This is a genomic window from Flavobacterium sp. LMO6 (assembly GCF_009495795.1).
Classification (GTDB): Bacteria; Bacteroidota; Bacteroidia; order Flavobacteriales; family Flavobacteriaceae; genus Flavobacterium.
On record NZ_WIBH01000009.1, the window covers coordinates 57,672 to 115,342 of the forward strand.

At 30.8% G+C, this 57,671-nt stretch carries 51 protein-coding genes (2 of these 51 cut by a window edge); 22 read left to right on the forward strand and 29 right to left on the reverse strand.

All coding sequences use genetic code 11. The features are described 5' to 3' along the window. Positions 1-527, reverse strand: partial view of a thioredoxin-like domain-containing protein gene (locus tag GFJ99_RS10220; protein ID WP_153208621.1) — the 5' end (the start) only. 877 nt of this gene lie to the left of the window's left edge; 527 of the gene's 1,404 nt are visible here — the first part of the coding sequence; its start codon is at positions 525-527; the stop codon falls past the left edge of the window. 155 nt (positions 528-682) lie between these two features. Here GFJ99_RS10220 and GFJ99_RS10225 point away from each other — a divergent pair, with 155 nt between their 5' ends. The 7 genes from GFJ99_RS10225 to GFJ99_RS10255 all read left to right on the forward strand — a co-directional run bounded on the left by GFJ99_RS10225 (position 683) and on the right by GFJ99_RS10255 (position 7,035). Next, positions 683-2,302, forward strand: a complete 1,620-nt coding sequence (locus tag GFJ99_RS10225; protein ID WP_153208622.1) for an ABC-F family ATP-binding cassette domain-containing protein — start codon at positions 683-685, stop codon at positions 2,300-2,302. A 205-nt stretch (positions 2,303-2,507) separates the two neighbouring features. Next, positions 2,508-3,047 (forward strand): bifunctional pyr operon transcriptional regulator/uracil phosphoribosyltransferase PyrR, encoded by a 540-nt coding sequence (gene pyrR / locus GFJ99_RS10230; RefSeq protein ID WP_008257741.1) that lies wholly within the window; start codon positions 2,508-2,510, stop codon positions 3,045-3,047. Positions 3,048-3,092: 45 nt separating this feature from the next. Further along, the gene (locus GFJ99_RS10235) at positions 3,093-4,022 is read left to right on the forward strand and encodes an aspartate carbamoyltransferase catalytic subunit (protein WP_153208623.1); all 930 of its coding nucleotides are present in this window, start codon (positions 3,093-3,095) and stop codon (positions 4,020-4,022) included. A gap of 4 nt (positions 4,023-4,026) precedes the next feature. Then, positions 4,027-4,965 carry a M48 family metallopeptidase gene (locus GFJ99_RS10240; RefSeq protein ID WP_153208624.1) on the forward strand — a complete coding sequence of 313 codons (939 nt, stop codon included), beginning with the start codon at positions 4,027-4,029 and terminating at the stop codon, positions 4,963-4,965. 37 nt (positions 4,966-5,002) lie between these two features. Then, complete coding sequence (locus tag GFJ99_RS10245) at positions 5,003-5,335, forward strand: ribonuclease Z (protein ID WP_153208625.1); 333 nt, start codon at positions 5,003-5,005, stop codon at positions 5,333-5,335. An 82-nt stretch (positions 5,336-5,417) separates the two neighbouring features. Further along, positions 5,418-6,323, forward strand: a complete 906-nt coding sequence (locus GFJ99_RS10250) for a ribonuclease Z (RefSeq protein WP_153208626.1) — start codon at positions 5,418-5,420, stop codon at positions 6,321-6,323. 55 nt (positions 6,324-6,378) lie between these two features. Next, entirely contained in the window at positions 6,379-7,035 is a 657-nt protein-coding gene (locus GFJ99_RS10255) for an HAD family phosphatase (protein ID WP_153208627.1), read from the forward strand. Here the strand turns inward: GFJ99_RS10255 and GFJ99_RS10260 are convergent. The 4 genes from GFJ99_RS10260 to GFJ99_RS10275 form a co-directional block, all read right to left on the reverse strand. Continuing rightward, positions 7,032-8,492 carry a cryptochrome/deoxyribodipyrimidine photo-lyase family protein gene (locus GFJ99_RS10260; RefSeq protein ID WP_153208628.1) on the reverse strand — a complete coding sequence of 487 codons (1,461 nt, stop codon included), beginning with the start codon at positions 8,490-8,492 and terminating at the stop codon, positions 7,032-7,034. The two genes, GFJ99_RS10255 and GFJ99_RS10260, sit on opposite strands and share 4 nt — an antisense overlap. Before the next feature lie 30 nt (positions 8,493-8,522). Further along, a complete protein-coding gene (locus tag GFJ99_RS10265) occupies positions 8,523-9,809 on the reverse strand; it encodes a deoxyribodipyrimidine photo-lyase (RefSeq protein ID WP_153208629.1) in 1,287 nt (428 codons plus the stop codon). Positions 9,810-9,934: 125 nt separating this feature from the next. After that, positions 9,935-10,633 (reverse strand): SDR family NAD(P)-dependent oxidoreductase, encoded by a 699-nt coding sequence (locus tag GFJ99_RS10270; RefSeq protein WP_153208630.1) that lies wholly within the window; start codon positions 10,631-10,633, stop codon positions 9,935-9,937. A 4-nt stretch (positions 10,634-10,637) separates the two neighbouring features. After that, positions 10,638-11,105, reverse strand: a complete 468-nt coding sequence (locus tag GFJ99_RS10275) for an SRPBCC family protein (protein WP_153208631.1) — start codon at positions 11,103-11,105, stop codon at positions 10,638-10,640. 133 nt (positions 11,106-11,238) lie between these two features. Here GFJ99_RS10275 and GFJ99_RS10280 point away from each other — a divergent pair, with 133 nt between their 5' ends. After that, positions 11,239-12,090, forward strand: coding sequence for a DUF2911 domain-containing protein (locus tag GFJ99_RS10280; RefSeq protein WP_153208632.1), 852 nt, complete (start codon positions 11,239-11,241; stop codon positions 12,088-12,090). A 401-nt stretch (positions 12,091-12,491) separates the two neighbouring features. Here GFJ99_RS10280 and GFJ99_RS10285 read toward each other — a convergent pair whose 3' ends face one another. Genes GFJ99_RS10285 through GFJ99_RS10295 form a run of 3 tightly spaced genes read right to left on the reverse strand, consistent with a single transcriptional unit; the run spans position 12,492 to position 14,185 of the window. Next, positions 12,492-13,055, reverse strand: coding sequence for a YceI family protein (locus GFJ99_RS10285; protein WP_008257754.1), 564 nt, complete (start codon positions 13,053-13,055; stop codon positions 12,492-12,494). A gap of 30 nt (positions 13,056-13,085) precedes the next feature. Beyond that, positions 13,086-13,718, reverse strand: a complete 633-nt coding sequence (locus GFJ99_RS10290) for an NAD(P)H-dependent oxidoreductase (RefSeq protein ID WP_008257757.1) — start codon at positions 13,716-13,718, stop codon at positions 13,086-13,088. 14 nt (positions 13,719-13,732) lie between these two features. Continuing rightward, positions 13,733-14,185, reverse strand: a complete 453-nt coding sequence (locus tag GFJ99_RS10295) for a MarR family winged helix-turn-helix transcriptional regulator (protein WP_008257771.1) — start codon at positions 14,183-14,185, stop codon at positions 13,733-13,735. A 129-nt stretch (positions 14,186-14,314) separates the two neighbouring features. Here GFJ99_RS10295 and GFJ99_RS10300 point away from each other — a divergent pair, with 129 nt between their 5' ends. Then, the gene (locus tag GFJ99_RS10300) at positions 14,315-14,623 is read left to right on the forward strand and encodes a rhodanese-like domain-containing protein (RefSeq protein ID WP_153208633.1); all 309 of its coding nucleotides are present in this window, start codon (positions 14,315-14,317) and stop codon (positions 14,621-14,623) included. 29 nt (positions 14,624-14,652) lie between these two features. Here GFJ99_RS10300 and GFJ99_RS10305 read toward each other — a convergent pair whose 3' ends face one another. After that, positions 14,653-15,330, reverse strand: a complete 678-nt coding sequence (locus GFJ99_RS10305; RefSeq protein ID WP_153208634.1) for a Crp/Fnr family transcriptional regulator — start codon at positions 15,328-15,330, stop codon at positions 14,653-14,655. A 108-nt stretch (positions 15,331-15,438) separates the two neighbouring features. On the opposite strand from GFJ99_RS10305, the gene GFJ99_RS10310 reads away from it, so the two are divergent. The 8 genes from GFJ99_RS10310 (at position 15,439) to GFJ99_RS10345 (ending at position 24,200) form a co-directional block, all read left to right on the forward strand. Next, positions 15,439-17,823 carry a heavy metal translocating P-type ATPase metal-binding domain-containing protein gene (locus GFJ99_RS10310; RefSeq protein ID WP_153208635.1) on the forward strand — a complete coding sequence of 795 codons (2,385 nt, stop codon included), beginning with the start codon at positions 15,439-15,441 and terminating at the stop codon, positions 17,821-17,823. An 82-nt stretch (positions 17,824-17,905) separates the two neighbouring features. Continuing rightward, positions 17,906-18,100 (forward strand): cbb3-type cytochrome oxidase assembly protein CcoS, encoded by a 195-nt coding sequence (gene ccoS, locus GFJ99_RS10315; protein ID WP_008257775.1) that lies wholly within the window; start codon positions 17,906-17,908, stop codon positions 18,098-18,100. 3 nt (positions 18,101-18,103) lie between these two features. Next, complete coding sequence (gene ccoN, locus GFJ99_RS10320) at positions 18,104-20,275, forward strand: cytochrome-c oxidase, cbb3-type subunit I (protein ID WP_153208636.1); 2,172 nt, start codon at positions 18,104-18,106, stop codon at positions 20,273-20,275. Positions 20,276-20,280: 5 nt separating this feature from the next. Beyond that, complete coding sequence (locus GFJ99_RS10325; RefSeq protein WP_040470971.1) at positions 20,281-20,451, forward strand: cytochrome c oxidase subunit IV; 171 nt, start codon at positions 20,281-20,283, stop codon at positions 20,449-20,451. 90 nt (positions 20,452-20,541) lie between these two features. Beyond that, positions 20,542-21,486, forward strand: coding sequence for a cbb3-type cytochrome c oxidase N-terminal domain-containing protein (locus GFJ99_RS10330; protein ID WP_008257778.1), 945 nt, complete (start codon positions 20,542-20,544; stop codon positions 21,484-21,486). Between the two features lie 62 nt (positions 21,487-21,548). Beyond that, a complete protein-coding gene (gene ccoG / locus GFJ99_RS10335; protein WP_153208637.1) occupies positions 21,549-22,967 on the forward strand; it encodes a cytochrome c oxidase accessory protein CcoG in 1,419 nt (472 codons plus the stop codon). Between the two features lie 18 nt (positions 22,968-22,985). Next, positions 22,986-23,435 (forward strand): FixH family protein, encoded by a 450-nt coding sequence (locus GFJ99_RS10340; protein ID WP_153208638.1) that lies wholly within the window; start codon positions 22,986-22,988, stop codon positions 23,433-23,435. A gap of 63 nt (positions 23,436-23,498) precedes the next feature. After that, positions 23,499-24,200: a sulfite exporter TauE/SafE family protein gene (locus GFJ99_RS10345; protein WP_153208679.1), complete on the forward strand. Its 702-nt coding sequence runs from the start codon at positions 23,499-23,501 to the stop codon at positions 24,198-24,200. Between the two features lie 64 nt (positions 24,201-24,264). On the opposite strand, the gene GFJ99_RS10350 is transcribed toward GFJ99_RS10345, so the two are convergent. From GFJ99_RS10350 to recG, 17 genes are all read right to left on the reverse strand, one after another. Beyond that, positions 24,265-25,950 (reverse strand): sodium:solute symporter, encoded by a 1,686-nt coding sequence (locus tag GFJ99_RS10350; protein WP_153208639.1) that lies wholly within the window; start codon positions 25,948-25,950, stop codon positions 24,265-24,267. Between the two features lie 112 nt (positions 25,951-26,062). Then, positions 26,063-28,510 (reverse strand): PIG-L family deacetylase, encoded by a 2,448-nt coding sequence (locus GFJ99_RS10355; protein WP_153208640.1) that lies wholly within the window; start codon positions 28,508-28,510, stop codon positions 26,063-26,065. 72 nt (positions 28,511-28,582) lie between these two features. Continuing rightward, positions 28,583-30,064, reverse strand: coding sequence for a rhomboid family intramembrane serine protease (locus GFJ99_RS10360; protein WP_153208641.1), 1,482 nt, complete (start codon positions 30,062-30,064; stop codon positions 28,583-28,585). 2 nt (positions 30,065-30,066) lie between these two features. Further along, entirely contained in the window at positions 30,067-30,603 is a 537-nt protein-coding gene (locus GFJ99_RS10365) for a mechanosensitive ion channel domain-containing protein (protein WP_008258111.1), read from the reverse strand. Then, positions 30,596-31,180: a Maf-like protein gene (locus tag GFJ99_RS10370; protein WP_153208642.1), complete on the reverse strand. Its 585-nt coding sequence runs from the start codon at positions 31,178-31,180 to the stop codon at positions 30,596-30,598. The genes GFJ99_RS10365 and GFJ99_RS10370 overlap by 8 nt, the downstream gene beginning before the upstream one ends. Then, positions 31,173-32,096: a geranylgeranylglycerol-phosphate geranylgeranyltransferase gene (locus GFJ99_RS10375; RefSeq protein ID WP_153208643.1), complete on the reverse strand. Its 924-nt coding sequence runs from the start codon at positions 32,094-32,096 to the stop codon at positions 31,173-31,175. The genes GFJ99_RS10370 and GFJ99_RS10375 overlap by 8 nt, the downstream gene beginning before the upstream one ends. 73 nt (positions 32,097-32,169) lie before the next feature. Then, positions 32,170-32,544 (reverse strand): four helix bundle protein, encoded by a 375-nt coding sequence (locus GFJ99_RS10380; RefSeq protein WP_008258118.1) that lies wholly within the window; start codon positions 32,542-32,544, stop codon positions 32,170-32,172. A gap of 71 nt (positions 32,545-32,615) precedes the next feature. Then, the gene (locus tag GFJ99_RS10385; RefSeq protein WP_153208644.1) at positions 32,616-33,143 is read right to left on the reverse strand and encodes an HAD family hydrolase; all 528 of its coding nucleotides are present in this window, start codon (positions 33,141-33,143) and stop codon (positions 32,616-32,618) included. Beyond that, the gene (locus tag GFJ99_RS10390) at positions 33,127-33,885 is read right to left on the reverse strand and encodes a Rossmann-like and DUF2520 domain-containing protein (protein ID WP_153208645.1); all 759 of its coding nucleotides are present in this window, start codon (positions 33,883-33,885) and stop codon (positions 33,127-33,129) included. Before GFJ99_RS10390 ends, GFJ99_RS10385 begins: the two co-directional genes overlap by 17 nt. A gap of 105 nt (positions 33,886-33,990) precedes the next feature. Next, positions 33,991-36,420: a phenylalanine--tRNA ligase subunit beta gene (gene pheT, locus GFJ99_RS10395; protein WP_153208646.1), complete on the reverse strand. Its 2,430-nt coding sequence runs from the start codon at positions 36,418-36,420 to the stop codon at positions 33,991-33,993. Positions 36,421-36,754: 334 nt separating this feature from the next. After that, positions 36,755-37,768 carry a proline iminopeptidase-family hydrolase gene (locus GFJ99_RS10400; RefSeq protein WP_153208647.1) on the reverse strand — a complete coding sequence of 338 codons (1,014 nt, stop codon included), beginning with the start codon at positions 37,766-37,768 and terminating at the stop codon, positions 36,755-36,757. A 2-nt stretch (positions 37,769-37,770) separates the two neighbouring features. Continuing rightward, on the reverse strand, positions 37,771-38,289 hold the full coding sequence (locus GFJ99_RS10405; RefSeq protein ID WP_153208648.1) for a hypothetical protein: 519 nt from the start codon (positions 38,287-38,289) through the stop codon (positions 37,771-37,773). 58 nt (positions 38,290-38,347) lie between these two features. After that, positions 38,348-39,211, reverse strand: a complete 864-nt coding sequence (locus GFJ99_RS10410) for a bestrophin family protein (RefSeq protein ID WP_153208649.1) — start codon at positions 39,209-39,211, stop codon at positions 38,348-38,350. Positions 39,212-39,256: 45 nt separating this feature from the next. Continuing rightward, positions 39,257-40,561 carry a TolC family protein gene (locus GFJ99_RS10415; protein WP_153208650.1) on the reverse strand — a complete coding sequence of 435 codons (1,305 nt, stop codon included), beginning with the start codon at positions 40,559-40,561 and terminating at the stop codon, positions 39,257-39,259. 126 nt (positions 40,562-40,687) lie between these two features. Continuing rightward, a complete protein-coding gene (locus GFJ99_RS10420) occupies positions 40,688-43,777 on the reverse strand; it encodes an efflux RND transporter permease subunit (RefSeq protein WP_153208651.1) in 3,090 nt (1,029 codons plus the stop codon). Between the two features lie 31 nt (positions 43,778-43,808). After that, positions 43,809-44,867 (reverse strand): efflux RND transporter periplasmic adaptor subunit, encoded by a 1,059-nt coding sequence (locus GFJ99_RS10425; RefSeq protein WP_153208652.1) that lies wholly within the window; start codon positions 44,865-44,867, stop codon positions 43,809-43,811. 141 nt (positions 44,868-45,008) lie between these two features. Next, positions 45,009-47,123: an ATP-dependent DNA helicase RecG gene (recG, locus tag GFJ99_RS10430; protein WP_153208653.1), complete on the reverse strand. Its 2,115-nt coding sequence runs from the start codon at positions 47,121-47,123 to the stop codon at positions 45,009-45,011. Between the two features lie 179 nt (positions 47,124-47,302). Here recG and GFJ99_RS10435 point away from each other — a divergent pair, with 179 nt between their 5' ends. Both GFJ99_RS10435 and GFJ99_RS10440 read left to right on the forward strand, forming a co-directional pair. Continuing rightward, the gene (locus GFJ99_RS10435; protein ID WP_153208654.1) at positions 47,303-49,411 is read left to right on the forward strand and encodes a M1 family metallopeptidase; all 2,109 of its coding nucleotides are present in this window, start codon (positions 47,303-47,305) and stop codon (positions 49,409-49,411) included. A gap of 59 nt (positions 49,412-49,470) precedes the next feature. Then, complete coding sequence (locus tag GFJ99_RS10440) at positions 49,471-51,219, forward strand: hypothetical protein (RefSeq protein WP_153208655.1); 1,749 nt, start codon at positions 49,471-49,473, stop codon at positions 51,217-51,219. 36 nt (positions 51,220-51,255) lie between these two features. Here GFJ99_RS10440 and GFJ99_RS10445 read toward each other — a convergent pair whose 3' ends face one another. Next, positions 51,256-51,780 (reverse strand): hypothetical protein, encoded by a 525-nt coding sequence (locus GFJ99_RS10445; protein WP_008258141.1) that lies wholly within the window; start codon positions 51,778-51,780, stop codon positions 51,256-51,258. 202 nt (positions 51,781-51,982) lie between these two features. Between GFJ99_RS10445 and GFJ99_RS10450 the strand changes: the two genes are divergently transcribed. The 3 genes from GFJ99_RS10450 (at position 51,983) to GFJ99_RS10460 (ending at position 56,037) form a co-directional block, all read left to right on the forward strand. Beyond that, the gene (locus GFJ99_RS10450) at positions 51,983-54,310 is read left to right on the forward strand and encodes an ATP-dependent helicase (protein ID WP_153208656.1); all 2,328 of its coding nucleotides are present in this window, start codon (positions 51,983-51,985) and stop codon (positions 54,308-54,310) included. A gap of 78 nt (positions 54,311-54,388) precedes the next feature. After that, the gene (locus GFJ99_RS10455) at positions 54,389-55,009 is read left to right on the forward strand and encodes an L-threonylcarbamoyladenylate synthase (protein ID WP_153208657.1); all 621 of its coding nucleotides are present in this window, start codon (positions 54,389-54,391) and stop codon (positions 55,007-55,009) included. Between the two features lie 8 nt (positions 55,010-55,017). Next, positions 55,018-56,037 carry a carboxypeptidase-like regulatory domain-containing protein gene (locus GFJ99_RS10460; RefSeq protein ID WP_153208658.1) on the forward strand — a complete coding sequence of 340 codons (1,020 nt, stop codon included), beginning with the start codon at positions 55,018-55,020 and terminating at the stop codon, positions 56,035-56,037. Between the two features lie 54 nt (positions 56,038-56,091). On the opposite strand, the gene GFJ99_RS10465 is transcribed toward GFJ99_RS10460, so the two are convergent. Next, positions 56,092-56,928, reverse strand: a complete 837-nt coding sequence (locus GFJ99_RS10465) for an OmpA family protein (protein WP_008258145.1) — start codon at positions 56,926-56,928, stop codon at positions 56,092-56,094. A gap of 69 nt (positions 56,929-56,997) precedes the next feature. Then, positions 56,998-57,671: the 3' portion of a glycosyltransferase family 2 protein gene (locus tag GFJ99_RS10470; RefSeq protein WP_153208659.1), read on the reverse strand. Its footprint extends 322 nt past the window's final position; 674 of the gene's 996 nt are visible here — the last part of the coding sequence; the start codon falls outside the window, past its right edge; its stop codon occupies positions 56,998-57,000.

Below are 57,671 nucleotides of genomic sequence, written 5' to 3' on the forward strand. Positions count from 1 at the left end.
TCATCCCAACCAATTTCGGCTTTGCGTTTTAAATAAAATGATTTTCTAATAGCATAACTTGAATCGATGTTTTTTATAAAACTTTTTACATCTTTATCAAATTTATCATACATTAAAGAACGGTCTGCGTCATTTTTTAGAAACAATTCCATTAAAAAATTGTTTTTTTCATCGCCTCTTCCACAAAACACAACCGAGTTATCAAAATCAAATGTATTTACTCTAAGCATTAAACTATCATTCTTATCAAAATATACATATTGATATTCAGGATTGTGCTTATAAGTATACAAACCAGGCGCTAGTGAGTCAAATTTATGCATAAAGCGATTGTTTTTGTCCAGATAAATTGTGTCAATCACTTCATCATCTTTTAAAAACAATACATATTTTTCTTGTGGATTTAATATTTCACCTCCAAAGTAAGCTACAAAATTATCTTCTTTAAAAACTTTTTTACAAGAAGTTAAAGACGTAAAAAGCACCACAGAAAGCGGCAAGAAGTATTTAATGTAATTTTTAATCATTTAATTGATTATTGTTTTCAGAACAAATGTATTAGTTAAAATTAAATTAGCTTGTTAACATTCAGTTAAAATAAACCTATATTAATTATAATTATAATGTTCAAAAATCTACTATTTTTAGTACTTTTGCAACAGTTTTATAAAAAAATACAAAAATGTTAACAGTTTCAAATTTATCGGTTCAATTTGGTAAACGAATTTTATTCGATGAAGTAAATACAACGTTCACTCAAGGTAATTGCTACGGAATCATTGGTGCTAATGGTGCTGGGAAATCTACTTTCATGAAAATTATTGCGGGTGAAATGGATCCAACATCTGGTAGAGTTATTCTTGAACCAGGGAAACGTATGTCGGTTTTAAACCAAAATCACAATTTATTTGACGAACATACTGTTTTAGAAACAGTTTTAATGGGAAATAAAGTATTGCATGCAATTAAAACAGAAATGGATGCTTTGTATGCTGATTATACCGATGAAAATGCCAACCGAATTGGTGAGTTACAATTGCAGTTTGACGAAATGAACGGATGGAATGCAGAAAGTGATGCTGCAACTATGCTTTCAAACTTAGAAATTGGTGCAGAATATCATTACACTTTAATGAGCGAGATGGATGGAAAACTTAAAGTTCGTGTTTTATTAGCACAAGCTTTATTTGGAAATCCAGATGTGTTGATTATGGATGAGCCTACCAATGACTTGGATTTTGAAACGATTGGTTGGTTAGAAAATTTCTTAGCCAATTATGAAAATACGGTTTTAGTGGTTTCGCATGACCGTCACTTTTTAGATGCGGTTTGTACACACGTTTCAGATATTGATTTCGGAAAAATTACACATTATTCTGGAAATTATACGTTTTGGTACGAATCTTCGCAATTAGCGGCTCGTCAAAAAGCACAACAAAATAAGAAAGCGGAAGAGAAAAAAGCGGAGTTGGAAGAGTTTATTCGTCGTTTTAGCGCGAATGTTGCCAAATCAAAACAAGCAACTTCTCGTAAAAAAATGATTGAAAAATTAAATTTAGACGAGATTAAACCTTCAAGTAGAAGATATCCTGCCATTATTTTTGATACAGAAAGAGAAGCTGGAGATCAAATTTTAAATGTTCAAAATTTAAGTGCTTCTATCGATGGCGATGTTTTATTTAAAGGAGTAGACTTAAATATGGCGAAAGGCGATAAAATTGTTGTTTTTTCTAAAGATTCGAGAGCAACATCTGCCTTTTATGAAATTTTAAATAAAAAATTAACTCCAGATTCAGGAACATTTGATTGGGGAATTACCACTACACAATCGTATTTACCAGTTGATAATCATGAATTTTTTGATGGTGTAGATTTAAACTTAGTAGATTGGTTACGCCAATGGGTTAAAACGGAAGAAGAACGTGATGAAGTTTATGTTCGTGGATTCTTAGGGAAAATGATTTTCTCAGGAGAAGAAGCATTAAAAAAATGTAACGTTTTATCTGGTGGAGAAAAAGTTCGTTGTATGTTATCGCGTATGATGATGATTAGAGCTAACGTTTTAATGTTAGATGAACCAACGAATCACTTAGATCTTGAATCAATTACAGCATTTAATAATTCTTTAAGCAACTTTAAAGGTTCTGTTTTGTTTACAACTCATGACCACGAATTTGCACAAACTGTAGGAAATCGAATTTTAGAATTAACACCTAATGGTGCTATTGATCGATATATGACATTTGATGAATATTTAGAAGATGACAAAATCAAAGAATTAAGACAAAAAATGTATTCTTAATATCATTCCCGTTGCTAGTTTTAGTAACGGGATTTTTTTTACATATATGCCACTGATTTCACAGATTATCACAGATTTTTTCTAATGGTAATCCTTTTAAATCCATGAAATCCGTGGCAAAAAAATAAAATATCAATATTCTCTTTTTTTTACAATACGATTGCTATTAGAAATATAAATTCTAAATTTGTACAAACAACACATCATGAGTCAAAAAGTTTTGCTCACTTCAAAAGAAGTACACATCATCTTGCATCGATTAGCTTGTCAACTAATTGAAAATCATTTAGATTTCTCAAATACGATCTTAATCGGTTTACAACCTCGAGGTAAATTTTTAGCCGAAAGAATCAAACAAATTTTAGAATCAGATTACCAAGTTTCCAATATACAATTGGGGTTTTTAGATATTACTTTTTTTCGTGATGATTTTAGAAGAGGCGAAAAACCATTAGAAGCCAATAAAACACAAATCGATTTTTTAGTAGAAGATAAAAAAGTAGTTTTTATTGATGATGTTTTATATACCGGAAGAAGTATCAATGCCGCTTTAACAGCTATTCAATCCTTCGGAAGACCATCAGAGGTAGAATTACTAACTTTAATAGACAGAAGATTTAGCCGTCATTTACCTATTCAGCCCGATTATAGAGGAAGACAAGTAGATGCCATAAATAATGAAAAAGTATTAGTAAAATGGCTTGAAAACGATGGAGAAGATGCCGTGTATTTGGTAACAAAATAATGTAACAATAAACCACTAACTACAAACAACAAACAACCAAAATAAATGAAAGAATTATCAGTAAATCATTTAATCGGAATAAAACATATAACAAAAAGTGATATCGATTTAATCTTCGAAACGGCCGACCAGTTTAAAGAAGTAATTAATCGTCCCATCAAAAAAGTACCATCACTTAGAGATGTTACGATTGCTAATATTTTCTTCGAAAACAGCACCAGAACCAAATTATCTTTCGAATTAGCTCAAAAACGACTTTCAGCGGATGTTATTAGTTTTTCTGCTGCACAGTCTTCGGTTAAAAAAGGCGAAACTTTGATAGATACCGTAAATAACATCTTGTCAATGAAAGTAGATATGGTGGTTATGCGTCACAGTAGTCCTGGAGCGGCTCACTTTTTATCGCAAAATGTTAGTGCAAGTATTGTAAATGCAGGAGATGGCGCTCACGAACATCCAACACAGGCTTTATTAGATAGTTTTACGATAAGAGAAAAATTAGGTGATGTAGGTGGAAAGAAAATCGTAATTGTAGGCGATATTTTGCACTCAAGAGTAGCGTTGTCCAATATTTTTGCTTTACAAATGCAAGGAGCAGAAGTAAAAGTGTGCGGCCCAAAAACGTTGATTCCTAAATACATAGAATCTCTCGGAGTATCCGTTGAACCAAATTTAAGAAAAGCTTTAGAATGGGCAGATGTAGCTAATATGTTACGTGTGCAAAATGAACGTTTAGATGTAAGTTATTTCCCTACGACAAGAGAATACACCCAACAATATGGTGTAACCAAAGAATTATTAGATTCGCTAAATAAAGAAATCGTAATCATGCACCCAGGGCCAATCAACAGAGGAGTTGAAATTACTTCCGATGTAGCCGATTCACAGCAATCCGTTATTTTAAATCAGGTGGAAAATGGAGTAGCGGTTCGTATGGCAGTGATTTATTTATTGGCAAGTAAGATTAAGAATTAATGTAATGAAAAGTATTTTAAAGTTAATTACATTCATTTTGATTTTTCAAACCCAATTTAGTTTTGGCTGTTTGAATGGTGAAACTTTAGAATTAAAAAATGGAGTTCTATTATATCAAGATAGTGAATATATGAATATTCCTAAAGGGCATGATTTTTATAAAAATGATTTTGAAGCAATTATTAAAGACTTAAGAAAGTTATATAAAGAAACAAATGATATTGATTATTTATCTGATATTGGAGTAGTTTTAATTCTTCAAAAAAAATACAATGAAGCAATAAAATTATATAATCAAATTGAGAAAACACATCCTAATCGATATTCTACAGCTTCCAATTTAGGTACAATTTATGAATTGACGGGTGATAATGTAAATGCTTTAAAATGGATTGAAAAAGCATTAAAAATTAATCCTATTTCACATAATAGTTCTGAATGGATTCATGTAAATATTTTAAAAGCTAAAGTTAATAATTTGATTTTTTCAAGTCAAAACATAATAAATACTAATTTTACTTTTGAATCACTTCCTAAGACAAATTTAAAAAATGAGAATCTTGAATCTTTAAGATTTCAAATTTATTTTCAGCTAAACGAAAGAATGTCATTTATAAAAGAGAAAGATAAATCAATTGCTGTTTTATTGTTTGATTTAGCAAATATTGATTATTTACTAGGGAAGAAATCAAATCAATACAAAGAGCTTTATAAAATGGCTATTGGCTATGGTTTTGATAAAAAATTTGTTGAAGATAGATTAAAAGCTATTGAAAAACATGAATTATCAAATAAAATCAATAGTTTAGAAAGAGAAAATAAAAAAGTTATTTCAAAAAAGTTAAGAGATAAAAAGAATAATACTAATTATATCTTGTTTTTATCTTTTTCAATAACATTATCGCTTATTCTTTATTTCTTATTCAAGAAATTTAAAAAATAAGTATATTAGCAGTAATCAGTAAAGTAATACCACCAAAATGAAAGTAGATCAAAAAGGACATACCACCATCATCAAAGATACACAAAATAATGTGGAAGCTTTTGTGGGTAAAATAACCAATGAATATCATGCATTTCAAGGTCAGAATTTAATTTTGGATGTGTCGCATGATAAATCGCTTTCTAATAAAGATTTAGTCCATTTTAAAGAATTGGCTAAAACCCATAAAAAAGCAAAAAAATCAATGATTATTGTTTCTGACGCAGTTGATTTTGATAAAGTACCAAATTATTTAAACGTGGTTCCTTCCGTTTTAGAAGCTCATGACATGATTGAAATGGACGAAATTGAACGCGATTTAGGATTTTAATAAAAGTTTACAGTCTCAGTTTACAGTATTCAGTAACTGCGACTGAAAACTGCGACTGAACACTGCGACTGACCACTAAAAAATGAAACTACAAATACTCGGCTGTTACGCAGCTACTCCAAGAACGATAACCAACCCAACATCACAAGTGTTAGACATAAAGAATCATTTATTTCTAATCGATTGTGGTGAAGGAACACAAGTGCAATTGCGCAAGCATAAAATTAAGTTTTCTCGCATTAATCATATTTTTATTTCGCATTTACACGGCGATCATTTTTATGGATTAATTGGTTTAATTTCGACATTTATGTTGTTAAATCGCGAAAACGATTTACACGTTTATGGGCCAAAAGGAGTAAAAGAAATTATTTTGTTACAATTGCGTGCTTCGGGGTCGTTTACGGGTTACAATTTGTATTTCCACGAATTAGAATCTAAAGAAAGTGAAGTGGTTTTTGAAGATGATACCGTAGTTGTAAAAACAATTCCTTTAAATCATCGTATTTATACCAACGGATTTTTGTTTCAAGAAAAAGTTGGAAAACGTCATTTGAATATTGAAGCGGTTGCTACATACAAAATTGAAAAATGTTATTTCGACAAAATCAAATCAGGAGGAAATGTAACATTAGATTCAGGGGAAGTAATTGATAACGAGTTATTATCTTTGCCACCAGACGCTACTAAAAGTTATGCCTTTTGTAGTGATACAATGTATGACGAATCAATTGTTCCCATTATAAATGAGGTTGATGTGTTGTATCATGAAGCTACTTTTTTGGATTCAGAAGCACATTATACTGAAAAAACAAAGCACACCACCGCAAAAGAAGCCGCAAAAATTGCGAAATTAGCAAATGTGAATCAACTGATTTTAGGACATTATTCAACACGATATGGTTCCATCGAACCTTTTAAAACAGAAGCACAAACTATTTTTGAAAATGTGTTTTTGGCGGATGATGGGAGAGAATTTGAATTCTAATTTTCAATGATATAACATGTTCCAAAAAATATTTTAGATTTTAACGATTATAATAATGATAAAAACTGTAATTTTCGATATGGATGGCGTAATTGTGGATACCGAACCGGTTCATTATTATGCGTATCATAAGCATTTTAAAGAATTAAATATCAATGTAACCGATGAAATGTATACTTCGTTTACAGGTAATTCTACACGTAATATTTTTCAAAAATTAAAGGAACAATTCAATTTATCTGAAAATGTAGAAGATTTGGTTTTACGTAAACGTCATTTATTTAATGATGCTTTTGATTCTAAAGAAGATTTGTATTTAATAGAAGGAGTTGAAGATTTAATTAAAGATTTGTATGTCAACGGAATTCAATTAATTGTAGCTTCTTCTGCTTCTCATGTTACCATTAACCGAGTGTTTACACGCTTTAATTTACATCAATATTTTACTCATATAGTTTCGGGTGAAGATTTTCCAAAATCGAAACCGCATCCTGCTATTTTTCTACATGCCGCTAGTTTATCTATTGCACCTAAAGAAAATTGTATTGTAATTGAAGATAGTACAAACGGAATTCAGGCTGCTGTTTCTGCCGAAATTTTCTGTGTGGGCTATAACAGTTTACACTCTAAAAATCAGGATTTGTCAAAAGCAAATGTTGTTGTTCAGCATTTTAATGAATTGAATTTTGAAAAAGTCAGTAATTTGAATTAATGCTTTTCATTATCTTGAAAAGTGTGTGTTTCTAAAATTCGTTTGCTGTCTTTTTTAACCGACTCATTTTTTCGCATCGACCAAAAGAAATCGCTAGAAAATTTCCTAGCTTCTTCTAAATTCACAATAGGTAAAGGATAATCTTTTCCAATTTCAAAATTATACAACATTTGTTCTATTGGAGTCAATTTCCAAGGTTCATGAATAAATTCTGCAGGAATAATTGCTAATTCAGGAACCCATTTTTTAATAAAAGTGCCATCAGCATCATGTTCGTATGAGTTTTTTACCGGATTATAAACACGTAAGGTATTAATTCCAGTTACACCAGCTTGCATTTGAATTTGCGGATAATGAATCCCGGGTTCAAAATCTAGAAATTGTTGTGCCAAATGCGGACTACAATTTTGCCAAGGTTGGAACAAATGATGCGTGTAAAATGAAACTACCAAAGCGCGCATTCTAAAATTCAAATAGCCAGTAGAATTCAAACAACGCATGCAAGCATCAACTAGAGGAACTCCCGTATTTCCAGTTATCCAAGCTTTGTGATATTTTTGATTAACAGTCTGATTCAAATTGCGATATCCTTTATTCACCGAAATAAATTCCATCGTACTTTCCATTTCAAACTTCTGGATGAAATGGGCTTGCCAACGTAATCTTGATGCAAAATTAGAAATCTGACGTTTGAATTTTCCTTGTTGGTGAATTTCCAAAGCTCTGGTATACACTTGTCGAATCGATAAATTTCCCCAAGCAATATAAGGCGATAATCGACTACAACCTTTTCTGCCTAACTCGGGTTTTGAAATGTGATTGCTGTAATTTTGCACCCGTTCTTCAAAAAAAGAATTCATGTAACGAATAGCAGTTGAAACGCCTCCTTTTTGAAAATTTCCGTTATGAATTGTGTTTATAGAAGGAATTTCAAAATGATTTTCTAATTCTTCAATTTCAATATATTTTACAAAACTTCTTGTTGTTGGGTTAAAAGGTAAGCAATCTTTATCCATATAATCATACCAATCTTCTTTCCAATTTTTTCTATTTTTTATGCCTCGAATGACACCATTGGTAATATATTCGTTCCAGACAATCCCTTTTTCTTTTAGGAGTTTGCCCACTGCAATATCTCTGTCATAAGTCAGTTTTCTTCCTGTTTCTTGATGCGAATAAAATGCTCTTATAGAGATAAGTTGGGTTAATTTTTTAATTACCGAAACCGCTTCTCCTTTAACAATTAATATTTGAGTATGATGTTTTAAAAGTTCTTTTTGTAACGATTCTAGCGATTGTTTGATGAAATCAAAATGACGCTGACTGTAGTGAATATCTTTCATCAGCGAAGGTTCAAAAATATAAAGCAATAAAGTTTTACCAGAAGTCGATAATGCTTCATGTAAGGCTTCATGATCGTGCAAACGCAAATCTCTCTTGAACCAAACAACTTTCATTTTATGAGTTTTTTATTTAGGGTAACTTAGTTATCCAACGGCTTCTTTGTACACTTTTAAGCAACGTTCTCGTGCTTCTTTGTGATCTACAATAGGTTTTGGATAATATTCGGTTTCCAATTCCGGAATCCATTTTTTGATATATTTTAAATCTTTATCAAATTTCTTAATTTGTTCGGTTGGATTGAAAATTCTAAAATACGGTGCAGCATCAACTCCAGAACCTGCTGCCCATTGCCAATTTCCAACATTACTCGCCATTTCATAATCTAGTAATTTTTGAGCAAAATAAGTTTCGCCCCAACGCCAATCGATTAGCAAATGTTTGCATAGAAAACTTGCTACAATCATTCGAACACGATTGTGCATGTGACCAGTTGAGTTTAATTCTCGCATTCCGGCATCAACAAAAGGATAACCAGTTTTTCCTTCACACCATTTTTGAAATAATTCTTCATTATTATTCCATACTATTCCGTCATATTTAGGTCTAAAACTCGAATTGTATGTATGAGGAAAGTGCCATAAAATTTGCATGAAGAATTCGCGCCAAATTAATTCGTTCCAAAAGGTATCATTTTTTTCAGCGATAGCTTTTGCAATCATTTTACGAATTGAAACCGCTCCAAATCTCAGATAAATTCCCAAATAAGAAGTTTTATTCAAAGCCGGAAAATTTCGAGTTGCTTCGTAATTCTGAATTAAATTTTCGGAAACATCAAAAGAAGATACTTTTATATTCGATTTTTCAAAACCAATATCTGTTAACGATAAAAAAGGGTAGTAGTGCTTCGCAACTTTATCCAATTTTTCTTCTGAATTATAATGAACCAGTTTTATCTTTTTAAAATTTTCTTTCCATTTTTTCGAAAAAGGAGTGAAAACAACATAAGGTGTTCCATCATCTTTAACCACTTCGCTTTTTTCAAAAATGACTTGATCTTTGCTTGTTAAAAATGAAATTCCATTGGTAGTAAAAAGTTGATTCATTTCCTTATCACGCTTTCGAGCATATGGTTCGTAATCGTGATTGGTATACACCGATGTAATTGTATTTTCGGAAATTAATTGAGTAAAAATTTCAATTGGCTTACCCTGAAAAACCGCTAACGATTTTCCAATTTTATTCAATTCCGACTGGATTTTTTCTAATTGTTCGTGAATAAACGAAACCCGAGCATCATCTTTTGGAAGTTGCGATAAAATTTCACTATCAAAAATAAATATAGGCAAAACATCTTCAGTACTATTTAAAGCATGAAATAAACCTACATTATCCTCCAATCTTAAATCGCGTCTAAACCAAAAAATATTCATGTTTCTATATTTGTTTCAAGTTTTAGATTTCAGGTTTCAAGTTTCAAGTTTGATTTTTGTACTTGAATTTGTACTTGAATTTGAACTTGTACTTGTACTTGTACTTTTACTTGTCCTTGAATTCCTTATCCGTTTACTAATAATGTTGACATGCCACCGTCTACGTGGAAAATTTGTCCCGATATCCAACTGCTTTTCTCACTCAATAAAAAACTTGCCATTTGCGCGCTGTCTTCAGGTTTTCCAAATCTTTTTAAAGGATGACGTTCCGCTGATTTTTCTTGTTTGGTTTCGTTGTTCAAGAATTTATCGGCTAAAGGCGTATCAGTTAATGATGGAGCAATTACATTTACTCTAATTTTTGGAGCATATTCAGCAGCTAATGCTTTTGCAAAACCTTCAATAGCTCCTTTTGCAGCAGCAACACTCGTATGAAACGGCATTCCCATTGAAGCTGCAACAGAACTAAACAATACAATACTCGATTGATCACTAGCTGTTAAATTGGGTAAAACAGTTTGAATTACTTTTACTAAACTAATGAAATTAATTTGTAAATCAGTTTCAAACGCTTCTGGTTTTAATCCTCTAAACGGACGTAAATTAATGCTTCCAGGGCAATAAACCAAACCATCTAAAATTGCAGGTAGTTTTGATGTGTCTAAAGTATCAATTGAAGCATCAAATGGAATATGAGTAACATTCAATCCTACTAAATTTTCATTAGTTCTAGATGCAACAAAAATATTATTATCGTTTTGAAGTTCTTGCGCTATGGCTAATCCTATTCCGTAAGAACCACCTATTAATAGTATGTTTTTCATGATTTTATTGTTTGAATTCACCAAATAATTCAATTAATTTTTTTCTTCTGTATTCAAATATTTCTTCCAGTTTTGGTTTAACCAAAAAGGGGTGAACCAATTGACCTAAAATTCCCATAGGTACTTTATAATCAATTATATCTTCCATTTCAACTCCACCAGGAATTTCTTTAATGAAATGTTTGTGATGCCAAAGCGCATAAGGACCAAATCGTTGCTCATCTACAAAATACTGTTTGTCAACTACATGTGTAATTTCGGTTACCCATTTTGCCGGAATTCCTAGTACAGGTGTAACTATATATTGAATAATTTGACCTGGAAACATAGGTCTGTCTGCACCAGATAAAATTTTAAACCCCATATATTGAGGTGTTATTATTTGTAGATTTTTAGGATTTGAAAGTAATTCCCAAGCTTGATCTAAAGTAATAGGTAAATTCTGCTTTTTGTGTAATTGATATATTTTCATGTTCAATTTTTTGTAAAGATATAAATTTGTTTAATCTTTTTATATATAAATTAAACAAAAATAATTCATTTAAGTTTATATTAACATTTGATTCTATTACAATTTGTAAATTTGAAAATCAAAATTTAAACCTATGAGAAAAATTATTGTTATGTTGGCTTTAGTAGTAGCCAATTTTGTTGTTGAAGCACAAGTTAAAACACCTCAATCGAGTCCATCTGCTAAAGTAGAGCAAGTCGTTGGATTAACTACAGTTCAGGTAGAATATTCAAGACCAAGTGCTAAAGGTAGAACGGTATATGGCGATTTAGTTCCATTTGGAAAAATGTGGAGAACTGGAGCTAATGCAAATACTACTATTTCTTTTACAGAGGATGTAAAAGTTGGAGGAAAAGATTTAAAGAAAGGTAAATATGCCTTGTATACTACCCCAAAAGCAGATAGTTGGGATGTTATTTTTTATACAGATACTAACAATTGGGGTTTACCAGAAACTTGGAACGAATCTAATGTAGCGTTAAAAATTAATGTTAAACCAGAAACATTAACTAAATCAGTAGAATCGTTATCAATCTTTTTAAATAACCTTACAAATGATTCAGGGGTTATTGAATTAGCTTGGGAAAGAACAATGGTTTCTATTCCGTTTACTGTTCCAACTCAAGAAACAGCGTTAAAAAGTATCGAAAAAACATTAGCGGGTCCATCTGCAGGTGATTATTTTTCTGCAGCTCAATATTATTATCAAACGAATAGTGATATGACAAAAGCTTTGTCTTGGGTAAATAGTGCAATTTCAAATTCTCCAAAAGATAAAGATGTTCCATTTTGGTATTTAAGACTAAAATCATTAATTCAAGCTAAAAATGGTGATAAAAAAGGAGCTATTGAAACTGCAAAAGAATCGTTAGCTTTATCTGTAAAAGCTGGAAATGGAGATTACGAAAAAATGAACAAAGACAGCATTGCTGAATGGTCTAAATAGTAGTAAAATGTAATTTATTGAAAGTCCCAAAATTTATAATTTTGGGACTTTTTTATTATATCTGCTCGTTGGATGAAATTAGTTTTAAATTATAATTTTACATTAGTTCGATTACTTTTGGTAAGAAAATTATATTGAGAAAAGTGAAATTTTATTAGAAACAATTCTCGATTTGCAGTTAGTACAAGTTCGAGAAGTTTTGTGTCATTTCACAACACAAAAAATATTTGATTTGCTTCATTAGTTTTCTTTTCTAGTAAGATATTTAATAATTTCACTAACACCATATATTTAATAATTTCACAACACAAACGGATTATTATTTATCCTAAAAGGAAACAAAAAAAGCCTTGAATTTTACTTCAAGGCTTTCCTTTTTCATAGCAATGTTTCCCAGGTAATTAGAATACTAATTTCACCGATAATTCGAAATCGTCATAGATTGTTTTGTCTCCTAAATCAGAGAAGAAACTTCCAGAACCATATTTAATATCATATTTCGTTCTGTCTACTTTTAAATTTGTAGAAGCTGTATTTCCAGAAACTGTAATTTCAAACTTAATTGATTCTGTTTTTCCTTTAATTGTTAAATCTGCAGTTACATTATAAACGCCTTCACTTTTTTCTCCAATTGATTTGAATACTAAAGTTGCAGTTGGATATTTTTCAACACCAAAGAAATCATCCGATTTTAAGTGACCATCTAAGTTTGCTTTTCCTTTTCCTTCTAAATCAGTTGTGTTAATAGTTGTCATGTTAACAGTAAAGTTTCCACCAACTAATTTTTTTCCTTTGAAGATTAAAGCACCTTCTTGTAAGTTTATTGTTCCTTCATGAGAACCTGTTACTTTTTTACCTACCCAGTTGATACCACTTTTAGAAGCATCAATTTTTTTTGTTTGAGCTGTTGCCGATAATGTTACTAAAGCTACAAGAGCTAGTGCAATTGATTTTAAATTTTTCATGTTTTAAATTTTAATGTTTAAGGGTTATAATTAAATAGTTTCAAATAATTCTTTGGTTGATTTTCTAACTTTTGCATAATGTTGCGTTGCATCTTCTTCATGACGATATCCAATAGGTGCAACTAATGAAGCATTTAAGCCTAACTCATTAAGACCTAAAATTTCATTATATTTTTCAGGCTCAAAGCCTTCCATTGGAGTTACATCAATTTTTAATTCGGCTGCCGCATTTATTAAATTTCCTAAAGCTAAGTACGTTTGTTTCGCTGTCCAATTAGATTTTTGTTCTACTGATAATGGAACAATTTTAGATTTCATAAAATCAGAATACCCTTTTAAGTCTTCAATAGACAAACCTCTTGTAGCAGCAATGTTTTGAACATATTCATCAATATGATTTTCTTGTACATCTACAATGTTAGCAAATACTAATAGGTGAGAAGCATCTACAATTTGTGATTGTCCCCAAGAAACCGGTTGAAGTTTAGCTCTAAGTTCTGGATTTTCAATTATAAAGACTTTGTACAATTGTAAGCCGTATGAAGAAGAACTTAGTCGAATAGCTTCTTTTAAAGTTTCTAAGTCCTTATCTGATATTTTTTTAGTAGCATCAAATTTTTTAGTAGCATAACGCCAATTTTGATTTTCAATAAATGTATTCATAGTAATTTTTAATATTAATTTCTAAATTTCTCTAATAATTCGTTTAATAATTCTAATTCGTTTATAGTTAAGTTTTTTGCAAATCCTTTTTCGTGTTCATTTACAAAAGGATCTAAACTTGAAAGTAATTCTAAACCTTTATGGGTAATGGTAATTTCCATTTTTCTTCTGTTCTCAGGACAAATTTCTCTAATTACTAAGTCTTTTAGAAGTAATTTATCAACTAACCGAGTTGTATTACTGGTTTTGGCAATCATTCTTTCTTGAATGGTACACATATTAACAGGGTTTCCCTTTTGTCCTCTTAAAATTCTTAGCACATTAAATTGTTCTGGAGATAAATCAAATGGCTTTAAAATTTCATTAAACTTTTCTGAAATGATATTTTGAGTAAACATTACATTTAATAATGTTTTCTTTTCAATAGCCATTGGATAAGTTGGTTTTATGATTTCTTCTATTCGCATTTGTTTTTGTAAAATTTGTATGTACAAATGTAGTAATTATTTTATTTGTATGTACAAATGTTTAATAAATTTTTGTTAAAGTTTTAAAATTGCATTTTTTGATAGTACTTTTGAAAAAAAATATTAAAGATGACAAACTTAGATCAAAACACATGGTGGAGCCAGTTTTCGCAAGATGAAAATGGTGTTATACTAGATGTTCGTACCGAAGATGAATTTAACGATGGTTATATTCCAGCGGCAATAAATATCGATATTTATAAAGGGCAAGGTTTTATTTATAGAGTAGAGGAGTTAGATAAATCGAAAAATTATTATGTGTATTGTGCCGCTGGAGTTCGTAGTGCCAACGCTTGTAATGCCATGGAACAATTAGGTTTTGAAAATACCTTTAATTTACTAGGTGGTTTTTCTAATTGGGATGGACCAACAGAATAATAAAGAAATCCGCTCTTCAGCGGATTTTTTTATACTATTCTTCTAAGTTTATTTTTATCTAAAAGAACTATTTTCTTGCCAATTAAGTCGATATAGTTGCTTTTTTTAAGTTCAGAAAGCAATCTAATACAACTTTCGGTTGCGGTGCCAATCATTCCGGCTAGTTCTTCTCTGGATAGTTGAATGTGTAATGATCCGTCTTCATGAATTCCAAAAGATTCTTCTAAATATATTAAGGTTTCCGCTAATCGTTGTTTTACATTTTTTTGAGCCATGTTTACCATATGATCATCTGAAACTTTTAAATCATCACATATCGTTCGCATTACATTCATTGAAAACTGATTGTTTTCATTAAAAAACTGCATCACTTCTGTTTTAGGAATAAAGCAAACTTCCATATCTTCAAGAGCAACTGCACTCAAATTTGCTGGTTCATCGCTAATCATAGAGCGTTGTCCTAAAAGTTCTCCTGCTTTTACTAGTTTTACAATTTGATCTTTACCGTTTTCACTTAGTTTAGATAGTTTACTTACTCCATCTTTCACACAATAAATACCGTTTATAACGTCTCCTTCTTCAAAGATTGGCTCTCCTTTTTTTATGGTATAGGAAGTTTTACACTCCGCCATTCTTAATAGTTCTTCCTTTTTTAAAGCTTTTAAAGAACTAAATTGCCTAACAATGCATTGTTCACATTTACCCATTTTAACAAATGTTTAAAATTCTATACAAATATAGAAAAAGCATGACAAATATCATATTTTTTAAGGAACACTTTTATAAACTTTGTGGCAGGTAAAATGAGCAAATATATGGATACAGAAAATTGTTTCCATTGTGGTAATGAAATTATAAAAAAAGACGAAATCGTTTATGATGAAAAAAAGTTTTGTTGTAATGGGTGTAAAACTGTTTACGAAATTTTTAGTCAGAACGAATTAACGTGTTATTATGATTTTCAAGCATCTCCGGGTGCTACTCCGCAAGACATAAAAGGAAAATATGATTTTTTAGAAAATGAAGAAATTGTTTCAAAATTATTGGAATTTCAAGAGCGTACAACACATATTGTTTCACTCTACATTCCTCATATACACTGTAGTTCGTGTATTTGGATTTTGGAAAATCTACAAAAACTTCACCCAGGAATAACTACTTCTCAAGTAAATTTTCCAGAAAAGAAAGTCCGAGTAACTTTTCAACCCGAAAAAACTTCTTTAAAGGATATTGTTTATCTATTGAGTTCAATTGGTTATGAACCTTATATTAGTTTAGAAAATTTTGATGAAGGAAAGAAAAATATCGACCGAAGTTTAATTTATAAAATTGGTGTTGCTTTTTTCTGTTTTGGAAACATTATGCTGCTTTCGTTTCCTGAATATTTTGAGGTAGAAGAATTTTGGATTAATCAATACCGTGGTTTTTTTAGATGGTTAATTTTTGCATTATCATTACCTTCTTTTATTTATTCGGGTTCTGGTTATTATGTTTCTGCTTGGAAAAGTATTAAAAGTCGCAATTTAAATCTTGATATTCCTATTGCGCTAGGTATCATTGTAATGTTTATTAGAAGTACAGTTGATATTATTTTTGGCTATGGTCAGGGCTTTTTTGATAGTATGACGGGGTTGATTTTCTTTATGCTTTTAGGAAAATTATTCCAAAAGAAAACGTATGATTTTCTTTCTTTTGAGCGCGATTATAAATCGTATTTTCCTATTGCAATAACAAAAATATTACCAAATGGAGATGAAGAGTCGGTTCAGGTATATGATATAGAAAAAGGGGATAGGTTACTTATTCGAAATCAAGAATTAATTCCGGTTGATGGGATTTTAATTTCCGAAAAAGCGTCAATCGATTACAGTTTCGTAACAGGTGAAGCAGTTCCTATTGAGAAAAAATCAGGAGATAAGGTATTCGCAGGTGGAAAACAAATGGGGAAAGTCATTGAAATGGAAGTCTTGTTTTCGGTTTCAAATAGTTACTTGACTCAATTATGGAGCAACGATATCTTCCAAAAAAGAGTAGAACAACAACACAAAACCATCACAGATAAAATTAGTCGCTATTTTACGCCTGCTTTATTAGGATTATCTATTGTTTCCTTTATTTATTGGGTTTTTATAGATGTTACCACAGCATTTAATGTTTTTACGGCAATATTAATCGTAGCTTGTCCATGCGCATTGGCATTAACAGCTCCGTTTACTTTAGGTAATGTTTTAAGAATTTTGGGTAAAAGAAAATTGTATTTAAAAAATGCATTGGCTGTTGAACAATTAGCAAAAGTAGATACCATTGTTTTTGATAAAACAGGAACGATTACAACCAATAAAAAAACCGCAATAACCTACGAAGGAATTGAATTAAATTCATCCGAATTAAAATTATTGAAGAATGTTTTACGTGGCTCGAATCATCCTTTGAGCCGAAGATTGTACGAGTTTATTCCCAACCAAGAAAAGTTAGACACTTCAAGCTTCGAGGAAATTATCGGAAAAGGAATTTTCGCCGAAATCGATGGAAATACAATAAAACTTGGTTCGTCTCAATTTCTAAAAACCATGACCGAAAACACGCACAAGAAAACCAAAGTCCATGTTGAAATCAATGGTATTTACAAAGGTAGTTACGTATTTAATAATCAATACAGAAAAGGATTAGAGCCATTATTTGAAAATTTAGCAAATAATTATAATCTAGTAATCTTATCAGGGGATAACGATGGAGAACGTAGCATATTAGAAAAAATGTTGCCAGCTAAAACTATTTTAGTTTTCAATCAAAAACCAGAGCAAAAACTGGATTATATTGAAAATTTACAAAAAGAAGGTAAAAACGTTATGATGGTTGGTGATGGCTTAAACGATGCTGGTGCTTTAGCACAAAGTAATTTAGGTTTATCTATTTCTGAAAACGTAAATGTGTTTTCGCCAGCTTGCGATGGAATTTTAGATGCAACACAATTTGATAAAATCGCTTTTTTTATGCGCTATTCTAAAAATGCTATGAAAACCATTTATATGAGTTTTGGATTGTCTTTATTATATAATGTGGTGGGTTTAAGTTATGCAATTACGGGTGATTTAGATCCAATAGTAGCTGCTATTATTATGCCTTTAAGTACAATAACAATAGTGAGTTTTGTAACAATTCTTACCAATTTGTTCGCCAGAAAGCAATTTGTAAACTAATTATAATAAAATTTCATAATATGATAAAAGTCATATTTTATAAAAAGCAGTAAAAGTAACTTTGTTAACACAATTTTAAGGTATGAGTGTCATTTATATATTAATTACAGTTAGTATTTGCGTAGCAGTATTCTTTTTAATTGCTTTTATAAAAGCAGTTAAAAGTGGTCAATATGATGATGATTATACGCCATCAGTCAGAATGTTATTTGACGATGAAATTGTAAAAGAAAATCCTAACAAATTAATACAAACAGAAAAACAAAAATCAATCTAATTTATGGAGAAGCAACAATTTTATTACGACAACAAAATTGTAAGGAATTTCATCTACGCTAGTATCGTTTTCGGTGTAGTAGGGATGTTAGTAGGGCTTATTTTAGCTTTCCTATTTTTGTTTCCAAACTTAACAAGCGGCATTTCGTTTTTAAGTTTTGGACGCTTAAGACCTTTACATACCAATGCGGTCATTTTTGCCTTCGTTGGTAACGCTATGTTTGCAGGAGTTTATTATTCCATGCAACGATTATTAAAAACAAGAATGCTGAGCGACTTTTTAAGTAAAGTTCACTTTTGGGGATGGCAATTAATTATTGTTGCTGCGGCTATATCGTTACCCCTTGGATATTCAACTTCAAAAGAATACGCTGAGTTAGAATGGCCAATTGATATTGCAATTGCTCTTATTTGGGTAGTTTTTGGTATCAATATGATTGGAACTATTATAAAGAGAAGAGAACGTCATATATATGTAGCCATTTGGTTTTACATTGCTACGTTTGTAACAGTTGCGGTTTTACATATTTTTAATAGTTTAGAATTACCAGTTTCTGCAATGAAGTCTTATTCTGTTTATGCAGGAGTTCAAGATGCTTTAGTGCAATGGTGGTACGGACATAATGCAGTAGCATTTTTCTTAACTACTCCATTTTTAGGTATGATGTATTACTTTGTACCAAAAGTTGCAAATCGTCCTGTATATTCATATCGATTATCTATCATTCACTTTTGGTCGTTAATCTTTATTTATATTTGGGCTGGACCTCACCATTTACTATATACAGCTTTACCAGATTGGGCTCAAAACTTAGGAGTTGTATTCTCTGTAATGTTGATTGCTCCATCTTGGGGAGGTATGATTAATGGTTTATTAACTTTAAGAGGTGTTTGGGATAAAGTTCGTACAGATGCTGTATTAAAATTCTTCGTAGTTGCAATTACAGGTTATGGTATGGCAACTTTTGAAGGACCAATGTTATCTCTTAAAAACGTTAACGCAATTGCACACTTTACAGATTGGATTATTGCTCACGTTCACGTTGGTGCATTAGCATGGAATGGTTTCTTATCATTTGGTATGATCTATTGGTTAATACCAAGAATGACTAAAACGAAATTATTCTCTGAAAAATTAGCAAACTTTCATTTCTGGATTGGTACTTTAGGTATTATTTTATATTCGCTTCCAATGTATGTAGCTGGGTTTACTCAGGCTTCTATGTGGAAACAATTTAAACCAGATGGCGGTGCTTTACAATATGGAAACTTCCTAGAAACAGTAACCGAATTAATGCCAATGTATTGGATGCGTGCTATTGGAGGTACTTTATATCTTACAGGAGTAATTGTTTTAGTTTATAATATCATTAGAACTGTTAAACAAGGTGCTGCAGTAGAAGATGAATTAGCAGAGGCGCCAGCTTTAGCTGTAATTTCTCCAAACCGTTTAAAAGGTGAAAAACTTCACTCTTGGTTAGAAAGAAAACCGGTTCAATTTATGTTGTTAACTACAGTTGCAATTTTAATTGGAGGTTTAATCCAAATTTTACCTACAATTCTAGTAAAATCTAATATACCTACAATATCAGCTGTTAAACCATATACACCACTTGAATTAGAAGGTAGAGATTTATACATCCGTGAAGGTTGTGTGGGTTGTCACTCACAAATGGTTCGTCCGTTCCGTTCAGAAGTAGAGCGATATGGAGATTATTCTAAAGCAGGAGAATTTGTTTACGATCATCCATTCTTATGGGGTTCTAAACGTACAGGTCCAGATTTAGCCCGTGAAGGTGTATCAGGTAAACCATTTAATGGAGGTAGATCAGATGATTGGCATTTTAATCACATGTATGATCCTCAAAATTTAAATGAAAAATCAATCATGCCTAGATATCAATGGTTAATTAAAGATGAATTAGACAGATCGTCAACTCAAGATAAAATGAGAGCTATGGTAACTCTAGGCGTTCCTTATACTGATGCCGAAATTAACAATGCACTTAAACATATGGATGATCAAGCAACAAAAATTGAAACCAATTTATTAGCCAATCCAGATATTAAGAAATCATTTGAAAAAGAAACAGCTTCTCCTTTAAAAAATAGAGAGATTGTAGCGCTTATTGCTTATTTACAAAGATTAGGAACAGATACTCAAGTTAAAAAATAATTGTTATGCTAAAGTTTATTAAACATAATTTGGAAACTATATCAGGGGTTGAAATTTATCCTATTATTTCATTAACAATTTTCTTTACAGCGTTTGTATTGTTCACAGTTTGGGCTTTTACATATAGTAAAGAGAAAATTAAAGAAATAAGTGAAATGCCATTAAACGACGAATAGTCATAATTTATAATTAGATAGAAACTGAATCAATCATGAAGTTAAATTTCATGATTGTTCAGATTCTTTTAACATCAAAATTTTTTACATATGAAAAAATTAATTCCAGCATACGTAAGAGTTCCATTACTATTTGCAATTGTATTTGCAGCTTTGGAATATTTTATCGATTCAGGAGATAGGCCAGCTTTTATAAAGTTTCCTATGGTTGCTTTATTTTTAGGAGTATTCCTTTTTTTATTAATTGCAATAGAAATTGTAATTGATGCTGTTGATAAAGTTACTTATCATTTATTAACAGAAGAACAAAAGAATCAATTAGCAAACGCTCAATCGGTTTCTTTTACACAAAGTCAATGGTACCAAAATTTGGTAAAAAAACTTACTCGATCTAAAGAAATTGAAAGAGAAGAAGACATTATGTTAGACCATGATTATGATGGTATTAAAGAACTAGATAATGTATTACCTCCTTGGTGGGTATATTTGTTTTATGGTACAATTATTTTTGCATTGGTTTATATGGTTCGTTTCCATGTAATGAATGAATATGACCAAGAACAAGAATTTAAAAATGAAGTAAAATTAGCTGAATTAGAGAAATCTAAATTGCCTAAAAATGCTGCCGACGAAGTAAGTTATGAAACAGTAGTAGCTTTAACAGATGCTACAAATTTAGCAAAAGGAAAAGAAATTTTTACAAATGCTTGTGCAGCCTGTCATAAAGCCGATGGTGGAGGTTTAGTAGGTCCAAATTTAACAGATGACCATTGGATTAATGGAGGAGGAATTAAAAATATTTTCAAATTAATTTCAGAAGGAAGTAAAAACAATCCTTCAATGGTAGCTTGGAAATCTAATCTTTCTTCTTCAGATATTCAAAATATTGCTAGTTATATATTAACATTAAAAGGAACTAATCCTGCAGGAGCTAAAGCCGCTGAAGGAGAAATATGGAAAGAAGAAATAGTGGAAGCAACTCCAGAAGTAGTAGTTTCTGATTCAACTAAAGTAGAAGATCCAATAAAAAAATAATGTAGTTTTTAAAAGGTTTTGAGAACTTCTCAAAACCTTTTTTAACTAAAAAGAGAATAATCATGTCAAATATACCAGACGATAGTTTTAGAGATTCAATTGCAACAATAAATGCAGATGGAAATAGAAATTTTATCCATCCAAAGAAACCTTCTGGACCATTTTACGAAAAAAGAAAATTATTAAGTTATTTTCTTTTGGTTTTTTTAATTGCTTCTCCTTTTATAAAAATAAGAGGAAATCAATTTTTAATGTTTAATGTACTAGAAAGACGTTTTAGTATTTTCGGATTTGCATTTTGGCCTCAAGATTTTCATTTATTTGTAATTTCAATGATTGTTGGAGTTGTTGGATTAACTCTTTTTACAGTTGCATTTGGTAGAATTTTTTGTGGTTGGTTTTGTCCGCAAACTATTTTCATGGAAATGGTTTTTAGACGTATAGAATATTGGATTGATGGAGACAGAGGTGCACAAATACGATTAGCAAAACAAAAGTGGGATGCTGAAAAAATAAGAAAAAGAGTTACTAAATGGATTGTCTTTTTTATTTTTTCATTCTTTATTGCCAATGTTTTTTTAGCGTATTTAATTAGCAGTGACGAACTAATAAAGATGATTACCGAAGGTCCTGCAACTAATATGAGTACACTTATTGCCTTATTGATTTTTACAGGAGTTTTCTATTTTGTTTTTGCTTGGTTTAGAGAACAAGTTTGTATTATTGCTTGTCCATACGGTAGAATGCAAGGTGTTTTATTAGATAACAAATCTATAAATGTAGCTTATGACCATGTTAGAGGTGAAGGGAAAACAGGAAGAGCTAAATGGGATAAAAGAGAAAACAGAGAAGAAACAGGTAAAGGAGATTGTATAGATTGTAATCAATGCGTTGTAGTTTGCCCAACAGGTATTGATATCAGAAACGGAACTCAGTTAGAATGTATTAATTGTACCGCTTGTATTGATGAATGCGACATCATCATGGAAAAAGTAGGTTTGCCTAAAGGTTTAATACGTTATGCAAGTGAAGATGAAATTGTAAAAAAAGACAAGTTTAAATTAACACTTCGAATGAAAGGTTACATTTCAGTTTTAACTTTACTAATCGGAATTTTAATTGGAATGTTATTTTTACGAAATGATGTTGAGGCAAATTTTTTACCAATGTCTGGTCAATTGTTTCAGCATAATGGAGAAAATATTAGAAATTTTTACACTTTTAAAGTGGTAAACAAAACAGAGCAAAATTTTGATAATGTAACGGTTAAAATTGTTAATTATAAAGGCGAAATAAAATTGGTTGGAGGTTCTGTAATTAAAGTACCTAAACAAGGATTAGCAAGCGGAACTTTATACATTGATATTCCCGAAAACTTATTAAAAGAAGAAAAAGTTCATTTAAAATTGGAATTGTATAATGGAAATAAATTGATAGAAGAAACATCAACTAATTTTCAAGGACCAAGAAATTTTAATTAAAATAAAAATTACACTATTATGAAATTTAATTGGGGAACAGGAATTGTTATTGCTTTTGCACTTTTTATGACTTTTATTTTGTCTTATGTATATAAAGTACAATCAAATAATAAATATGACAATGAGTTAGTTGTAGAAGATTATTATAAAAAAGAAACAACAGTTCAAGTAGATATAGAAAAACAAGAAAATGCTAAGGCATTAAAAAATAAAGTAACTATTGAAAACACAAAAGAAGGAATTAAAATTAAGTTTCCTTCTGATTTTGATTATTCAAAAATAAATGGAAAAGTGTCCTTTTATAGACCGTCAAGCCAAAAATTAGATTTTGAAATTCCGATTTCACTTTCTAATCCACATTTGCTCATACCTAAAAGTAATTTGGTAGGCGGTCTTTGGGACATTTCTATCGATTGGGAATACGATGGTGTAAAATATTTAAACAAAGATTCGTTTAAAATTGATTAAATTGTATTATTGATTTTTGAACTTGTCCCGAAGCTTCGGGATTGCATTTAAAATTTGTAATTGATGTTATACTCGGCTTTCATATTTGGGTTAATTAGTAGCTTTCACTGCATAGGAATGTGTGGTCCAATAGCTATGATGTTACCTGTAGATAGAAGTAATGAAGCCAAAAAAATCACCCAAATTATAACCTATCATATTGGTAAATTAACGGCCTATGCAATTTTAGGATTGGTATTTGGGTTATTAGGAAAAACTTTCTACTTAGCCGGAATGCAACAGCAATTATCTATTCTTGTTGGTATTTTAATGATCGTTGTAGCCTTAGTACCTGAAAAAGTATTTGCTAAATACAATTTTTCTAAACCAGTATATAAAATTATAACAAAAGTAAAATCTAATTTAGGACAACAGTTTAAAAACAAAAGTTATAAATCGTTATTTACTATTGGTTTATTAAACGGTTTTTTGCCTTGCGGAATGGTTTATGTTGCAATTTTTGGAGCAATCGCCATGCAAAGTCTTTCATTAGGAGTTATGTACATGATTCTATTTGGTTTAGGAACAATACCAATGTTAACTGCCGTTGTTTATATTTCTAATTTAATTTCCTTTTCTTTTAGAGGAACCATTCAAAAGGCCATTCCTTTTGTTGCGGTAATAATTGGAATGTTATTTATTATTCGTGGGTTAGGATTAGATATTCCTTATGTTTCACCAAGTAATATGAGTTTATTTGTTCAATCAGAAGCAAATTGTCAGTAATATAGTTTTTTGTTTATAGGGGAAAAAAGAGTGTTGAATATATATTTCAACACTCTTTTTTATTTTATGCGTCTGATTTATTAAACGTTTTTTGAAGTAGTAATGATAACACAATTGTTAGTATCGCTCCAATAAAATTTAACCATAAATAGCCAACGATATCTAAGTAAAAAATATAAAATATAGTAAGTTGACTTATACAAGCTGAAATAAAAACGGCTTTTCCTTTAATGTAATTAATATAAAATCCAATTAAGAAAATTCCTAATACGGTTCCATAAAATATAGACCCAATGATGTTTACTAATTGAATTAAATTTTCAAATAACGAACTTATACAAGCAAATCCTATGGCAACCAATCCCCAAAAAAAAGTAAAATATTGGGTAGCATATACATAGTGTTTGTCTGATTTTGCATTTACGTTTCGTTTATAAATATCTATTGCAGATGTTGCTGCTAAAGAATTTAATCCGGAAGCGCTTGACGACATAGCAGCACTAAATATAACGGCTAATAACAATCCTAGTAAGCCTTTAGGTAAATAGTTTAGAATGAAATATAAAAAAACATAATCTTTATCATTAGTTTCTGTTTTTCCATCAACTTTAGAAATGACAACTTTAGCTTTTTCTCTTAAATCTTTCTCCTTTAAAGAAAGGGCAATCATTTGTTTTTTTAGAATAGGGTTGTCGTATTCATTGTGCTTTAATTGTTCAATATAAATTTGGTTTACAATTTTTTTATCGGTGTTCAATTGAACTAATTTTTGTTCTAAATTTTCATAAGCTTCTTTTTGCTCAGATGCTCTTACTTTTTCTACATTAGTAGGATTAAAGTGTAATGGTGCATCATTAAACTGAAAGAAAACAAAAACTAAAACTCCTGTCAATAAGATAAAAAATTGCATCGGAACTTTCAAAATTCCATTCATAATTAATCCCATTTGACTTTCTTTTATTGATTTCCCAGATAAATAGCGTCCTACTTGCGATTGATCTGTTCCAAAATACGAAAGCATTAAGAAAAATCCTCCAGTAATTCCACTCCAAAACGTATAGCGTGTTTCTGGATTATAAGAAAAATCTAAAATATCCATTTTTCCATTTGCACCTGCTATGTGCAGCACATTAGAGAAATCAACATCTTCTGGCAAATTGGCTAAGATGTAAAAGAAAATTATAAACATTCCCGACATAATAACAAACATTTGTTGTTTTTGAGTCATGTTTACTGCTTTTGTTCCTCCTGTAACGGTATAAATGATAACTAATATTCCAATGATAATATTTAGAAAAGTTAAATTCCAACCTAAAAGAGCAGATAAAATTATCGAAGGGGCATAAATAGTAATTCCGGTTCCTAATCCTCGTTGAATTAAGAATAAAATTGCGGCTAAAGTTCGGGTTTCAACATTAAAACGTTGTTCTAAGTATTCGTAAGCCGTAAAAACTTTTAATCGATGATAAATAGGTATAAAAGTGTAAGCAATAACAATCATGGCTAAAGGAAGACCAAAATAGAACTGCACAAATCCCATTCCGTCATGATAGGCTTGTCCTGGTGTTGATAAAAAAGTAATGGCGCTGGCTTGTGTAGCCATAACAGAGATTCCAACAGTAAACCAAGGTGTTTGATTATTATCTAAAAGATAATCTTCTACATTGGCGCTGCCTTTGGTTTTCATTACACCATAAACAACAATAAAAAATAGGGTAGCGGATAATACAATCCAATCTAAAATTTCCATATTAGGTATAGATTTCCATTAGTAAATAGAAAATAAGAATAAATATAGCATTCAAAATTAAAACAATGCTATAACTTTTTTTCCATTGATGTTTTTCTTTGTTCATACTCGTTTATTTATCTAAAGCAATCATATTGGCTAATAATCTATATGCTCCATTAACACCTTGAGGTAATTCTCTAAAAAAACTTAATCCGGTATAAATATAATTGCCTTTACCATATTTTGCAATAACTAAAGCACCTGTTTTAGATGTTTCTCCTTCATCGTTTGATGCTAAAATAGGAATAAATTCGTTGCTCCATTTGTTTGGATAATATAATCCTTGTTCTTGTACCCAACCCGTGAAATCTTTTTCGGTAATTTTATTTGGTTCGTTAAGTACTTTATGATTTTTTTCTAAGAAAGTAACTTTTGCATTTTCATCGGTAACTCGATCTCTCGAAAGCACTAATTCATAAGGAGCAATCTCTTTTGTAACCAAATTATTAGTGGTATTGTATTGCACAATTAAATTGCCGCCATTTGATACATAATTAAACAATATTTTGTTTTTATATTTTAGTTCGTCAACTACATTAAAAGCCCGAATTCCTAATAAAACAGCATCAAAACGTTTTAAATAGTCGTCAGTTATTTCAGTTGGGTTAATGGTAGTAACAGTAAATCCTAAATTTTCTAAACTTGTATTAACTTCATCACCAGCTCCCATTATATAGCCAATGTTTTTTCCTTTTACTTCAATGTCAAGTTTAACAATTTTAGATTCTGAATTCACTAAAATAGTTTGTTTTGGAATATGCGGATATTGAATTGTAATTAATTCTTTATCATTAATTTCATTGCCTATTTGAACTTTGGCTGCGATTTTAGAGGTAATTTCATTTTTAGTAGGATAAAGCGTAAAAGTAAATTTTTTATCTTCATTTTTTGATGCAATTTCAAACGGAATTTCCTTAGGAATTACTTTCCAATCGGAAGGAATATCTAAAGACAATTTTCCGGAAACTTTTGATTTATGTGCTTTTATTTCTACTGTAATTTCTTTTGGTTGTGTCGAATTAAAGATTATAACTTTTGGTTCAATAGTTGAAGTTACAGCTGGCAAAACAGTAAACGGAACATAGGTTTCACCATCATCAGGATTGTTGAATTTGTAACAAATGTTTTTAACAATATCAATGGTTTTTCCTTCAATTTCAATTGTAAATACTACTGGGAAATTAGAAGAAATTTCAGGCAGAATTCGAATCGATTTATTAGGAACTTGATACATTCCTTCAGTTTGTTTTTCTTTTAACCAAAATAAGTTTGACAAATCAGCGTTGTCTCCAATTTGAACATCTTTAATTTGAAAATTTAGTTTTTCATTATTTTTTAATACCGTATTTTTAGTTTCATTTTTAATATGTAGAACATTCACTGAAACTAATTTTACATTCGATTGACTTCGATTGATTACTTCAATATTAAGGTCAAAATTACTATCTTTAGTTGTAGTTTCTGTATTAGCGATTGCTTCCATAAATAAGCCGCTACAGGCTTCTATAATTTTAATAATTTGTTTTGATTTGATTTCTTTCCAATGCGTATCTTCTAATTTCTGAATTAATTCATACGCTTTTATCAAATTTGGAATATGAACCGCAGGATTCCCGAAATTGAAATTCTTTTCAATTTCATTTACTATTTTTCCTATTTCAGTTCCGCCTTTTACTCGGTTCCAAGAGGTGTCAATTCCTTCAAATAAATTGTTGTTGCTAGGCAAGTTTCCTTTTAGCAGTTCTAAATATTCTGTTTCATCACCACGACTACCTAAAGTTCCAAAACCTTGGCATTTGTGCTGACTTCTGCTTAAAGCTGCAATTTCGTTATTACTTTTTCCTTTTAGCGGATAAAATACGTTAGAGTTAATGGATAATAATTTAGATTTATCAGCTGCATCAAACGCTTCCTGACTTCCGTAAAACCACCATGAGGTATTAAAAAAGATACGTTTTGGTTTATATTTAACCAAATCAAATGCTTCAATACTTAACATAGCCGAAGCTGTATGATGTCCGTGAGTTGTTCCAGGCGTGTTATGGCTAAAACGATTCACAATAATGTCGGGACGAAATGTTTCAATTACTTGAATTACATCTTCCATTACTTCGTTTTTGTTCCAAATAGCAAAGGTTTCGTTTGGTTCTTTAGAAAAACCGAAATCATTGGCACGAGTAAAAAACTGTTCGCCACCATCAATTCGTCTGGCAGCTAAAAGCTCTTGTGTTCTTATTGCTCCTAATTTTTCTCTCAGTTCAGTTCCTATTAAATTTTGACCGCCATCGCCACGTGTTAATGATAAATAGGCAGTTTGCGCATGATAATAATTGGAAAAATAGGTAATAAGTTTTGTGTTTTCATCATCAGGATGAGCTGCTACATATAAAACTTTACCTAAAAAATTAAGTTTTTGTACTTGCTCATAAATTTCTACAGCGTTTAGCTTTTGTGGTGCTTGGGCAAATGCAACTAATGAAATTAAAAATATAAATATGGAAGTAATTCTTCTGTTCATTTTTTATGATTTGTTTCAAAAATAAGGAAATAAAAAAAAGGAAGTTTTAAACACCTCCTTTTTAACACTATTTTATAAGTTGACAATAGTTTGAACTATATTATCAATTTCCTGATTGGTTTCTATTAATTTTTTATCAAATTTATCAGACTCTGTTTTTATTTTTTCTCTTATCAATTTGGTTTGCTTTATTCTAAGCAAAACATACTCTTTTACTAAAGCATTTCTTTCTAAAGCTTCTTCAGGAATACTATATTTTTCAACCTCTTTTACAATCTTTAAATTCTTATCCCAATAATATAAAGTGTGGTTATCAATATAATTTAGCATTTCTTCTTTATTCATGCCAATTTTATTTTGAATTTCCAAAGCAAGATTTTCATTCATTTCAAAATCTTTCATTTTAAACTCATATAAATTAAAATAATTCATTTCGTTGCCATAAGCTTTTTTATAATGTTGAATTGGATTTGGTATTTTTTTAAGAACTAAAAAAGAACAAGAAATTCCTAAAAATGAAATGATTCCTAAAATCCAATAATTAATTTCTTTAGAATCTTTGTTTAATAAACCATAGTAAAATGCATAGCCAAAAATCAATCCAGAAATTAACCCACCTAAATGGGCTGCTCCATCAATTCCTTCTTTTAATCCACTAATTAAATTGATTCCAATATAAATAAAGATATAAGTTAACATCAATTTCCTTGTTGACTTATCTAAATAGTTGGTGGTTAAAAGTGCTAAAAAAATACCAAATAATCCAAATATTGCTCCCGATGCTCCAGCACTTAACGAAAATGTATTCCACCATAAACTAGCTGTACTGGCAATAAATCCGGTTATTAAATATCCAGTAATGAATTTATATTTACCAATAATTGGTTCTAAAATACTTCCAATAAAAATTAATGCATACAAATTCATAATCAAATGAATGATTCCAATATGAATAAAAATACATGAAAATAATCTCCAAATTTCACCATTTAATGTTAGTGATCTTTCGTTAGCTCCCCATTTAATTAAATCTTTCGCTTCAGGTGAAATAATATTAGTCCCATCTATAGCCATTATAATGAAGACTAAAATATTTAAGAAAATTAAAATAGGAGTAAAGAAGTAGTCTTTTGTTGGTACAAAAACTTGTAAAAAATCTTTAAAATTATTTTTCTTTCTACTTATCGATTCAAAATTATTGTTTGAATTTGTGCTAATTTGAACTTCATTAATTGAAAATTCATTTTGTTCGTATTGTTTAATTTGTTGAAGTAAATTTTCAACATTTTTTTTATTTTTGCCCCAATCAAATAACTGATTTCCAATACATTTACTTTCTATGCTTACTTTAGCGTTTTTAATTTCTATTGAAATAGATTCGCCCCAAGAACTCAACGAAAGCGATGTATGGCCTTGAATAGAATTGTCTTTTGAATGTACTATTTCCCAATTTAATTGCTTAAATGCATATTCTATTGATTGAATTACAATAGAACTATCTGCTTCATTTATATCAAATTCTATTGCGTATTGAGGAAGTAATTTATTATTCATATTTAATCAAAAAATTCTTTTTCTTCTGTTGGTTTATAGATTACCGAAATTCCTTTTTGCATTAATAAGTTATTTGGATAAGTAATGGTTTCTCCATCAGATGATTTTAAAATAATATAAAATGCTTTAATATCATCTATTTCACCTTCAATAGGAAAATCTTTATCGTGAATCTTGATTTTATCTCCAATTTTGAACGGATAAGAAAAGAAAATTATAATTCCGGCTGTAATGTTACTTAAAATAGACCATTGAGCAAAGGATGCTACACCTACAACAGCAAAAACAGAAGAAATAAATAATAAAATTTGATCTTTTTTTACTCCCCAAATAATAGTCACAGAAATTAGTGCTAAAATAACTAATAATAAGTTTATGTACTTGATAATTAAGTTTGTACGATGTTCTAAAACTTCGTTTAATCGGGCAAACCGTCTCACTAATTTAGCAATACTTATTCGCAAAATGATATAGACAAAGAGTACAACTAGTGTTGCAATTTCTTCGTGTAAATACGGATTATTTATTAGTTCAAGCATATTCCATTAGTTTTTGAAATAACATATCGGTTGGTAATCCTACTACGTTAGTGTACGAGCCTTCAATTTTGGAAATACCAATTAAGCCAATCCAATCTTGTATACCATAACTTCCGGCTTTATCAAATGGTTGGTAATTGTCTAAATAATAGCAAATTGCTTCGTCTGATAAAGTTGCAAAAGTTACTTTGGTAATACAATTAAAAACTTCTGTTTTTTTAACAGATTTTAAACAAACTGAAGTAATTACTTCGTGTGTTTGATTGGATAATTGTTGCAACATTTTAAAAGCATCGTTATAGTCTTTTGGTTTGCCTAACGCTTTTCCTTCCAACCAAACTATTGTATCGCTGGTTACTAAAACATCATTTTCTTGCAACTCATTTTCAAAAGCATTGGCTTTTAACTCAGCTAAAAAATCGGTAATTTCATTAGCTTTTAAATGTTCTGGATATATTTCTTCAATTTCTTTTAATCGAATGGTGTAATGTAAATCCATTTCTTTAAAGAACTGCTGCCTTCTTGGTGAACCAGAAGCTAAAATAATTTGGCAAGCATTTAATTTTTCTTTAAGCATGAGATAGTTTTAAATTATATACAATAACAGCAATTGAAATAATTCCAAAGAATAAAATTAATTTTAAAACTAAACTCAAATGATGGAATTCTTTTTTCTCTTTTGCCGTTTGTAATCTTACTCCAAAATAGAGTAGTGGTCCAATAATTAAAGCCAAGGCATAATAGACAACGTAATCTAATTCAAATAAATATGTTTTTACATAGTAGGCTAAAATTACAACAGCAATAACCGTTAAGATACTTACAATAATTTTAGTTTTATTAATTCCTATGGCAATTGGTAAAGTATTAATTCCTGTTTGATAATCGCCATCTAAATCTTCTAAATCTTTAATAATTTCACGAATTAAATTAATGATAAAAGCAAAAATGGCATAATCAATTAAAATTCCAAAAACTTCTCCCATTCTTATTTTATTTTCGGAATCAGTTGCAGGGAAAACATCAAATAACGCAATAATAACAATACTTATTGATAGTAAAAAGGCAACAATGATATTCCCTAAAACTGGAATTTGCTTTAAATTTGTTGCATATACATAAAGTAAAGTAGCCACCAAAATAAACATCGAAGCAAAAGTAGGTTTATAAATAACATTTGATAAATAAAAACCAATTCCAACTCCAATTATTGTTAATCCAATATACCAATTATAAGCCACAGTTTCAGAAATAGAAACGCCTACCACACGATTTTGAGGCTTTGCAATTTCATCGGTATCTTGATCCATAATATTGTTAATGACATAGCCACCAGCAGCAATACAAATTGTTGAAATGATTAGTAATGCATAATTAAAATCGGTTAGTGCTAAATAAATATAGGATTTTGTTAAAAATAAATAACGAAATACCAATTGCATAAAGGCTAGCATAAGTAGGTTTTGATATCGAATTAGTTTTAAGTATTTCATGTTTCAGTGTTCGGTGTTCAGTGTTCAGTATTCAGTGTTCAGTATTCAGTGTTCATTGTTCGGTGTTCAGTGTTCAGTGTTCGGTTTTTACACCAAATTTTGCTGGATTTAATAGCATATAATTTATTAGTTTTCCGACTTCTTTATTCTTTTCGGTTAATTCGTTGAAAATGTTTTCGTTTATGTATTTGCATGCATAAGCAAATTCTAACCAGGTTTGTGTTTCAGAGTTTTCGGCATCACAATCTGTTAATTTACTGTGAAAGTGTTTTGGGTAAACTCTTTTTCGATAAGATTCGGCAATATTTGCACAAACACTTCGAGATGAGCGTCTAATTTGGTCAGTAAGTGAATAGGTTTCTTCTTTTGGAAATGATTTTGAAACTTCAAAAATCTCCATTGCAACTTCAAATCCTTTTTTATAAGCTAATAAATCTTGATAGATCATTCTAAATTATTAATAGTTAATATACAATTTTTTTAACTGACCACTCCACACTGACCACTGATTACTTATCATTAATCAAACTTCGCATCAAAATGTTCCATCCATTTGCCTTGAACTTTCATTACTTGCTCTATTACATCACGAACGGCACCTTTTCCACCTTCTACATGGGATACATATTTAGAAATTCCTTTTATTTCAGGAACAGCGTTTTGAGGACACGTTGGTAATCCGACTAATTGCATTACGTGATAATCGGGAATATCGTCTCCCATATATAACACATTTTCAGGTTTGATATTGTAAATATCAGTGAACTCTTTAAACGTTTCTACTTTATTTGGAACACCTAAATGAATATCGGTAATTCCTAAATTTCTCAAACGAACGCGAACTCCTTCGTTACTTCCGCCTGAAATAATGCAAACCGTGTAACCATTTTCAACTGCTGCTTTCATAGCATAACCGTCTCTAATGTTCATGTTTCGAAGCATTTCGCCTGTTGGAGTTACGTGTATAGTTCCATCGGTTAATACACCATCTACATCTAAAATAAACGTAGTAATATTGTTCATGAGTTCTTTATAACTTTTTGACATGTTGAATCGATTGTGTAAGTAATTGATAAAGGTTTTTATATTCTGGATTTTCTAAGAAATCTATATGTTTTACAATGGTTTTGGTGTCGTTTCGTAATGCTGGACCCGTTTGTGCTTCTCTTGGCGAAAGTTCCGTAATTTTATGAGCCGTTTCCTGAATTAACGGATGCAATACTTCAAACGGAACCTTATTTTCTTCGCATATTTCATTTCCGATTTCGTACAAATGATTCACGAAATTACATACAAAAACAGCAGCTACGTGTAAACTTTTTCGTTGTTCCGAAGAAATGTGAACTACTTTTTGTGAAATGCAATTCCCTAATTTTTCTAAAAGTTGGTAATCGGATTCATTTTCAGCTTCCAAACAAATTGGAATGGGAGCGAAGTCGATATCCTTACCTTTCGTGAAGGTTTGCAACGGATAAAAAACACCTTTTCTGTTTTTATCATTCAATACAGAAAGTTCTGACGAACCCGAAGTATGCACCACCAAACGATTTTCAAACGGCAATTGAGCAGAAACTTCCGCAATAGCATTATCTGAAACCGAAATTATGTACAAATCGGCTTCTGTAATTTTTTGATAATCAGCAGTAATTTTTTTCTCAGTAAGCAAATGTGATAAATGACTTGGGTTACGAGCAAATGCTTGTACCAAATCTACATTTTTAGCTTGCAAAAACACCTGAATTAAGTGCTGCGCCACATTTCCTGAACCAATAAGTACGACTTTTATCATGGGGTAAAAATAGTGAATTTTGAGGAAATTTTGTAATTAAAAACGCCTGATTCATTTGAATTAGGCGTTTTTTATACTTTAAACTGCGACTGTAAACTGAACACTCTAGCGTAAGCTCGCGCCCAACTGACTTTCAAAGTTACCTTGTAATTTGCTCATGATTTTATCAATTTGAGTATCTGTCAAGGTTTTAGAATTATCTTGTAAAATGAAACTTACGGCATACGATTTTTTTCCTTCTGGTAAGTTCTTTCCTTGGTAAACGTCAAATAAATTGATATCTTTTAATAAGCTTTTTTCGGTTTGTTTTGCAATATTAAATATTTGTTCAAATTGAATGTTTTCGTCGACTAGCAAAGCAAAATCTCTACGAACTTCTGGATATTTAGGAATATCAGTATATTTTATTTTATTGGAAACATATTTTTGAATTTTCCCCCAATTAAAATCGGCATACAACACTTCTTGTTTAATATCGAAATGTTTTAAAATTGATTTTTTAATGGTTCCAAATTCCACAATTACTTCTTTACCAACCGCTAAAGCTAATCCTTCTGCAAAAACATCATTTTCAAATGGTAATGAAACTACTTTTTTGTCTAATCCTAAACGACTTAAAACGTATATTACATAGCCTTTAAACAAAAAGAAATCTGATTTTTCTTGAGGTTTAACCCATGTTTCATTGTTTCTGTTTCCTGTTACAGTTAATGTTAAGTGTTTCTCTTCGTCATAACTTGCCGGTAATTTATGATAGGTTTTTCCAAATTCAAAAAACTTTAAATCGCTTCGTCTTCTATTGATATTAAAGGAAACAGCTTCTAAAGCAGAAAACAATAAAGATTGACGCATTGCAGATAAATCGTTACTTAACGGATTTAACATCAATACATTAAATTCTTCTTTTAAATTTTCTGAAAGTTTTACATAATCTGGTGTTGTTAATGAGTTGGCCATCATTTCATTAAACCCTAACGAACACAATTGATTTGCAATGATATTTTGAACATTAAATTCTTCTGTTCTTATGGAATTTGCAATAGTTGCATTTAATTTAGAAGGAATTTTAATGTTGTTGTATCCATATACGCGAAGAATTTCTTCGATAACATCAATTTCTCTAGTTACATCTACTCGGTAAGCGGGAATAGTTAATCCTAAACCAGCATCAGAAATAGAGTTAACTTTTATATCAAGCGAAACTAGAATTTTCTTAATGGTTTCGGGTTTAATTTCCTCACCAATAATTCTATTCACTTTATCAAAATGGATAAATACGCTAAAATCTTCTATTTTCTTTGGATATAAATCAACAATATCAGAAGTTATTTCTCCACCTGCTACTTCCTGAATTAATAAAGCAGCACGTTTTAATGCATATTCAGTTATTGTTGGGTCAATTCCTCTTTCAAAACGGAAAGAAGCATCGGTACTTAAGGAATGTCTTTTAGCTGTTTTTCTAATTGAAACCGGATTAAAATATGCACTTTCTAAGAAAATAGCTTGTGTGTTTTCTGAAACTCCTGAATTTTTACCACCAAAAACTCCTGCAATACACATAGGTCCAGATTCGTCACATATCATTAAATCTTCTTCGTGTAAAGTACGTTCTATATCATCTAGTGTAGTAAATTTTGTTCCAGCCGCAACGGTTTTTACAATTACCTTATTGCCTTTAATTTGAGCTGCATCAAAAGCATGTAAAGGTTGTCCTAATTCGTGTAAAACGTAGTTAGTAACGTCAACAATATTATTTTTTGGCGTTAAACCAATTGCTTTTAACCGGTTTTGTAACCATTCTGGTGATGTTTTTACGGTAACTCCAGAAATAGTAACACCACAATATCTTGGTGCTAATTTTTCATTTTCTACTTTAACATCAATTTTTAGTGTACGTTTTTCTACTTTAAAATTACTAACAGATGGTGTTATTAACTCTGAAATGATTCCTTTTTGAGATAATCCTGCTTTTAAATCACGAGCAACACCCATATGTGACATAGCATCGGCACGGTTTGGTGTTAACCCAATTTCAAAAACTTCATCGGTTTCAATATTAAAAACTTTAGAACCTAAAGTTCCAGGTTTTAAATCTTCGTTTAAGATTAAAATTCCGTCATGACTTTCGCCTAAGCCTAATTCGTCTTCAGCACAAATCATTCCGTGACTTTCTTGACCACGAATTTTACCTTTTTTAATTTCAAAAGCATTTCCTTCTTTATCGTACAATTTTGTTCCAATAGTTGCTACTGGTACTTTTTGCCCTGCCGCAACGTTTGGTGCACCACAAACAATTTGAACTGGAGCATTTCCGTCTCCTAAATCGACTGTTGTAATTTTTAATTTATCAGCATCAGGATGTTTTTCACATGTTAAAACATGTCCTACAACTATTCCTTGTAAACCACCTTTTAAGCTTTCAAATTTATCTACACCTTCTACTTCCAAACCTAAATCGGTTAGAATATCACTAACTTCATCAGATTTTAATTCGGTTTTAATAAATTGTTTTAGCCAATTGTAAGATATACGCATTTTGTATCGAATTTTAAAAGGCAAAGATACTTTATAAAATTAGAATTTAGAAATTAGAATTTAGAAATTTTGAACAGTAGTTTGGTGATAAGTTTTGTTAAATTGCTAGAAGCTGGATGAGGGAAGCTGGATGTTTAAAACTTCTTAAAGAACTTATATACTCTATATAGTTATCATTGAGGGAAATATACATTGTATCTTTTTACAAAACACATAGGCACAATAGAATGCCTATGTGTTGATATTTTAAGCTTTGCACTTTACATAGTTTACATAGTTGTGTAAATTAAGTTTTGTGAAACGTTCTGTTTAACTTTGCGAAACGCTGTGCAACTTACTTTTTCAAGAACGAAATCAATCCTTCAAAATACGTTTTTTGATCATCGTAAAATGCCATATGACTTCCTTTTGAACATAATAAAAAAGAACCTTTTGGTAATAATGTACTCATTTTTTCCATGAATTTTGGATCCATGGTGTCATGAGTTGCTCCAATAACCAAACTTGGAATAGTAATATTTTTTAATTCGTTTGTTCTGTCCCAATTTTCTAATTTTCCAGAAATACCAAATTCACTCGGACCTTGCATGGTTACGTAAAGCGATTGATTCATTTTAGCAAACGAACGATTTACTGGCTCTGGCCAATCTTTTGCAGAAAAACGAAGAATATGTTTTTCATAGAAATTTGGGAGTAACAATTCCATATATCTCGGATTTGAAAAGTCTTTATCGGCTTCAATTTTCATTATTTCAGCTAACACTTCAGGATTCATTTGTTTTGCCAACACATCATCTGCATATTTTCCATATTCTGGGCAGCTAGACATCATGTTAGAAATAATTAAGCCTTTCATATTATTTTGATATTTTAAGCTGTATTCCATAGCTAAAATACCGCCCCAAGAATGGCCAAGTAAATAAAAATTGTCTTTATTTAAATTTAAAGCTATTCTAACTTGTTCTACTTCTTCTACATATCTTGCCAAATCCCACATGGAAATATCATTCGGATTATCTGCATTTCCGCAACCTAATTGATCGTAATAAATGAACTCGATGCCTTCAGCAGGTAAGAAATTTTCAAAACATTCAAAGTATTCGTGTGTAGCACCAGGTCCGCCATTTAAAAGCAATACTTTAATTTTTGGATTGTTGCCAATGCGCTTCGTCCAAACGTTGAATGTTCCTTTTGGTGTGGAAATAGGAATAACTTTCACTCCGCCATTTTGAATACTATCAGAAGATTGTGCAAAATACTCGTTTTGAGTGGCTACCGTTTCTTGTTTACAGCTTGTAAATAAAGCGATCGAGAAGAGTAGGAGTGTGGTGCGGAATAGGTTTTTCATGGTTAACTTATTTTAATTTTAAATTCATCTCTAGAAGGAATAAGTTTTAAACTTTCCAATAGTTCTTTTTCTTTTCCTAATATGATTATTGCAGATTCAATGAATTCAAATGTTTTATAATAATCTTCGATACTAAATGAATCTAAAAAATCTTTATAGTTTTCATCTAAATGAGCATAAAATTTATCTCTAATATTAGTGAGTGAATTTAGTTCAGCTTTAAAATTATCAAGACTTTCTAGTAAGAGCTTTGCTTGTTCATTATTTTTATTTCTTAGCAATTTAAAAATGTTATCTTTCGAAGTAGATTCTTTGTCTTTTATTGTTTTGTAAAGTTCTATATGTAAGTCTTTTAATAATAGGTATCTACAATGATATAGGAGTTCATTATTATCAACAAAAACTTTAATATCAGAATTATTTTCTTTCAAATCAATATTGCTTAAATAACACCAACCTTCCCAACTTTTTCGAGCGTTACTGTAATTTTTTAAAAGCCTTTCAGTTTCTTTATCATTCATTGTAATTATTTAAAATGAAATTTATTTATCTCAAATATACCAAATTCCCTCCAAGTTCTTACAAAATCTCTTCCACGTGTTTTTTAATATTCGAAGCTATTTTTGTCATCGGTAAATCGTTGGCGTCGTTGCCAAATGGGTCTTCGATTTCTTCGGCGATTAATTCTAAACTCGCTAAAACATAGAAGATAAAAATCACTACAGGAATTACGTAGTAACCCAAACTAAATACAAATCCAAAAGGCAATGTCATCACAAAAAAGAAGATGAATTTTTTGATAAACGAACTGTAAGAGTAGGGAATAGGGGTGTTTTTAATGCGTTCGCAAGCACCACAAATATCTGTAAATGATTGTAATTCTGAATTTATAATGTAAAATTGGTCTCCCGTAATTTTCCCAGAAGTATATAAGTCATTTGCTTTTTGAAACAGCATTTTAGCCACCTGATTGGGTTTGTGTTTGTTGTGATCAAAATCAAAGTCAAAACCTTCAAATAACATTTTGCCAACCTCATCATTTGACAAATGCTTTGATAAAATAGAGGCATAAGCCGGAATTACTTTTCTAAAATATGTTCTATCGTTTTCTTCTTTTAAATAGGCCGCTAATTTGATAGACAAGTTTCTACTATTATTTACTAATGCTCCCCAATGTTTTCTGCCTTCCCACCATCTATCATAGGCCGTGTTGGTTCTATATGCCAATAATAACGACAATACAAAACCTACTGTTGTATGCATTAAGTTTAGGTTTTTTACATGACTTGTTTCAGAAAGTTTCCAATATTCGAGTTCCAAATACGCAACTCCACCAGAATATAATCCTATCAGTAACATCATAGGAATTAATTTACGAAAAGTATCCGATTTGTGAAAACGAAATATAAAAGTAATCCAGTCTTTTGGGTTGTATTGAACCATTTGTAAGTAAAAAGTAAAAAGTGAGAAGTAAAAAGTTTAAATATATTAATTTAATTGTAAAGTGCCTGCTAATTCTTTTAGGTTAATTTCGGAAAGTTTAGTTACATATTGCGCATTTGAATAGCGAACGGCTGCTTCTACAAAATTTTGTTGCGCCGTTCTAAATTCGATTGTAGTTATGGTTCCAATTTTAAATTTAGCCATTGTAATATCTAAGTTTTGTTTGGCTATTTCTAAGTTTTTTTCTTCCACTTTAATTAGCTCTAAATTAGTTTGAAAACTAGTAAATAATGAAGATAATTTCGAAGATAACGACAGCTTTTGTTGTTCTAAAAGTAAACCAGCATTTTCAGCTTGGTATTTTGCTGCTTTTTCATTTTTATTTTGAAGAAAGCCATTAAAAATAGGAACTGTTGCTGTTACACCATATACAAAACCTTGTCCAGAAGATTGCGTGATGAATCCTAAAGAAGCTTCCGAACGTGTGAAATTGTAACCCGAAGTAATTCGAACCGTAGGATAACGATTGCCTTTCACCTGTTTCAAATTCAAATCGGCTATTTTTTTAGTCAGGATTTGCGATTGCAATTGCGGATTTTGTTTTTCTGCACTTGCTTGTAGTTCTTTGTAATCTAAATTTTGCTCAAATGAAACCTCATTAGCCACTACAAAATCGGTTTGTAAATCGCGTATTAGTAATTCATTCATTCTAATTTTTGCAATTTTATATTGTTCCTTTTGTCTTAAAAGTAAACTTAAATCGCTATTTAAATCTACTTGTGCATTTAATACTTCAAGTTTAGATGCTTTACCAATAATAAACCGATTTTGTGCGGTTGTTAATCGTTGGTTCGAAATTACAATCGCCGTATCGATAGAAGCCATAACTTGTTGTTGTTGCACCATATCGAAATACGTTAAATACACATCGCTGATTTTAGTTAAAATTGCAGCTTGTAATTCGGCTTTTCCTTGCTGTTCTAAAACATTTAATTGTTCTTTTCTTGCAAACATGCTTAAACCATCAAAAATGGTCCAATCTAATCCTACACCATAGCTTAAGTTCATGTTTTTAGCACCATCTAATTGTCTAACGGTTCCGTCGCCTTGTGTTTGTTTGGTGTCTAATTGACTGTTATTATTGGTAAAATTTGCATTTAAAGAAGGTAACATACCCGCATTTGCTAAATTGTTGTTTGTAGCGTTTATTTTGGAATCATTTTCGGATATTTTAATATCGTAATTATTTTCCAACGCTATTTTAACGGCATCTTCTAGCGATAGCAGTTCTTGTGCTTGCGATGAAAACCCAATGATAACAAATAATAAGCTTGTATATAAATTTCGCATAGTGTTTTTATGTTTTCACCGCAGATTCGCAGATTTTTTTTAGTGTTGTTTTTTATTGAATACGTATATTAATGATGACGATTCAAATTATTCTTAATATTTTAATTTACGAATCTGCGGTTTATTTTATTTCTCTAAAGCATCTAAATTATCAAATTCTGGTCGGTGTTTTTTAGCTCTCGACCACATTAAATAAATGGTAGGAATTACGAATAAAGTTAAAATTAACGAAAACATCGTTCCGCCTACAATTACAACTCCCATTCCCATTCTACTTGCCGAAGCCGCTCCAAGCGATAAAGCAATGGGTAAAGCTCCTAAAGCGATTGCTAAACTCGTCATTAAAATTGGTCGTAAACGCGCTTCTGAAGCCTCTAAAATAGCATCGTATTTCGATTTTCCTTGTTCTCGAAGTTGGTTGGCAAATTCTACTATCAGAATTCCGTTTTTAGTTACCAATCCAATTAACATGATGGTTCCAATTTGACTAAAGATATTCCAAGTTTGTCCAAATAACCATAGTGAAAATAAAGCGCCTGCGACAGCCATTGGAACTGTTAAAATAATAATAAACGGATCTATGAAACTTTCAAACTGAGCGGCTAATATCAAATAGATTAGTAATAAAGCTAAACCGAAAGCGAAAGAAGTATTAGAGCTACTCTCAACAAAATCCCTCGATTCGCCACCTAAATCGGTAGTAAAAGATTTATCTAAAACACGTTCTTTTATCTCATTCATAGCTTCAATTCCATCGCCAATACTTTTGCTAGGTGCTAAACCAGCCGAAACAGTTGCCGACATGTATCGATTGTTATGATACAATTGTGGTGGATTACTTTTTTCTTCAATTTCTACTACATTATCCATTTGAATTAATTCTCCTTTGTTGTTTCTCACAAACATTGAGGTTAAATCCAGCGGTTTTGAGCGATCTTGTTGATCAAATTGTCCGATTACTTGATATTGTTTTCCATTTTTCATGAAATACCCAAAGCGTTGTCCACTTAGCGATAATTGAAGTGTTTGTGCAATATCTAAAACCGATATTCCTAAACTTTCCGCTTTTTCACGATTAATCGTTACATTAATTTCAGGTTTATTAAATTTCAAATTAACATCGGCCATAGAGAATGTTCCGTTTTTATTTACTTCATCCATAAAAACCGGAATCTTCTCTTGCAATTTTTCAAAGTTTTGAGCTTGAATAATATATTGAATTGGTAAACCACCTCTACGACTTACTGATATGGTAGGTTGTTGAATTACAGATGTTTTAGCATCAGGATAGCGTTTAACCCATTTACCTAATTCATCAGCGATTTCCATTTGCGATTTTTCTCTACCATCAGGATTTTTTAATGAAATTCGAATAAAACCACTATTTACAGATGATGTTCCGCCAAAACCAGGAGATGAGATTACCAAACTTACTTGTTTCTCTGGAATAGAATCATCAACTAATTGTGACATTTCTTGCATAAATCGATTGGTATATTCGTATGAAGCACCTTCTGGAGTAGACATTCGCATAACAAACCCACTTCGATCATCTAAAGGAGCCGTTTCTTTTTGTAAAATAGAGAAAAAGAGAAAAATTAATCCAAAACATCCTACTATAATAGCAATACTCCATCCTTTTTTAGGAATAAAACGTTTTAAATTAGAAGCATAAGTTGTATTTAATTTTTCAAAATAGGGTTCGGTTGTCAAATAAAATTTCGACTTTTTTTGTTCGCCACCTTTCATTAAATACGCATTTAACATAGGTGTTAAAGTCAAGGAAACAAAAGCTGAAACCAATACAGCTGCTCCAATAACAATTCCAAATTCCCTAAATAATCGTCCAACAAATCCCTCTAAGAAGATTACAGGTAAAAATACGGCTGCTAGTGTAATTGATATAGAAATTACCGCAAAAAATATTTCGTTTGACCCTTTTATTGCCGCTTCAATTGGCGACATGCCTTCTTCTACTTTTTTATAGATATTTTCTGTAACTACAATACCATCATCTACCACCAAACCGGTTGCCAATACAATAGCCAAAAGTGTTAGTACATTGATTGAAAACCCGAAAAGCCACATAATAAAGAAAGTAGCAATTAGTGAAACCGGAATATCTATTAATGGTCGAAATGCAATGGCCCAATCTCTAAAAAACAAGTAAATAATTAAGATTACTAATAGTATTGAAATAGCTAACGTTTCGGCTACTTCTGTAACTGATCTTTTAACAAAAGTTGTGGTGTCGATTGCAATATTTAATTCGATATCTTTAGGAAGGTCTTTCTTTAATTGATCAAATTCTTTGTAAAAAGCATTTGAAATATCTAAATAATTAGCTCCAGGCAAAGGAACAATGGCTACACCAACAAGTGGCTTACCCGATTGTGTCATTTGAGTTTCAATATTTTCAGCCTCAAGCGTTGCTCTTCCAATATCACTTAATCTTACAATTTTATCATTTTCAGACCGAATAATAATATCGTTAAATTCTTTTTCAGAAGTTAAATTTCCAATAGTTTTTACTGTTAATTCAGTATTATTACCAGTTATTTTTCCGGAAGGAAGTTCTACATTTTGAGTATTAAGTGCGGTTCTAACATCGGCTACTGTAATACCATATGCCGCTAATTTATCAGGATCAATCCATAATCGCATTGCATATCGTTTTTGTCCCCAAATTTGAATACCACTTACTCCAGGAATAGTTTCTAAGCGTTGACTAATTACATTTTCTGCATAATCGCTTAATTCTAAAGCACTTTTAGTTTTACTTTGAACGGTCATTGAAATGATGGCTTCACTATTTGCATCTGCTTTTGATACAATAGGTTGCGAATCTATATCTTCTGGCAAACTTCTAACAGCTTGTGACACTTTATCACGCACATCATTGGCTGCCGCTTCTAAATCTTTATCTAAGTTGAACTCAATTGTAATGATGCTACTCCCTTGATTACTAGAAGAAGTAATGTTTTTAATACCATCAATAGCATTAATAGCTTTTTCTAATGGTTCTGTAATTTGCGATTCAATAATATCGGCATTAGCACCTGTATAATTGGTTCGTACAGAAATTTGAGCAGGATCAATTGATGGATATTCTCTAACGCCTAAAAACTTGTATCCAATAAAACCAAAAAGAATAATGGTTAAATTTAGTACAATAGTTAATACCGGTCTTTTTATGCTTAAGGTTGATAAACTCATGAATTTATTTTTTATTAAATAGAAATACTATCTATTGTAATGTTACTTTTACAGGAGCATCTGCTTTTAAACTCATAATACCACTCGTAATAAGAGTGTCGCCTTTTTTTAATCCTTCTATTACTAAAACATTGTTTTCGGTTCTAGTATCTGTTTTGATCCTTCTTTCAGTTGCCATATTATTTACGGCAACAAACACTTTTTTTCCATTTTGAATTGGAATTATAGCTTCGGTAGGAATTAATATTGCATTTTTTACAACATCTAATGGCAATTCTACATTTGCATAGGTTCCAGGAAAAAGTGAATTATTTTTATTTTCTGTTGCCGCTCTAACTTGCAAGGTTCTAGTTGTAATATCGATACTTGGTTCTATAGCATAAATTTTAGCTTCAAATTCTTCTGAAGTTCCGGCAACTTTAAATTTAATAATAGAATTAACTTGCACCTTAGCAGCATATTTTTCAGGAATAGAAAAAGTAATTTTCAATTGATTGGTATTTACCAAATTTGTAATCAAAAGAGAAGGAGTTACATACGTTCCTGGTGATATGTTTCGTAAACCAATTTTTCCAGAAAACGGAGCTCTTATTGTTGTTTTAGCAATTTGAGCTTGTATTAATTGTGTTTGCGCTTTTAAGCTTCTAAATTCTGCACTAGCAATATCGTATTCTTCTTGACTAATGGCTTCTTTTTGAAGTAATAATTTAGCTCTTCTTTCATTTTCACCAGCTAAACTCTGACGGGTTTGTGCCTGCGAAAGTTGGGCACGTAGTTCAATATCGTTAACCTTAATTAAAACTTGACCTTTACTAACATTTGTGCCTTCTGTAAAATATATTTTTTCTACAACTCCCGATACTTCACTTCTAATTTCAACTGTTTCATTTGCTTCAATAGAACCCGAAAGTGAAATTGTATTAGCATAGTCCATCTCAGATATTACAATTGCATTTACAGCCATTGGTGATTTTTTTCCACCTTTATCATTATTTTTTGATTCTTCTTCTACATTAGAAAAAATTCGATACACAATCAATCCTAATAACAAAATAACTATAATAGAGATACTAAATTTTTTTAAATTCATGTGAGTTTTTATTTATAGATTACAAAGCTAACTTTTACGTTTTAAAAACCATATAACTTACCATTAATTTAACATAGTTGTAGATACAAATGTTTAAAGAAGTTTAAATGTTTAAGTGAATAATAGTTTGAAAAATACAGCTTAGCTAATGTAATTCCAAATGGTTTTCTTTTTGCTTAATTCGATAAAAGCTGCTCTCAATTTTGCATGTTCTGGTTTTTCCATTGGAGCATCTTCTTTTAGAAGTTTTGTGGCGTGATGCCTAGCCAATTGAAGAATGTCTTTATCTTTAACCAAATCAGCAATTTGCAAGTTTAAAACACCACTTTGTTGTTTGCCCATGATATCTCCTGGACCACGAAGTTTTAAATCTACTTCCGAAATTTCGAAACCGTCATTAGTTCGAACCATTGTTTCCATTCGGATTTTACTATCGTTACTTAATTTATGACTTGTCATTAAAATACAATAGCTTTGTTCAGCACCACGGCCTACACGACCGCGTAACTGATGCAATTGCGATAAACCAAAACGTTCCGCACTTTCAATTATCATAACAGAAGCGTTAGGAACATTTACACCAACTTCAATTACTGTAGTGGCTACCATAATATTGGTTTTTCCTTCTGCAAAGCGACGCATTTCTTCGTCTTTATCGGCAGGTTTCATTTTTCCATGAACAATGGAAATAGAATAGTGTGGTAAAGGGAAATCTCTCGAGATACTTTCATAACCATCCATCAAATCTTTATAATCCATTTTTTCGGATTCCTGAATTAAAGGATATACAATATAAATTTGACGACCTTTTGCAATTTCATCTTTTATAAATTTCCAAACTTTTAATCGATTGGAATCATACCTATGAACCGTTTGTATCGGTTTTCTTCCTGGAGGCAATTCGTCAATTACTGAAATATCTAAATCGCCATACAAACTCATAGCTAAGGTACGTGGAATAGGAGTTGCTGTCATTACTAAAACATGTGGAGGAACATCATTTTTTTTCCAAAGTTTTGAACGCTGTTCCACTCCAAATCTGTGCTGTTCATCAATAATGGCTAAACCTAAATTTTGAAATTGTACTTTGTCTTCTAACAAAGCATGAGTTCCGATTAAAATATCTAAAGTTCCGTTTTCTAATGCTTCGTGAATAATTTTTCGCTCTGCTGTTTTAGTGGAACCTGTTAGAATTTTTATCGTTATGTTTAGTCCCGAAGTTTCGGGATTTAGTAATTCAGATAATCCGTTGAAATGTTGATTGGCTAAGATTTCTGTCGGAGCCATTAAACAGCTTTGAAAACCATTATCTTTTGCCAACAACATACACATTAACGCCACGATTGTTTTTCCGGAACCAACATCGCCTTGTAATAAACGATTCATTTGAGCATTACTTCCTAAGTCGTTACGGATTTCTTTTAAAACACGTTTTTGCGCATTCGTTAAATCAAAAGGTAAATGATTGTTATAGAAATCCGTGAAGTTTTCACCTACGCGTTCAAAAGGTAATCCTTTGATTTTGTGTTTGCGAATAAGGTTCTTCGTAATCAATTGCAATTGAATGAAAAACAACTCTTCAAACTTCAATCGGAATTGCGCTTTTGCCAATAAATCTTGACTTTTTGGAAAGTGTATATTGAATAAAGCCGCATTTTTTGGTATCAACTTTAATTCGTCTAAAAGGTAATTCGGTAAATTTTCCGAAAACATAGCTTGGGTTTCCCCAAACAATTGTTGCATCATTTTATTGATGACTTTGTTTGAGATCCCTTTGTTTCCAAGTTTTTCAGTGCTTGGATAAACGGGTTGCATCGCCGAACGAAGGCTAGCTTTGTGTTCGTCTAAAAATTCCATTTCAGGATGCGCCATATTGTATGTAGCGCCAAATTGGGTTACTTTTCCAAAAATCACATACGGAATATTGATTTTGATGCTTTCGCGAATCCATTTTTGTCCTTGAAACCACACCAATTCCATTTGGCCCGTATCATCAATAAAAGTAGCTACTAATCTCGAACGTCCTTTTCCTTGCTCAACCGTTTTGATATTGATGATTTTCCCAACGATTTGAACTTCCGAGTTACTGTTTTGTAGTTCGTTTATTTTGTAATAACGCGTTCTATCAATATAACGATTAGGAAATAAATTCAGCAAATCAGCATATTTATGAATGCCCAACTCCTTGCGCAATAAATCGCCACGCTGCGGACCAACGCCTTTGAGATATTCTATGGGAGTTTCGAGTAAGTTCATTTCAATATTTAGAGTTCAGAATTTGTTGTTCAATATTTATAATTTGAAAACACATAGGCACATAAGTTTAACTAACTCTAGATTTAGGGCGTTTCACTTTTCAGAGTTAACATAGAAAATCAGATTCATCTGATTTCTAAAACCAAAAGCGAAGATAACTCATATTTTACAATTTTGAAATGAGAGAAATTGAAAATGTTTATATTCGTGAATTATTAAAATTCATTGAAATGTATCGTATTCTTTTTTTCTTATTTTTCATAAGTTTTTCATTAGCACAACAAACTGATAAAGTTGATTTTATAAAATGTGATGCTTCAGTTTCTCCATATGCCTCAGAAAAATCAATTTATGGGGATGTTGTTTATGAATTTAAAGTAAAAAAAGCAATCGATACCATCAAAATCGATGCTAAAAACATGGAGTTTTCGGGAGTTATGATCAATGGAAAATCCGTAAAATTTAAAAATTCAGGTAAAACATTGGATTTATTTGAAGGATTTAAAAAAGGGAAAAACAAATTAAGATTGAACTATTCCGCAAAACCGTTGCAAACGCTTTATTTTACAGGAGAAGGTGAAAATCTTCAGATTTGGACCCAAGGTCAAGGGCGTTATACGAGTCACTGGTTGCCGAGCTTTGATGACGTGAATGAAAAAGTTATTTTTAATATTTTAATTTCGGATGTAAATCCTTATTTAAAAGTTATTTCTAATGGTCTATTAAAAAGAAAACCTGAGGTAATGTATATGGATTATGATGCATTTGAAATGCAAAAACCAATGTCATCTTATTTAGTAATGTTGTCCATTGGAAATTTTGAAAAACAAACCGCAAAAACAAAATCAAGAACACCCTTGGAATTTTATGTTGATAAAAAAGATATTTCCAAATTTGAACCCACGTATCGTTATTCTAAAGAAATGTTTAATTATTTGGAAAAAGAAATAGGCGTGAAGTATCCTTGGGGCATTTATCGACAAGTTCCGGTTCGTGATTTTTTATATGCGGGAATGGAAAATACAACTTCAACCATTTTTTCGCAAGATTTTGTGGTGGATTCCATCGGTTTTAACGATAGAAATTATATAAATGTAAATGCACACGAGCTGGCACATCAATGGTTTGGTGATTTAATTACGGCGCAATCAGGAAAACACCATTGGCTACAAGAAGGTTTTGCAACCTATTATGCTTTACTAGCCGAACGTCATTTGTTTGGAGATGATTATTTCTATGAAGCGTTAAATGATTATGCACAACAATTAAAACGCGCCTCTAAAACGGATTCTATTCCTGTGATGAACGAAAAGGCGAGTTCGCTATCATTTTACAAAAAAGGCGCTTGGGCTTTACATGTTTTACGTGAAGACATTGGTACAAAGAATTTCCAAAAAGCCGTAAAAAAGTATTTAAAAAAATATAAATATAAGAATGTCAATACTGATGATTTCCTGAAAATAGTGAAAGATGTTTCAGGTTATGATGTGGAAAATTTCAAAAAAGTTTGGCTAGAGACTTCAGGTTTTGAAATGGAAATCGCTCAAAAATACCTGTTTAAAAATAAGTTTCTTCAAGAGTATTATGCTTTGAGAAAAAGTAAAAAATCACTAGCTGAATTAACTGAAATTTTAAAATCAGATGCTTATTATCCTATCAAACAATACATTGTATATCAAACAATACATCTTCCTTTTGATGAAAGAAAAGTAATTTTAGAATCTGCTTTAGCCACAAATGATGTTTTAGTTAGAAGAGCGGTTACAGAATCTACTGCTGTTATACCAGAAGCGTTTAAATTGCAATACGAATCTTTACTAAATGATAATTCGTATGTTACTAAAGAAATTGCGTTAGTCAATTTATGTACAAACTTTCCTGAAGAAAGAGAAAAGTATTTATTTCAAATGAGACGTTTAATAGGTAATAACGATAAAAGTTTACGTATTACATGGTTAAAGTTAGCCTACGAAACTCCAGAGTTTGAAAATCAAAGGTTAGATTTTTATTTAGAATTGTTGCATTATGCATCTGCTCAATATGAAAGTTCTATAAGGCAAAATGCTTTGGAAACTCTTCTTTCAATTGATTTCATGAATAAAAAAGTAATTACACAATTATTTTTAGCAACACAACATCACAAATGGCAATTTACACTTTTTGCAAGAACAAAAATCCGTGAATTTCTTAAAAATCCAGAATATCGTAAAACGGTTGAAACAATTGCAGAAACTTCAGATGAAACCATGAAAGAATTATATTTTAAGTTTTTGAATGAGAAATTATAATAGTACGCAACCTTTTTGTTTATATGGTATCTTATAAATAAACCATTATTCTCTTTCTTATGAAAAAAATCAAACAACTCTCTCTTTTACTATTAGTTACTACTTTTTTTGCGAGTTGTACTGATATCGATGATAATTTGAATAACAATTCTTCAAATTCATTTACTGAAAATTTTGGTAATCAGGTTTCTAGAGATTTTATGGGAGAAATTGTAGATGAGAATAATAACCCAATTCAAAATGTTACAGTTACAATAGGGACTAGTGCTGTACAAACCGATGAAAACGGAATTTTTATAATAAAAAATGCATTTGTTTATGAAAAATTAGCCTACATAAAAGCAAATAAAGTAGGTTTTATTAATGGCTCAAGGTCTTTAGTTCCAACAACTGGGATGAATCAAGTTAAGATTATGATGATTGCTTCAATTCCAGTCGCTATTGTTCAGTCTGGGCAGAATAGCGAAGTAACATTACCAAATCAAACCAAAATTAATTTTGATGGAGCTTTTGAGGATGAAAGCGGTAATTTATATAGTGGAGATGTAAGCGTTTTTGCCTATCATTTAGAAACATCTAATGAAGATTTAATGGATTTAATGCCTGGAATGTTATATGCAGAAGCATTAGATGGCTCGGCAAAAGTTTTGGAGACTTTTGGTATGCTGCATGTTGAATTAAAAGGGAACAGTGGACAAAAATTGCAAATTGCTGCAGAACATACAGCACAAATTGCAATGAAGATAGATGTAACTCAAACTTCTTCAGCTGAAAATACAATTCCATTATGGCATTTTGATGAAGTAAATGGCTATTGGAAAGAAGAAGGAGAAGCTAGTAAACAAGGTGATTATTATGTAGGAAATGTTTCCCATTTTTCTTGGTGGAATTGCGATCAGTTTTTAACTAGAACTTTTTTGAATTTAACAATTAAAGATAACAATAACAATCCTTTATCCTATTCAAATGTTAGTATTCAGCGAGCTAATACTAGTGTTTCTTTTTCTCAATTGACTGATGTTAATGGATTTACTAGAGGTTATGTTCCTGCAAATGAAAATTTAAATGCCGTACTAATTGATGCTTGTGAAAATCTGATTTATTTACCTATTGGAACTTTATCAGCCAATTCAATCAATAATGTAAATTTAATTTATACGCCAAATGGAAGTGCAAACTTAGTTACAGTAGAAGGAAATTTAAAAGATTGTAACAGTGTAAATGTTACAAGTGGCTATGTTGTTCTAGAATATGGAAATTATCATAAAAGATATGTTCCAACAGATGCAAACGGAGATTTTACTATTAATTCAATGTATTGTTTACCGGATTTAAATTATACACTAACCGGATTTGATTTTTCTAGTTTACAAACAACAGGCCAAATCAATTATATTTATCCATTAAATACTATGGTAGTTAATGTTGGTAATTTAATGACTTGTAATGCAATATCAGAGTTTATAAGTTATCAAATTGATAATGATGCAACAATTTATCATTTGGGTAATATTGATGTTAGTTACTCCCCAAACGGTTTATCTATTTCAACATTTAATAACTCTGTTCAAAGTGGTATATTAATTTGGTGCAATTCAAATACTTTAGGCAATCAAATTACTTTTAGTATTGAAGGTAGTGATGTTGGATTAATAGATCAATCATCAACTTCCATTATCTTTACTTTGAATTCATTTGGAAATGTAGGCGACTTTATAGATGTGAGTTTTTACGGTTCTTATCAATCAATTATAGACAATCAAACCCATACAATTACTGGAATAGCTCACGTAATTAGAGATAATTAATATACAAAATCCCGAGCTTCAAATCGGGATTTTTGTTTAAAAAACTCTTTTCAACTCTTCTTTTAAATAGCTAATGGCAATATTACTTGGCGCTTCGGTTTCTGTTAATTCTATCATTATGGCTTCTCTCATTTTGTCAGCATCAGCAACATCTTCTCGAATAGCATTTTTTCGAATCATTTGAACGGTACTATTTTTTGCTTTTAATACAATATCCCAAGTTTCAGCTGTAAGATAAATTTGTTGCGTTAAATTATGTTCAAATTCGGTTTGAATGTGATGCGATAATAATGTAGCATAATCATCCTTGTTTTTTCCTGTTGGTGCAACACGAATTAGCAATTGTGCAGGATTAATGCGTTCTAAAAGCAAAACCATTCGCTCATAAGCTTGTAATCGAATAGGTAAGGCTTGTTTTTGATTTTCTCTTAATAATTCAAATTTGCGTTTACTTTCCTCACTATTATAAAATTTTTGCATCATTACAAAAGCAACACCACCCGTAATTAATGCAGGTAATGTATAAGCCGCTATTTCTAATAATTTATCTTCGATTGTCATAATTTAAATAATTTAATTTCAATACAAATTAAGATTAAAATTATCAAAAATCAAATTCAAAAATCAAATTCAATTTCAAATTTCTAAACTCCAACACCCATCATACATCTTCCATCATCTAATTTTTTTAAAAACTTGTATTAACCCTTTTCATAACGTATTTTTGTAAATTAGTTAAAAGTTATTGGGAAAGATGAAGGAAATGCAAAAATATATCAGCCAGTTAAATGAAGCACAACAGTTGCCTGTTTTACAAAAAGACGGACCCATGATTGTTATTGCTGGTGCTGGCTCTGGTAAAACACGTGTACTAACCGTTCGTATTGCTAACTTGATGAGTCAGGGTGTAGATGCATTTAATATTTTAGCCTTAACCTTTACCAACAAAGCGGCGCGTGAAATGAAAAAACGTATTGCTGATATTGTTGGTAATAATGAAGCTAAAAACCTTTGGATGGGAACTTTTCACTCGGTATTTGCTAAAATTTTACGAAGTGAAGCAGATAAGTTAGGGTATCCATCAAATTTTACGATTTATGATTCTCAAGATTCTTTGCGTTGTTTGGGTGGAATCATCAAAGAAATGCAGTTGGATAAAGATATTTATAAACCAAAGCAAATTTTAGGCCGAATTTCATCATATAAAAACTCTTTAATTACCGTAAAAGCTTATTTTAATAATCCAGAATTGCAGGAAGCAGATGCCATGAGTAAAAAACCACGAATGGGTGAAATTTACCAGCAATATGTGGAGCGTTGTTTTAAATCGGGAGCAATGGATTTTGATGATTTGTTATTGAAAACAAACGAATTACTAAATCTTTTTCCAGATGTATTAGCCAAATATCAAGATCGTTTTCGATATATATTAGTAGATGAGTACCAAGATACGAATCACTCGCAATATTTAATTGTTCGTGCGTTGTCAGATAGATTTCAAAACATTTGTGTGGTAGGAGATGATGCCCAAAGTATTTATGCGTTCCGTGGAGCTAACATTAATAATATTTTAAATTTTCAGAAGGATTACGAAAACGTACAAATGTATCGTTTGGAACAAAATTATCGTTCTTCAAAAAATATTGTTGAAGCCGCTAATAATGTAATTGATAAGAACAAAACCAAGTTAGATAAAATCGTTTGGACATCGAATGATGACGGACCCAAAATAAAAGTGCACCGTAGTTTAACCGATGGAGAAGAAGGGCGTTTTGTTGCAGCAACTATTTTCGAACAAAAGATGCAAAACCAAATGCATAATGGGCAATTTGCTATTTTGTACCGAACCAATGCGCAATCACGTGCTATGGAAGATGCATTACGTAAACGCGATATTCCGTACCGAATTTATGGTGGATTGTCGTTTTATCAACGTAAGGAAATCAAAGATGTTTTGGCGTATTTGCGTTTGGTGATTAATCCAAAAGATGAAGAAGCTTTAGTACGAGTTATTAATTATCCGGCCAGAGGAATTGGAGATACAACGGTTGAGAAATTAACAGTTGCAGCCAATCATTACAAGCGTTCTATTTTTGAAGTAATGGAACACATTGATAAAATTGATTTAAAACTAAATTCGGGAACAAAAGCAAAGTTGAATGATTTTGTGACCATGATTAAAAGTTTTCAAGTCATCAATGAAAATCAAGATGCGTTTTTCTTAACCGATCATGTAACGAAGAAAACCGGATTGGTTCAAGAATTAAAGAAAGACGGAACTCCAGAAGGAATTGCACGAATTGAAAATATAGAAGAGTTACTTAACGGTATTAAAGATTTTACCGAAGGCCAAAAAGAAATTGATGGTGCTCGTGGTGCATTAGCCGAATTTATGGAAGATGTAGCTTTGGCAACCGATTTAGATAAAGACACTGGTGATGATGATAGAGTAGCGCTAATGACGATTCACTTAGCAAAAGGATTAGAATTTCCGCATGTGTTTATTGTTGGATTGGAAGAAGATTTATTTCCAAGTGCGATGAGTTTGAATACCCGAAGCGAATTAGAAGAAGAACGTCGTTTATTCTATGTTGCTTTAACGCGAGCTGAACATCAAGCGTATTTAACGTATGCGCAATCGCGCTACCGTTGGGGAAAATTAGTAGATAGTGAACCTTCACGTTTTATTGAAGAAATCAACGATGAATATTTAGAATATTTGAATCCGGTCGATTCAGGTTATCGTTACAAACCAGTTATGGATATTGATGTTTTTGGTGATATTGATAAATCGAAATTACGATTAGCTAAACCAACTGCAGGAACACCACCAAAATATTTAACGCAAGATGAACCCGTTTCTTCAGCCAATATTAGACGATTAAAACCTGTTTCAAGCAATTCAGGAAGTTCCAATGTAGTAGATTCTAATTTAGCAGTTGGAAATATCGTAATGCATGAACGTTTTGGAAAGGGACAAATTGTAAACATTGAAGGAATTGGAGCCGATAAAAAAGCCGAAATTCGTTTTGATGTTGGCGGATTAAAAAAGCTTTTGTTGCGATTTGCGAAGTTAGAAGTAATAGGGTAAAAAGTTTCAAGTTTAAGGTTTTAAGTTAATTTTGTTTACTTGAAACTTGAAACAAAATTAACTTAAAACAAAAATACGATGTCAGAAATTATAAAAATATACGAAGATAAACCAAGCGAAGCGGCTATTAAAAAAGTAGTTGCCGTTTTAAAAGATGGCGGTTTAGTGATTTATCCAACCGATACTGTTTATGGTTTAGGTTGTGATATTACCAATTCTCGTGCACTTGAAAAATTAGCTAAAATCAAAGGAATTAAGTTAGAAAAGGCAAATTTCTCCTTTGTTTGTTCGAGTTTGAGTAATTTGTCTGATTATGTGAAGCAAATTGATACGTCGACTTTTAAAATTTTAAAACGTGCTTTGCCTGGACCTTATACTTTTATTTTACCAGGAAATAACGATTTACCAAGAGAATTTAGAAAGAAAAAAACAGTCGGAATTCGTGTTCCAGCTAACAATATTGCCTTACAAATTGTTGAAATGCTCGGAAATCCTATTGTTTCAACTTCTATTCGAGATGAAGATGAGGTAATTGAATATTCAACTGACCCAGAACTAATCTTTGAAAAATGGCAAAATAAAGTTGATTTGGTTATCGATGGTGGTTACGGAGACAATGTAGCTTCAACAATTATCGATTTAACCGGTCACGAACCAGAAGTTATTCGTGAAGGAAAAGGAAGCTTAGACGTTTTATAATATTTAAAATGAAAATTATTCTTCAAGCAATATTACTTTTTCCCTTATTCTTATTTTCACAAACTAAAATAGATGGTTTTGTTAAAGATGAAAAAGGAGAATCTATTTTTGGTGTTTCAGTTTATGTTGATGGTTCTACTATAGGAACAATTACAGATGAAAAAGGATATTTTTCTTTATTAATTTCATCGGAAAGTAATTCAATTTTAGTCTTTAGAAATATTGGTTTTAAATCAGAGTTCTATCAGATAAACAAAATTACTTCAACTTTAAATGTTGTATTAAAAGAAGAAATCAAAGAATTGAAAGAAGTTGTTGTAGGACAAAACTTTTTTTCAAGAAAGCAAATGCTAAAACTATTTAGAGAACAATTTTTAGGAATTAATGTGGCAGGAAAAAATTGTATAATAGAAAATGAAGAAGAGATTTATTTTGATTATGACAGGAAAAACCTGACCTTAATTGCTTATTCAGACCAACCATTAATCATTATTAACAACTATTTAGGGTATAAGATTGAATACCAATTAATTGATTTTCAATGTAAGTTTCAAAAATTTAGCATGAATTCTGAATTTGTTACCCAATTTCAATTTGCCGGTAATTCATTGTTTACAGAGTTAGTAAATACTAAAAAAGTTTTAAAAAGAAGACTAAATTCTTACGAAGGTTCTACCTTACATTTTTTTAGAAATTTAATATCTAATAATTGGAATAAAAAAGAATTTACCCTTTACGAAGGTAGTTTTATTACCAATCCTCAATCGCATTTTAAACAAACCAAAATGGAAAATGGGATGTATAAAATTGAAGTTGTTCCTAAAAAAAGTATCGGCATAAAAACAAAATTTGTTAATCAATTTAATATTTTGTTTGACAACTACGATCAATCTAAAATACAGTTTTATACTACTGAATTTTATGTTGATTCATTTGGAGTTTTTACAAATTATGAAAGTATTATATTTTCTGGAGCTATTGTTTCAAAACGAATAGGAGACTTGGTTCCTACAAACTTTTTAAAATAAAAAACCGCTTCAAATATTGAAACGGTTTTGCTATTTATTAGTAATTTATATTTTTTATTTACCACTTAAATTTTTCATTTCGCTTTCAAGCATATCATAAAATTGATCAATTTTTGGCATAATGATAATTTTAGTTCTACGATTTTTTGCTCTATTAGCTGGTGAATCATTTTCTACTAACGGAATATAAGAGCTTCTTCCTGCTGGAATTAATTGTTTTGGATTTACACCTAATTCTTTGTGTAATACTCTAACAATTGATGTTGCTCTTTTTACAGATAAATCCCAATTGTCTAGTAAAACAGCATTTTTAATTGGCACATTATCGGTATGACCTTCCACCATACATTCAAAGTCGGGTTTACTGTTAATTACTTTAGCCACTTTAGCTAAAACTCCTTTAGCTTTATCACTAACTTCATAACTTCCTGATTTAAATAATAAGTTATCAGCAATAGAAATCATAATAACCCCTTTTTCAACATTAATATTAATGTCTGGATCGTCTATTCCAACTTCACGTTTTAAACTGGTAACTAAAGCCAATGTAACACTGTCTTTTTTAGTTAACGCATCTTGTAAACGATTAATTTTTAAATCTTTTTCTTTTAAACTTTCTAATGATTTTTCAAGATTTTCAGCCCCTTTTGTAGTTAAAGTTGTTAAATTCCCCATGTTGTTGATTAAGTCAGTATTGTTTTTCTTAAGAAAATCAACTTGACTAGCTAATGCTTCTCTTTCCGTTAAACACGTGTTTAATTTTACCGTAGCGGTATTTAATAAATCTTGAATTTCTTTATTTTTTGCTTCTAATTCAGTAAACTTCTTTTTAGAGACACAAGAAGTTAAAGACATTGAAACAATTGTGATGATTAACATTACTTTTTTCATATGAATAAAATTTTTTACAAAATTAGAGTGGAAGTTTAAGTAAATGAAATTTTTATACTTAAACTATTGTTAAAACAAATCAGCAAATACTTTGCCATTTTTTATAAAATAGCGGTATACAATACTCTTTATTTTGTAATATTTTTCGTTTTGATTAGTAGCTCTTTTTTTATAAAATTGATTTACAAGAGAATAAAATGCAAAATGAGCTTTAATAATTGCCCAAAAATGTTTAAATTTTCCTTTCAAAATAAATTGAATTCCCGCCAAACCATCTAAACACAATCGCATAAAAAGAATAGGGAACAATTGATTTTTTGGTAAATTCTTAGTTAGCATTAGCAACGAATTTCTAAAATTTAAAAAAGTTTTTCTTGGATTTCCTTCGTTTAAAGTAGCACCACCAACATGATAAACAATTGATTTTGAAGTATATTTTGCTTTGTAGCCTAAATTAAATGCTCTCCAACACAAATCAATTTCTTCTTGATGCGCAAAGAAATCATCATCAAAACCGTTTAGTTTTCGGTAGACTTCTTTTCTAATGAAAAAACAGGCTCCAGTTGCCCAAAAAATCTCAATTTCATTATCATATTGATTTTTGTCTTCTTCAACGGTATCAAAAATTCTTCCACGACAAAATGGATAACCAAATTTATCAATAAAACCACCAGCGCCGCCAGCATACTCAAAATGGGTTTTCTTTTTGAAGTCTAATAATTTTGGTTGAATTATTGCAGTTT

Coding starts and splice junctions, on each gene's coding strand:
- GFJ99_RS10225 (WP_153208622.1), top strand. CDS start 683: ATGTTAACAGTTTCAAATTTATCGGTTCAATTTGGTAAACGAATTTTA.
- pyrR (WP_008257741.1), top strand. CDS start 2,508: ATGAGTCAAAAAGTTTTGCTCACTTCAAAAGAAGTACACATCATCTTG.
- GFJ99_RS10235 (WP_153208623.1), top strand. CDS start 3,093: ATGAAAGAATTATCAGTAAATCATTTAATCGGAATAAAACATATAACA.
- GFJ99_RS10240 (WP_153208624.1), top strand. CDS start 4,027: ATGAAAAGTATTTTAAAGTTAATTACATTCATTTTGATTTTTCAAACC.
- GFJ99_RS10245 (WP_153208625.1), top strand. CDS start 5,003: ATGAAAGTAGATCAAAAAGGACATACCACCATCATCAAAGATACACAA.
- GFJ99_RS10250 (WP_153208626.1), top strand. CDS start 5,418: ATGAAACTACAAATACTCGGCTGTTACGCAGCTACTCCAAGAACGATA.
- GFJ99_RS10255 (WP_153208627.1), top strand. CDS start 6,379: ATGATAAAAACTGTAATTTTCGATATGGATGGCGTAATTGTGGATACC.
- GFJ99_RS10260 (WP_153208628.1), bottom strand. CDS start 8,492: ATGAAAGTTGTTTGGTTCAAGAGAGATTTGCGTTTGCACGATCATGAA.
- GFJ99_RS10265 (WP_153208629.1), bottom strand. CDS start 9,809: ATGAATATTTTTTGGTTTAGACGCGATTTAAGATTGGAGGATAATGTA.
- GFJ99_RS10270 (WP_153208630.1), bottom strand. CDS start 10,633: ATGAAAAACATACTATTAATAGGTGGTTCTTACGGAATAGGATTAGCC.
- GFJ99_RS10275 (WP_153208631.1), bottom strand. CDS start 11,105: ATGAAAATATATCAATTACACAAAAAGCAGAATTTACCTATTACTTTA.
- GFJ99_RS10280 (WP_153208632.1), top strand. CDS start 11,239: ATGAGAAAAATTATTGTTATGTTGGCTTTAGTAGTAGCCAATTTTGTT.
- GFJ99_RS10285 (WP_008257754.1), bottom strand. CDS start 13,055: ATGAAAAATTTAAAATCAATTGCACTAGCTCTTGTAGCTTTAGTAACA.
- GFJ99_RS10290 (WP_008257757.1), bottom strand. CDS start 13,718: ATGAATACATTTATTGAAAATCAAAATTGGCGTTATGCTACTAAAAAA.
- GFJ99_RS10295 (WP_008257771.1), bottom strand. CDS start 14,185: ATGCGAATAGAAGAAATCATAAAACCAACTTATCCAATGGCTATTGAA.
- GFJ99_RS10300 (WP_153208633.1), top strand. CDS start 14,315: ATGACAAACTTAGATCAAAACACATGGTGGAGCCAGTTTTCGCAAGAT.
- GFJ99_RS10305 (WP_153208634.1), bottom strand. CDS start 15,330: ATGGGTAAATGTGAACAATGCATTGTTAGGCAATTTAGTTCTTTAAAA.
- GFJ99_RS10310 (WP_153208635.1), top strand. CDS start 15,439: ATGGATACAGAAAATTGTTTCCATTGTGGTAATGAAATTATAAAAAAA.
- ccoS (WP_008257775.1), top strand. CDS start 17,906: ATGAGTGTCATTTATATATTAATTACAGTTAGTATTTGCGTAGCAGTA.
- ccoN (WP_153208636.1), top strand. CDS start 18,104: ATGGAGAAGCAACAATTTTATTACGACAACAAAATTGTAAGGAATTTC.
- GFJ99_RS10325 (WP_040470971.1), top strand. CDS start 20,281: ATGCTAAAGTTTATTAAACATAATTTGGAAACTATATCAGGGGTTGAA.
- GFJ99_RS10330 (WP_008257778.1), top strand. CDS start 20,542: ATGAAAAAATTAATTCCAGCATACGTAAGAGTTCCATTACTATTTGCA.
- ccoG (WP_153208637.1), top strand. CDS start 21,549: ATGTCAAATATACCAGACGATAGTTTTAGAGATTCAATTGCAACAATA.
- GFJ99_RS10340 (WP_153208638.1), top strand. CDS start 22,986: ATGAAATTTAATTGGGGAACAGGAATTGTTATTGCTTTTGCACTTTTT.
- GFJ99_RS10345 (WP_153208679.1), top strand. CDS start 23,499: ATGTTATACTCGGCTTTCATATTTGGGTTAATTAGTAGCTTTCACTGC.
- GFJ99_RS10350 (WP_153208639.1), bottom strand. CDS start 25,950: ATGGAAATTTTAGATTGGATTGTATTATCCGCTACCCTATTTTTTATT.
- GFJ99_RS10355 (WP_153208640.1), bottom strand. CDS start 28,510: ATGAACAGAAGAATTACTTCCATATTTATATTTTTAATTTCATTAGTT.
- GFJ99_RS10360 (WP_153208641.1), bottom strand. CDS start 30,064: ATGAATAATAAATTACTTCCTCAATACGCAATAGAATTTGATATAAAT.
- GFJ99_RS10365 (WP_008258111.1), bottom strand. CDS start 30,603: ATGCTTGAACTAATAAATAATCCGTATTTACACGAAGAAATTGCAACA.
- GFJ99_RS10370 (WP_153208642.1), bottom strand. CDS start 31,180: ATGCTTAAAGAAAAATTAAATGCTTGCCAAATTATTTTAGCTTCTGGT.
- GFJ99_RS10375 (WP_153208643.1), bottom strand. CDS start 32,096: ATGAAATACTTAAAACTAATTCGATATCAAAACCTACTTATGCTAGCC.
- GFJ99_RS10380 (WP_008258118.1), bottom strand. CDS start 32,544: ATGATCTATCAAGATTTATTAGCTTATAAAAAAGGATTTGAAGTTGCA.
- GFJ99_RS10385 (WP_153208644.1), bottom strand. CDS start 33,143: ATGTCAAAAAGTTATAAAGAACTCATGAACAATATTACTACGTTTATT.
- GFJ99_RS10390 (WP_153208645.1), bottom strand. CDS start 33,885: ATGATAAAAGTCGTACTTATTGGTTCAGGAAATGTGGCGCAGCACTTA.
- pheT (WP_153208646.1), bottom strand. CDS start 36,420: ATGCGTATATCTTACAATTGGCTAAAACAATTTATTAAAACCGAATTA.
- GFJ99_RS10400 (WP_153208647.1), bottom strand. CDS start 37,768: ATGAAAAACCTATTCCGCACCACACTCCTACTCTTCTCGATCGCTTTA.
- GFJ99_RS10405 (WP_153208648.1), bottom strand. CDS start 38,289: ATGAATGATAAAGAAACTGAAAGGCTTTTAAAAAATTACAGTAACGCT.
- GFJ99_RS10410 (WP_153208649.1), bottom strand. CDS start 39,211: ATGGTTCAATACAACCCAAAAGACTGGATTACTTTTATATTTCGTTTT.
- GFJ99_RS10415 (WP_153208650.1), bottom strand. CDS start 40,561: ATGCGAAATTTATATACAAGCTTATTATTTGTTATCATTGGGTTTTCA.
- GFJ99_RS10420 (WP_153208651.1), bottom strand. CDS start 43,777: ATGAGTTTATCAACCTTAAGCATAAAAAGACCGGTATTAACTATTGTA.
- GFJ99_RS10425 (WP_153208652.1), bottom strand. CDS start 44,867: ATGAATTTAAAAAAATTTAGTATCTCTATTATAGTTATTTTGTTATTA.
- recG (WP_153208653.1), bottom strand. CDS start 47,123: ATGAACTTACTCGAAACTCCCATAGAATATCTCAAAGGCGTTGGTCCG.
- GFJ99_RS10435 (WP_153208654.1), top strand. CDS start 47,303: ATGAGAGAAATTGAAAATGTTTATATTCGTGAATTATTAAAATTCATT.
- GFJ99_RS10440 (WP_153208655.1), top strand. CDS start 49,471: ATGAAAAAAATCAAACAACTCTCTCTTTTACTATTAGTTACTACTTTT.
- GFJ99_RS10445 (WP_008258141.1), bottom strand. CDS start 51,780: ATGACAATCGAAGATAAATTATTAGAAATAGCGGCTTATACATTACCT.
- GFJ99_RS10450 (WP_153208656.1), top strand. CDS start 51,983: ATGCAAAAATATATCAGCCAGTTAAATGAAGCACAACAGTTGCCTGTT.
- GFJ99_RS10455 (WP_153208657.1), top strand. CDS start 54,389: ATGTCAGAAATTATAAAAATATACGAAGATAAACCAAGCGAAGCGGCT.
- GFJ99_RS10460 (WP_153208658.1), top strand. CDS start 55,018: ATGAAAATTATTCTTCAAGCAATATTACTTTTTCCCTTATTCTTATTT.
- GFJ99_RS10465 (WP_008258145.1), bottom strand. CDS start 56,928: ATGAAAAAAGTAATGTTAATCATCACAATTGTTTCAATGTCTTTAACT.